The sequence below is a fragment of the Halobellus captivus genome (genome assembly GCF_007655485.1).
Classification (GTDB): Archaea; Halobacteriota; Halobacteria; order Halobacteriales; family Haloferacaceae; genus Haloquadratum; species Haloquadratum captivum.
In genome coordinates, this window is the sequence record NZ_VJXQ01000006.1 from 162,855 (window position 1) to 216,542 (window position 53,688).

58 protein-coding genes, 1 tRNA gene and 1 pseudogene are annotated in these 53,688 nt (G+C 64.4%); 25 read left to right on the forward strand and 35 right to left on the reverse strand.

Annotation, left to right across the window (positions count from 1 at the left end; all coding sequences use genetic code 11):
- From FJT57_RS14425 to FJT57_RS14440, 4 genes are all read left to right on the forward strand, one after another.
- Positions 1 to 469 (forward strand): amidohydrolase family protein (locus FJT57_RS14425; RefSeq protein WP_203229198.1); only part of this gene is annotated, 469 nt, incomplete at its 5' end.
- A gap of 6 nt (positions 470 to 475) precedes the next feature.
- Positions 476 to 2,035 (forward strand): class I adenylate-forming enzyme family protein, encoded by a 1,560-nt coding sequence (locus FJT57_RS14430; RefSeq protein ID WP_144906434.1) that lies wholly within the window; start codon positions 476 to 478, stop codon positions 2,033 to 2,035.
- A gap of 336 nt (positions 2,036 to 2,371) precedes the next feature.
- Positions 2,372 to 2,818, forward strand: a complete 447-nt coding sequence (locus FJT57_RS14435; protein ID WP_144906436.1) for a universal stress protein — start codon at positions 2,372 to 2,374, stop codon at positions 2,816 to 2,818.
- A 9-nt stretch (positions 2,819 to 2,827) separates the two neighbouring features.
- Positions 2,828 to 4,009, forward strand: coding sequence for an RNA 3'-terminal phosphate cyclase (locus tag FJT57_RS14440; RefSeq protein WP_144906438.1), 1,182 nt, complete (start codon positions 2,828 to 2,830; stop codon positions 4,007 to 4,009).
- A gap of 28 nt (positions 4,010 to 4,037) precedes the next feature.
- Here the strand turns inward: FJT57_RS14440 and FJT57_RS14445 are convergent, their stop codons facing one another.
- Positions 4,038 to 5,867 carry a ribosome biogenesis/translation initiation ATPase RLI gene (locus FJT57_RS14445; RefSeq protein WP_144906440.1) on the reverse strand — a complete coding sequence of 610 codons (1,830 nt, stop codon included), beginning with the start codon at positions 5,865 to 5,867 and terminating at the stop codon, positions 4,038 to 4,040.
- 3 nt (positions 5,868 to 5,870) lie between these two features.
- The gene (locus FJT57_RS14450) at positions 5,871 to 6,185 is read right to left on the reverse strand and encodes an EMC6-like membrane protein (RefSeq protein ID WP_144906442.1); all 315 of its coding nucleotides are present in this window, start codon (positions 6,183 to 6,185) and stop codon (positions 5,871 to 5,873) included.
- A 267-nt stretch (positions 6,186 to 6,452) separates the two neighbouring features.
- On the opposite strand from FJT57_RS14450, the gene FJT57_RS14455 reads away from it, so the two are divergent.
- Entirely contained in the window at positions 6,453 to 7,043 is a 591-nt protein-coding gene (locus FJT57_RS14455) for a 50S ribosomal protein L15e (RefSeq protein ID WP_144906445.1), read from the forward strand.
- 296 nt (positions 7,044 to 7,339) lie between these two features.
- Here the strand turns inward: FJT57_RS14455 and FJT57_RS14460 are convergent, their stop codons facing one another.
- The 4 genes from FJT57_RS14460 to FJT57_RS14475 form a co-directional block, all read right to left on the reverse strand.
- Entirely contained in the window at positions 7,340 to 7,714 is a 375-nt protein-coding gene (locus FJT57_RS14460) for a rhodanese-like domain-containing protein (protein ID WP_144906446.1), read from the reverse strand.
- 120 nt (positions 7,715 to 7,834) lie between these two features.
- On the reverse strand, positions 7,835 to 8,329 hold the full coding sequence (locus tag FJT57_RS14465; protein WP_144906552.1) for a DUF7384 family protein: 495 nt from the start codon (positions 8,327 to 8,329) through the stop codon (positions 7,835 to 7,837).
- A gap of 361 nt (positions 8,330 to 8,690) precedes the next feature.
- On the reverse strand, positions 8,691 to 9,311 hold the full coding sequence (locus FJT57_RS14470; RefSeq protein ID WP_144906449.1) for a DsrE/DsrF/DrsH-like family protein: 621 nt from the start codon (positions 9,309 to 9,311) through the stop codon (positions 8,691 to 8,693).
- A gap of 3 nt (positions 9,312 to 9,314) precedes the next feature.
- Positions 9,315 to 9,560, reverse strand: coding sequence for a sulfurtransferase TusA family protein (locus tag FJT57_RS14475; protein WP_144906451.1), 246 nt, complete (start codon positions 9,558 to 9,560; stop codon positions 9,315 to 9,317).
- 289 nt (positions 9,561 to 9,849) lie between these two features.
- On the opposite strand from FJT57_RS14475, the gene FJT57_RS14480 reads away from it, so the two are divergent.
- Genes FJT57_RS14480 through FJT57_RS14490 form a run of 3 tightly spaced genes read left to right on the forward strand, consistent with a single transcriptional unit; the run spans position 9,850 to position 12,029 of the window.
- Positions 9,850 to 11,043 (forward strand): MBL fold metallo-hydrolase, encoded by a 1,194-nt coding sequence (locus FJT57_RS14480; RefSeq protein ID WP_144906453.1) that lies wholly within the window; start codon positions 9,850 to 9,852, stop codon positions 11,041 to 11,043.
- 8 nt (positions 11,044 to 11,051) lie between these two features.
- Complete coding sequence (locus FJT57_RS14485; RefSeq protein WP_144906454.1) at positions 11,052 to 11,609, forward strand: YeeE/YedE family protein; 558 nt, start codon at positions 11,052 to 11,054, stop codon at positions 11,607 to 11,609.
- Positions 11,610 to 12,029, forward strand: a complete 420-nt coding sequence (locus tag FJT57_RS14490) for a DUF6691 family protein (RefSeq protein WP_144906456.1) — start codon at positions 11,610 to 11,612, stop codon at positions 12,027 to 12,029. It abuts the gene before it with no gap.
- A gap of 366 nt (positions 12,030 to 12,395) precedes the next feature.
- Here FJT57_RS14490 and FJT57_RS14495 read toward each other — a convergent pair whose 3' ends face one another.
- The 4 genes from FJT57_RS14495 to FJT57_RS14510 all read right to left on the reverse strand — a co-directional run bounded on the left by FJT57_RS14495 (position 12,396) and on the right by FJT57_RS14510 (position 17,558).
- Complete coding sequence (locus FJT57_RS14495) at positions 12,396 to 13,082, reverse strand: potassium channel family protein (protein WP_144906458.1); 687 nt, start codon at positions 13,080 to 13,082, stop codon at positions 12,396 to 12,398.
- 106 nt (positions 13,083 to 13,188) lie between these two features.
- Positions 13,189 to 15,957, reverse strand: a complete 2,769-nt coding sequence (gene mutS / locus FJT57_RS14500) for a DNA mismatch repair protein MutS (protein WP_144906459.1) — start codon at positions 15,955 to 15,957, stop codon at positions 13,189 to 13,191.
- Positions 15,958 to 16,282: 325 nt separating this feature from the next.
- A complete protein-coding gene (gene ubaA / locus FJT57_RS14505; protein WP_144906462.1) occupies positions 16,283 to 17,095 on the reverse strand; it encodes an SAMP-activating enzyme E1 in 813 nt (270 codons plus the stop codon).
- 169 nt (positions 17,096 to 17,264) lie between these two features.
- Positions 17,265 to 17,558 carry a MarR family transcriptional regulator gene (locus tag FJT57_RS14510; RefSeq protein WP_144906464.1) on the reverse strand — a complete coding sequence of 98 codons (294 nt, stop codon included), beginning with the start codon at positions 17,556 to 17,558 and terminating at the stop codon, positions 17,265 to 17,267.
- Between the two features lie 210 nt (positions 17,559 to 17,768).
- Here FJT57_RS14510 and FJT57_RS14515 point away from each other — a divergent pair, with 210 nt between their 5' ends.
- Positions 17,769 to 18,182 (forward strand): Rieske (2Fe-2S) protein, encoded by a 414-nt coding sequence (locus FJT57_RS14515; RefSeq protein ID WP_144906466.1) that lies wholly within the window; start codon positions 17,769 to 17,771, stop codon positions 18,180 to 18,182.
- Between the two features lie 60 nt (positions 18,183 to 18,242).
- Here FJT57_RS14515 and leuS read toward each other — a convergent pair whose 3' ends face one another.
- Positions 18,243 to 21,170 carry a leucine--tRNA ligase gene (gene leuS, locus FJT57_RS14520; protein WP_144906468.1) on the reverse strand — a complete coding sequence of 976 codons (2,928 nt, stop codon included), beginning with the start codon at positions 21,168 to 21,170 and terminating at the stop codon, positions 18,243 to 18,245.
- A gap of 242 nt (positions 21,171 to 21,412) precedes the next feature.
- Between leuS and FJT57_RS14525 the strand changes: the two genes are divergently transcribed.
- The 4 genes from FJT57_RS14525 to npdG all read left to right on the forward strand — a co-directional run bounded on the left by FJT57_RS14525 (position 21,413) and on the right by npdG (position 23,603).
- Positions 21,413 to 22,282, forward strand: coding sequence for a TIGR01548 family HAD-type hydrolase (locus tag FJT57_RS14525; protein WP_144906470.1), 870 nt, complete (start codon positions 21,413 to 21,415; stop codon positions 22,280 to 22,282).
- Positions 22,283 to 22,288: 6 nt separating this feature from the next.
- Positions 22,289 to 22,666, forward strand: coding sequence for a hypothetical protein (locus FJT57_RS14530; RefSeq protein WP_144906472.1), 378 nt, complete (start codon positions 22,289 to 22,291; stop codon positions 22,664 to 22,666).
- Positions 22,663 to 22,860: a DUF7534 family protein gene (locus tag FJT57_RS14535; RefSeq protein WP_144906474.1), complete on the forward strand. Its 198-nt coding sequence runs from the start codon at positions 22,663 to 22,665 to the stop codon at positions 22,858 to 22,860. Before FJT57_RS14530 ends, FJT57_RS14535 begins: the two co-directional genes overlap by 4 nt.
- A gap of 74 nt (positions 22,861 to 22,934) precedes the next feature.
- Complete coding sequence (gene npdG, locus FJT57_RS14540; RefSeq protein WP_144906476.1) at positions 22,935 to 23,603, forward strand: NADPH-dependent F420 reductase; 669 nt, start codon at positions 22,935 to 22,937, stop codon at positions 23,601 to 23,603.
- A gap of 33 nt (positions 23,604 to 23,636) precedes the next feature.
- On the opposite strand, the gene hisE is transcribed toward npdG, so the two are convergent.
- The 13 genes from hisE to FJT57_RS14605 all read right to left on the reverse strand — a co-directional run bounded on the left by hisE (position 23,637) and on the right by FJT57_RS14605 (position 34,345).
- Complete coding sequence (hisE, locus tag FJT57_RS14545; protein WP_144906478.1) at positions 23,637 to 23,939, reverse strand: phosphoribosyl-ATP diphosphatase; 303 nt, start codon at positions 23,937 to 23,939, stop codon at positions 23,637 to 23,639.
- Positions 23,940 to 24,026: 87 nt separating this feature from the next.
- Positions 24,027 to 25,886 (reverse strand): PINc/VapC family ATPase, encoded by a 1,860-nt coding sequence (locus tag FJT57_RS14550; RefSeq protein WP_144906481.1) that lies wholly within the window; start codon positions 25,884 to 25,886, stop codon positions 24,027 to 24,029.
- Between the two features lie 102 nt (positions 25,887 to 25,988).
- Entirely contained in the window at positions 25,989 to 26,648 is a 660-nt protein-coding gene (locus tag FJT57_RS14555) for a non-canonical purine NTP pyrophosphatase (protein ID WP_144906482.1), read from the reverse strand.
- A 96-nt stretch (positions 26,649 to 26,744) separates the two neighbouring features.
- On the reverse strand, positions 26,745 to 27,026 hold the full coding sequence (locus tag FJT57_RS14560; RefSeq protein ID WP_144906484.1) for a DUF5808 domain-containing protein: 282 nt from the start codon (positions 27,024 to 27,026) through the stop codon (positions 26,745 to 26,747).
- A gap of 252 nt (positions 27,027 to 27,278) precedes the next feature.
- Complete coding sequence (locus FJT57_RS14565; protein ID WP_144906486.1) at positions 27,279 to 28,910, reverse strand: bifunctional N(6)-L-threonylcarbamoyladenine synthase/serine/threonine protein kinase; 1,632 nt, start codon at positions 28,908 to 28,910, stop codon at positions 27,279 to 27,281.
- A 33-nt stretch (positions 28,911 to 28,943) separates the two neighbouring features.
- Positions 28,944 to 29,258, reverse strand: a complete 315-nt coding sequence (locus tag FJT57_RS14570; protein WP_144906487.1) for a 30S ribosomal protein S24e — start codon at positions 29,256 to 29,258, stop codon at positions 28,944 to 28,946.
- Between the two features lie 99 nt (positions 29,259 to 29,357).
- A complete protein-coding gene (locus FJT57_RS14575) occupies positions 29,358 to 29,891 on the reverse strand; it encodes a GTP-dependent dephospho-CoA kinase family protein (RefSeq protein WP_144906489.1) in 534 nt (177 codons plus the stop codon).
- A gap of 5 nt (positions 29,892 to 29,896) precedes the next feature.
- On the reverse strand, positions 29,897 to 30,094 hold the full coding sequence (gene spt4 / locus FJT57_RS14580; protein ID WP_144906491.1) for a transcription elongation factor subunit Spt4: 198 nt from the start codon (positions 30,092 to 30,094) through the stop codon (positions 29,897 to 29,899).
- Positions 30,095 to 30,673 (reverse strand): DNA-directed RNA polymerase, encoded by a 579-nt coding sequence (locus FJT57_RS14585; protein ID WP_144906493.1) that lies wholly within the window; start codon positions 30,671 to 30,673, stop codon positions 30,095 to 30,097. It lies immediately after the preceding gene.
- Between the two features lies 1 nt (position 30,674).
- Positions 30,675 to 31,058 (reverse strand): PIN domain-containing protein, encoded by a 384-nt coding sequence (locus FJT57_RS14590; protein ID WP_144906495.1) that lies wholly within the window; start codon positions 31,056 to 31,058, stop codon positions 30,675 to 30,677.
- Between the two features lie 43 nt (positions 31,059 to 31,101).
- Positions 31,102 to 32,331: a translation initiation factor IF-2 subunit gamma gene (locus FJT57_RS14595; protein WP_203229199.1), complete on the reverse strand. Its 1,230-nt coding sequence runs from the start codon at positions 32,329 to 32,331 to the stop codon at positions 31,102 to 31,104.
- A gap of 152 nt (positions 32,332 to 32,483) precedes the next feature.
- Entirely contained in the window at positions 32,484 to 33,974 is a 1,491-nt protein-coding gene (locus tag FJT57_RS14600; RefSeq protein ID WP_144906499.1) for a DUF402 domain-containing protein, read from the reverse strand.
- Entirely contained in the window at positions 33,974 to 34,345 is a 372-nt protein-coding gene (locus FJT57_RS14605) for a DUF7532 family protein (RefSeq protein WP_144906501.1), read from the reverse strand. The genes FJT57_RS14600 and FJT57_RS14605 overlap by 1 nt, the downstream gene beginning before the upstream one ends.
- Before the next feature lie 116 nt (positions 34,346 to 34,461).
- Here FJT57_RS14605 and FJT57_RS14610 point away from each other — a divergent pair, with 116 nt between their 5' ends.
- On the forward strand, positions 34,462 to 35,466 hold the full coding sequence (locus tag FJT57_RS14610; RefSeq protein WP_144906503.1) for a PrsW family intramembrane metalloprotease: 1,005 nt from the start codon (positions 34,462 to 34,464) through the stop codon (positions 35,464 to 35,466).
- Between the two features lie 49 nt (positions 35,467 to 35,515).
- On the opposite strand, the gene FJT57_RS14615 is transcribed toward FJT57_RS14610, so the two are convergent.
- Complete coding sequence (locus tag FJT57_RS14615) at positions 35,516 to 36,169, reverse strand: riboflavin synthase (protein WP_144906505.1); 654 nt, start codon at positions 36,167 to 36,169, stop codon at positions 35,516 to 35,518.
- A 122-nt stretch (positions 36,170 to 36,291) separates the two neighbouring features.
- On the opposite strand from FJT57_RS14615, the gene FJT57_RS14620 reads away from it, so the two are divergent.
- A complete protein-coding gene (locus FJT57_RS14620; RefSeq protein ID WP_144906507.1) occupies positions 36,292 to 36,987 on the forward strand; it encodes a DUF7114 family protein in 696 nt (231 codons plus the stop codon).
- A 71-nt stretch (positions 36,988 to 37,058) separates the two neighbouring features.
- A tRNA-Thr gene (locus FJT57_RS14625) sits at positions 37,059 to 37,130 on the forward strand.
- Between the two features lie 165 nt (positions 37,131 to 37,295).
- Here FJT57_RS14625 and FJT57_RS14630 read toward each other — a convergent pair.
- The 4 genes from FJT57_RS14630 to FJT57_RS14645 all read right to left on the reverse strand — a co-directional run bounded on the left by FJT57_RS14630 (position 37,296) and on the right by FJT57_RS14645 (position 39,953).
- Positions 37,296 to 37,946 (reverse strand): DUF502 domain-containing protein, encoded by a 651-nt coding sequence (locus tag FJT57_RS14630; RefSeq protein ID WP_144906509.1) that lies wholly within the window; start codon positions 37,944 to 37,946, stop codon positions 37,296 to 37,298.
- 316 nt (positions 37,947 to 38,262) lie between these two features.
- On the reverse strand, positions 38,263 to 38,790 hold the full coding sequence (locus tag FJT57_RS14635; protein WP_144906511.1) for a CNNM domain-containing protein: 528 nt from the start codon (positions 38,788 to 38,790) through the stop codon (positions 38,263 to 38,265).
- 132 nt (positions 38,791 to 38,922) lie between these two features.
- Complete coding sequence (locus tag FJT57_RS14640; RefSeq protein WP_203229200.1) at positions 38,923 to 39,546, reverse strand: metal-dependent hydrolase; 624 nt, start codon at positions 39,544 to 39,546, stop codon at positions 38,923 to 38,925.
- Between the two features lie 149 nt (positions 39,547 to 39,695).
- Positions 39,696 to 39,953 carry a hypothetical protein gene (locus tag FJT57_RS14645; RefSeq protein ID WP_144906514.1) on the reverse strand — a complete coding sequence of 86 codons (258 nt, stop codon included), beginning with the start codon at positions 39,951 to 39,953 and terminating at the stop codon, positions 39,696 to 39,698.
- On the opposite strand from FJT57_RS14645, the gene FJT57_RS14650 reads away from it, so the two are divergent.
- The 6 genes from FJT57_RS14650 to FJT57_RS14675 all read left to right on the forward strand — a co-directional run bounded on the left by FJT57_RS14650 (position 39,940) and on the right by FJT57_RS14675 (position 46,131).
- Complete coding sequence (locus FJT57_RS14650; protein WP_144906516.1) at positions 39,940 to 40,506, forward strand: hypothetical protein; 567 nt, start codon at positions 39,940 to 39,942, stop codon at positions 40,504 to 40,506. The two genes, FJT57_RS14645 and FJT57_RS14650, sit on opposite strands and share 14 nt — an antisense overlap.
- A gap of 218 nt (positions 40,507 to 40,724) precedes the next feature.
- Complete coding sequence (locus tag FJT57_RS14655) at positions 40,725 to 41,198, forward strand: NUDIX hydrolase (RefSeq protein WP_144906519.1); 474 nt, start codon at positions 40,725 to 40,727, stop codon at positions 41,196 to 41,198.
- Positions 41,195 to 43,723, forward strand: coding sequence for a DNA mismatch repair endonuclease MutL (gene mutL / locus FJT57_RS14660; protein ID WP_238994011.1), 2,529 nt, complete (start codon positions 41,195 to 41,197; stop codon positions 43,721 to 43,723). Before FJT57_RS14655 ends, mutL begins: the two co-directional genes overlap by 4 nt.
- Before the next feature lie 151 nt (positions 43,724 to 43,874).
- Positions 43,875 to 44,834, forward strand: coding sequence for a bifunctional 2-dehydro-3-deoxygluconokinase/2-dehydro-3-deoxygalactonokinase (kdgK1, locus tag FJT57_RS14665; protein ID WP_144906521.1), 960 nt, complete (start codon positions 43,875 to 43,877; stop codon positions 44,832 to 44,834).
- Positions 44,835 to 44,847: 13 nt separating this feature from the next.
- Positions 44,848 to 45,549, forward strand: coding sequence for a DUF6663 family protein (locus FJT57_RS14670; RefSeq protein ID WP_144906523.1), 702 nt, complete (start codon positions 44,848 to 44,850; stop codon positions 45,547 to 45,549).
- A 153-nt stretch (positions 45,550 to 45,702) separates the two neighbouring features.
- The gene (locus tag FJT57_RS14675; protein ID WP_144906525.1) at positions 45,703 to 46,131 is read left to right on the forward strand and encodes a CopG family ribbon-helix-helix protein; all 429 of its coding nucleotides are present in this window, start codon (positions 45,703 to 45,705) and stop codon (positions 46,129 to 46,131) included.
- Positions 46,132 to 46,236: 105 nt separating this feature from the next.
- Here FJT57_RS14675 and FJT57_RS14680 read toward each other — a convergent pair whose 3' ends face one another.
- Positions 46,237 to 46,782, reverse strand: a complete 546-nt coding sequence (locus tag FJT57_RS14680) for a zinc ribbon domain-containing protein (RefSeq protein ID WP_144906527.1) — start codon at positions 46,780 to 46,782, stop codon at positions 46,237 to 46,239.
- Positions 46,783 to 46,944: 162 nt separating this feature from the next.
- Between FJT57_RS14680 and FJT57_RS14685 the strand changes: the two genes are divergently transcribed.
- A complete protein-coding gene (locus FJT57_RS14685) occupies positions 46,945 to 47,772 on the forward strand; it encodes a ZIP family metal transporter (RefSeq protein ID WP_144906529.1) in 828 nt (275 codons plus the stop codon).
- On the opposite strand, the gene FJT57_RS14690 is transcribed toward FJT57_RS14685, so the two are convergent.
- Complete coding sequence (locus FJT57_RS14690; RefSeq protein ID WP_162524373.1) at positions 47,769 to 49,169, reverse strand: sulfatase family protein; 1,401 nt, start codon at positions 49,167 to 49,169, stop codon at positions 47,769 to 47,771. The two genes, FJT57_RS14685 and FJT57_RS14690, sit on opposite strands and share 4 nt — an antisense overlap.
- Before the next feature lie 208 nt (positions 49,170 to 49,377).
- Positions 49,378 to 50,415, reverse strand: coding sequence for a tyrosine-type recombinase/integrase (locus FJT57_RS14695; protein WP_197052409.1), 1,038 nt, complete (start codon positions 50,413 to 50,415; stop codon positions 49,378 to 49,380).
- A gap of 506 nt (positions 50,416 to 50,921) precedes the next feature.
- On the opposite strand from FJT57_RS14695, the gene FJT57_RS17025 reads away from it, so the two are divergent.
- The gene (locus tag FJT57_RS17025; protein ID WP_231554257.1) at positions 50,922 to 51,275 is read left to right on the forward strand and encodes a MarR family transcriptional regulator; all 354 of its coding nucleotides are present in this window, start codon (positions 50,922 to 50,924) and stop codon (positions 51,273 to 51,275) included.
- A 107-nt stretch (positions 51,276 to 51,382) separates the two neighbouring features.
- On the opposite strand, the gene FJT57_RS14705 is transcribed toward FJT57_RS17025, so the two are convergent.
- Both FJT57_RS14705 and FJT57_RS14710 read right to left on the reverse strand, forming a co-directional pair.
- Positions 51,383 to 51,805, reverse strand: a complete 423-nt coding sequence (locus tag FJT57_RS14705; RefSeq protein ID WP_144906533.1) for a hypothetical protein — start codon at positions 51,803 to 51,805, stop codon at positions 51,383 to 51,385.
- 78 nt (positions 51,806 to 51,883) lie between these two features.
- A complete protein-coding gene (locus FJT57_RS14710) occupies positions 51,884 to 52,234 on the reverse strand; it encodes a hypothetical protein (RefSeq protein ID WP_144906535.1) in 351 nt (116 codons plus the stop codon).
- A gap of 212 nt (positions 52,235 to 52,446) precedes the next feature.
- On the opposite strand from FJT57_RS14710, the gene FJT57_RS14715 reads away from it, so the two are divergent.
- Positions 52,447 to 52,992 (forward strand): DUF7504 family protein, encoded by a 546-nt coding sequence (locus FJT57_RS14715; protein WP_144906537.1) that lies wholly within the window; start codon positions 52,447 to 52,449, stop codon positions 52,990 to 52,992.
- A gap of 152 nt (positions 52,993 to 53,144) precedes the next feature.
- On the opposite strand, the pseudogene FJT57_RS16465 reads toward FJT57_RS14715, so the two are convergent.
- Positions 53,145 to 53,688 (reverse strand): annotated as a pseudogene (locus FJT57_RS16465) (hypothetical protein); the annotation flags it as partial.

Sequence of the window (53,688 nt, forward strand, 5' to 3'; positions counted from 1 at the left end):
GCAGCTGAAAGCGGAGTATCCCGAAGTTCCGATCATCTTCGATCACGGCGGGATGCAGGCCGGATGGCAGGAGGACTATGTGGATAAGTGTTGTCAGGTGGCGGCCTCCTTCGACGACGTCTACCTCGAAATCGGCCTCTACTGGAAGGAGCTGATGAAGAAACCGCTGAACGATCCCAACATCGCCATCGATCAGCTCCTCTGGGGAACTGACTGGGGCGCGTCGATGGTCGAACACAGCCAACCGAACGAGGACCCGCCGTTCTACTGGGAGCAGATTTCCGAGCGCGGGCTTCCGGCCCACCAACCCGACTACTGGGGATCGAGCCTCCGACAGTTGTTCGACTTCGCGATGGAGCGAGACCTGCCGCAGGAGGAACTGAACTTGATCCTCGGCGGTAACGCCGTCCGCCTGTTCGACATCGAAGTGGAGGACGACCGGATGTTCCAGCAGTACATCGACGTCTGATCACCGATGCCTACGACCGCACACGGAGAACTTCCCTCGCTCAGGGAGCTATCCGAGATCGCCGCGGAGAATAATCCACACGGCGAGGCGTTCGCGGACGGAGTGAACGGCGCGAGCGTCTCCTGGAGCGAGTTTGATGCGGCCAGTACCCGTGCTGCGAACGCCCTTCGAACCCACGTCGGGCCTGGAGACCGCGTGGTGTTTCTGTGTGAGGCGTCCGTCGATCACGTCACGGTCTGGAACGGGGCGCTGAAAGCCGGGTGCGTCGTCTCGAACCTCCACGTGCGTTCGTCGCCGGAGACGATGCGCTACTGTATCGACAAACTGCGACCACGGGTGCTCGTGGTCGACGAAGCGTTCTCTTCGTTCTTCGAGGAACGGGTTCGAGACGGGCTCACGACGACGCTCGATGCCGTCGTCACGATCGGGGAGCCGCAGGCCCGATACGAGAAGTCTCTCGATTCGTTTTCCGAGGGGCAGTCGACGACCAAACCAGACGTTCCAACGAGCGAAGACGACGTCGTCGCCGTCATCTGGACCTCCGGCACCACGGGTCGGCCGAAGGGATGGTGTCTCACGAGTCGCGCCGCCATCGTCCGCGGTGTGAAACTGATGGGCGCGCTGAACATCAGTCGGACGACGCGGCGGGTGCAAGTACTCTCTCCGTCGTTTGCGGCGTGGTTCACGGGCACGGTTCCGTCGATGCTGACGAACTCGGCGACCTGCTTCCTTCGCGAGTGGGATCCGGAGACGTACCTCCGGGCGATCGACGAGCGCGAACAGACGATGGCGACGCTCGTGCCGACGATGTGGCGCGAGGTGTTGGACACGGAGAGTTTCGAATCCTACGACCTCGGGTCGCTCGAACGGATCACGGCGGCGGGCGAGCGTCTCGATCCGACGACGCTCGAACGCCTCCAAGAACAGGTCTGCGAGCGCGTCTACAACGCGTACGCGGCGACGGAAGTGATGGCGACCTCGATATCCGCGAAAGAGATGGACACCGCGCGTATCGGAAGCGTCGGCAAACCAGCGATCGGAACCCGCGTTCGCGTCATCGAGGAGGGCGGCGCTCCCGCGGACGAAAAGCCGCCCGGTGAGGCCGGCGAGATCATCGTCGCGGCTCCCGATACGCCGGTCTGGGCGTGGGAAGACACCGAACGGACCGAGACCACGTTTCGAGACGGCTGGTGGTATTCGGGCGATCTGGGATACACGGACGAGGAGGGCTTTCTCTTCTTGGAGGGTCGTCGCGACTTTATGATCCTCTCGAAGGGGATCAAGGTCTATCCGGTCCCGATCGAAGAGCGACTGAACGCTCATCCCCGCGTCACCGAAGCCGCGGTTATCGGCGTGGAAGACGAGGAGTACGGCGAGCGGGTGACCGCCGTCGTCCATCGATCGAACCCGAACCTGACGGCCGACGACCTCGACGAGTGGTGTCTGGAGAGCGACTCGCTGGCGCGCTTCGAGCGTCCCCGAGCGTACTCCTTCGTCGACGGGCCGCTCCCGAGAACGGCGACGAACAAACTCGATAGAAACGGTGTTTCGTCTCTCGTCGAATAGTTCTGTAATACTGTTCTTTCTATAGTCTTGTCAACATATTTGATTTAATCTGTCGAAGTCCTCTTCATAACTAAAACAAAATTAGCCTCTCTCTCCGTTGTATTTACTATTCATATGGCAATTTCAACCTCTCTGATTTAGGAATAGTGTGAAACTTTTACGCAATCGTCTACGTTCTGTTTATAATCATATTTCAAATACATATATAGAACTTATTATATTTCAATTCGCATATACCTGCATTCCCGTTCATCTGTCGGGAGATCAGTACCAGCCGCCACGGTGACAGATCTGACACAAACTACTAAGCAGTCGCTGAACCAACACTATAGAACGATGCAGTACCTTGTCGCCGTCGACGGCTCGGAATCCAGCACCGACGCGCTCGCGTACGCGCTCGAACTCCTCTCTCACGCCGGGGGATCGCTGACCGTCGCGTACGCAGTCGAACCACGAGTGCTCGTCGAGGGAGGCGGGGAAGCGGCGACGAGCGCCGAGGCCGGAAAACGAATTTACACCGAGGATCTCCAAATCGCCGAAGAACGCGGCAAGGATGTTCTTGACGACGCCCGCACCCGCGCCGAGAAGGCTGGTGTCGCGGTCGAGACGATACTCCTCTACGGTGACCCCGTTGACAGCATCACCGAATACGCCGACAGCGAGGGCGTCGACGGGATCATCGTCGGACACCGCGGACTCTCCAATCGAGTCGAAGGGATGGTCGGAAGCGTCGCGAAGGGGCTCGTCGGGCACGCGACAGTGCCGGTGACCGTGGTGAAGTAGGTCGTCGCAGTGCTCGAACTCGACGGCAGTGACGGCGGCGGACAGGTAGTCAGAACGGCGCTCTCGCTCGCGGCGCTCGATTCCCGTCCGTTTCGGATGGAGAACGTTCGCGGGAATCGGGCGGCTTCCGGCTTGAAGCGCCAACACCTCGCGTGCGTCGACCTCCTCGCCGAGCTCGTCGACGCCGAGGTGTCGGGAGCCGAAGTCGGTTCCGAGACGCTCACGTTCGAACCGGGCGACTCGGCACCGGTTGGAGCAAGCCGATCGGTTCCGGTCGAACCGGACCGCTCGAACAGCGATATTGCCATCGGCGAGGCGTCCAACCCCGCCGATGTCGAGGTCGATCTCGGCATCGACATCGGGATCGACGTCGGTACGGCCGGGAGCGTCACGCTCGTCGCCGACGTGCTCCTGCCGCTCGCGACGCGGATCCCGACACCGCTTCGGGCGACCCTCGGCGGCGGGACCGACGTGAAGTGGTCCCCGCCGACCGACTATCTCCGATCCGTCAAGCTCCCACTGCTACGCGAGCGCGGTCTCGACGCGGCGGTTACGGTGAACCGCCGGGGATTCTATCCGACGGGCGGGGGAACGCTCGCCGTCGATATCTCTCCTTCCGCTCTCGCACCGATCGAACTCGGATCGAGACGCGACGGGATGCGCGACACGACCGAGTGGAACTGGTCGATTTACGCCGTCGCCTCGGAAGCGCTCGAAGATGCCTCGGTCGCCGATCGGCTCGCCGAGTCGGCCGCGGCGTCGCTCTTCGAGGAGAGAGTCGCTGGCGATGCCGAAACCCACGTCGCGTATGTCGATTCCGCCTCTCCCGGTGCGGTCGTGACCCTCGTCGCCGACGGGAGAGGTTCAGCGGCTCGCCAAGGCGATGCCCAGCGCGCGCGGCCGCGAGCGGGCTTCAGCGCGGTCGGCGAACGCGGCGTCCCCTCCGAAGAAGTGGCAGCCGAGGCCGTCGCGGCGGCCGTCGACTGGGCCGAGACCGACGCGCCGGTCGACGCTCATCTCGGCGATCAACTCGTCCTCTGGCTCGCGCTCGTCGGCGGGCGCGTGAGAATTCCGCGCGTCACGGACCATGTCCGGACGAACGTCGAGGTCGTTCGTGCATTCGGCTACGACGTGTCGATCACGCAGGAATCTGACGGGTCGGAAGCGACGTTGTCGGCGCCGTCGGGGTGAAAACAGTCGAAGCGCGATCCGACAGCGCTCAGGGCGCGTAGTAGTACTCGCCCTGGTTCTTCTGCTTGCGGTCGAGTTGGGAGTCCGGTTTGTTGATCCGCGGTCGCTGGGTCCGCTCGTCGCGGCGGAACGTGATATCGAGGTCCGCGAGGAAGTCATTCATCCCCGCGCGCATCTCCTGCGGCGTCGATGCGTGCCCGTATTTGGACGGTTCGCCGTCGAACACCATGAGCCGGTCGGCCAGCAGATCGATCATATAGATGTCGTGGTCGATCACGAGCACCGTCTCGTCGTGGTTCTCGGCGTAGCGGCGGATCGCGGTGGTCGCCTGCACCCGCTGTTCGACGTCGAGGTGCGCCGACGGCTCGTCCATCACGTACAGGTCGGCGTCCTCGGAGAGGCACGCCGCGATGGCGACGCGCTGGCGCTCCCCGCCGGAGAGGTCGTCGAGGTTCCGCTCCATAATTCGATCGAGTTGGAGCGGATTCGCCACCTCCGTCTTCCAGTAGGAGGTGCCGAAGTCGTCCGTAATGGACGAGAGGAACGAGTCGACGCGCATCGGCTGGTCGATCTCGATGTACTGCGGCTTATACGAGATGTCGAGCCGGAAGTCCAGTTCGCCCTCGTCGGGTTCGAGCGCGCCCGTGAACAGCTTCGCGAGCGTGGACTTCCCGATCCCGTTGGGACCGACGACGCCCAGCACTTCCGACTCGTAGATCGTTCCCGAGTCGACCTCCAGAGAGAACTCCCCGTCCCCGTAGGACTTCGCGAGTTCGGGATACTCGACGAGCGGCTTCGACTTCGACGTCTCGCGCGGGGCGTGCTGGTGGAACTCGATCTCCCCGGGGCGAATCCGCATATTCTCGTTGGAGAGATACCCCGTGAGGTACTCGTTGATGCCGTTTCGGACCGATTTGGGATCGGTGATGACGCCGAACGCGCCGGGTTCACCGTAGGCGACGTGCAGCGAATCGGCGAGCAGGTCCAAGATCGCGAGATCGTGCTCGACGACGAGTACTGCGCGGTCTTCGTCCTCAGCGAGTTCGCGGATGAGGCGGGCGGCGGTGACGCGCTGGCCGATGTCCAGATACGGCGAGACCTCGTCGAGGAAGTAGAAGTCGCGGTCCCGAGCGAGCGTGGCCGCGAGCGCGACGCGCTGGAGTTCGCCGCCGGAGAGCGTGTCGAGCGGCTGGTCGACGACCGGGCGGATTCCCAGCCGGTCGATGTAGTCGTCGAGGGCGCCTCGCTCGTCGGTCGACTGCAGGAGTTCGTTCGTGGTCCCGTCGAACTGCTTGGGGATCTGATCGACGTACTGGGGCTTGCGCGCGATGGTGACGTCGCCCTCGCGCACCCGTTCGATGTACGTCTGTAACTCTGTGCCGCGGAAGCGGTCGAGAACGGTCTCCCACGAGGGTTCGTCGCCGTACGCGCCGAGGTTGGGGACCATCTCGCCCGCCAGCGCGCGAACGGCAGTCGTCTTCCCGATCCCGTTCGGCCCGAGGATGCCCGTCACGGTACCCGATTCCGGAACCGGAAGCCCGTAAAGGGCGAAGGCGTTTTCCCCGTAGCGGTGGACGGGGTCGTCTTCGAGCTCCGTCGGGAGGTTGATGATCTCGATGGCGTCGAAAGGACACTTCTCGACGCAGATACCGCAAGTCTCGCCGAGGCAGACTTCCTCCGAGATTCGAATCTGGTCGGGGCCGCCGTCGTAGGGTTCGTCCTCCTCGTAGTACTCCCCGCGCGTGACGATACACTCCTTCCCGGTTCGGTTCGGCGGACAGTAGTTCGCACACTCGTAACTACAGCGGTCGGGTTGACACCGATCTAAGTCGACGACGGCGATGCTGTCGTCCGCCATCGCTTAGAGGGTGACCCCTTCCGTCAGCAGGACGCCGAACGTGATGAACCACAACGTGACCGTCATAAACGCCACGTAGAGGTAGTCCTTTGCGCCGAAGTCGGAGACGTCGATGCCGATGACGCGCAGAATCGGGAACTGCGCGATGACGAGCGCGACGACGTATAGAAGCGTCTGCTGGCTCGCCGCGGCCGCGACGCTGGTCCCGACGAACCTGGCCGACGCCAGCGCGGCAACGACGCCAGCGAGACAGGCGAGCGTGGTGACCGTGACTCCCCGCATGTGATCGGAGAGTCCGCTCTGCGTTTCCGTAGCCATACCTACGACTCCGACACCCGGCGTCAAAAGCCGTTCGTTCCCGCGTTGCTTCGAGACGGGGTCGATTGATGGTCGGTCGATGGTCGGTCAATGGGATATCATTGGTCGATCGATGGGCGATCGTATTCGAAGTCGTTAAGAGTGCCACGAGGAAAGATTCGGCAACTCGCTGGTCGGACGGGACGCCAGCGGGCACCCGAGGAATCGGGACGAAATGTGGGTCGGCGTCGAACGTCGCCCGAATCGAAAGCGCCCGTGGTGAAACCAATGGCACGAAGCTTCTACTCACACATCAAGGAAGCGTGGAAACAGCCCGGCGACGGTAAGCTCGCCGAGCTGCAGTGGCAGCGAAAACAGGACTGGCGTCAACAGGGTGCGATCGTCCGCGTCGACCGACCGACGCGCCTCGACAAGGCCCGCGAACTCGGCTACAAGGCCAAGCAGGGCATCGTCGTCGTGCGCGTCGCGGTCCGCAAGGGCGGTGCTCGAAAGCAGCGCCACAAAGCCGGTCGTCGCTCGAAGCGACAGGGCGTCAACCGGATCGGCCGCCGTAAGAGCATCCAGCGCATCGCCGAGGAGCGCGCGTCGCGGAAGCACCCGAACCTCCGCACGCTCGCGTCCTACTGGGTCGGCGAAGACGGCTCCCAGAAGTGGCACGAAGTGATCCTCGTCGACCCCGAGCACGGGGCCATCAAGAGCGACGACGATCTCAACTGGATCTGCAGCGACAACCACAAGGGCCGCGCCTTCCGCGGCCTGACGAACGCCGGTCGCTCCAACCGCGGCCTCCAGAACCGCGGCAAGGGATCGGAGCACGCCCGCCCGAGCCTCGGCTCGGACCGGCGCCGCGGTAACTGACGCGACGGTACGCTCGCGTCGAGACACCGCGATCCCGCGCTCGTTTTCAGTCCGCGGGAACCGCGTTCACACTTTTTGTTATCACCGCTCGGACTCGCGAGTATGGACGAAGAAGCCTGTCCAAAGTGTCGATCGACCGATTTCGAATCCGAGGACAGCGGGCCGAACGTGTGCCAAAACTGCGGCCTTCGCTGGCAGGGGTAACACCGGCCAACCGATCTCGAATACCGAAGATCGAAGGCCGAGCTCCGAATACCGGAGGGCCTCCGCAGTCCGCTCAGAGGTCGGTTTTCCGGTCAGAATGGTGGATGTGAGTCCTCGTTGTCGCCAGTCGCTGTACCCGTACCCGTCGATTCGGCGTGCCCGTCCGCGACAGGGCCGCTCCACGCCTCAAACCCGCCGCGTAGACTCGATAGCTCCGCATCGAGATGGTTCCCGAGAATCCTGGCGACCCGCTTCGAGCTCTTACCGACGTAGCAGGAAACGATGATCTCGTCGGCCTCCGCCCACGGGGAGTCAAGTGCGGCCGGAGACAGTCGCTGCGGCGGAACGTTCACCGCGCCCTCGATGTGTCCGGCGGCGTACGACGACGGATCGCGGATGTCGACGACTGCGACGTCCTCATCGTCGAGGCGCGCCCGTAACTCGGCGGGCGTCGTTTCTGATACCATACCTCCCTCTCCGTTCGAACGGGGAAACGGGCTTCGATTGTATTCCACGAGATCCACACGCGTGCATTACTGCCTCGAAAGCCGCACCAGCACTTCGTTCGGAGTTGTCCGCCCGCATCCTCAGGCGCGCGGGTCGCGGTCGGGGCCCGGATACGTTCCGGCTTCGACCTCCCGATACAGGCTTTCGGCGTCGAACAGCATCGCGAACGCCCGCGGCTCCCGGGCGCTCACGGAGAGGCGGCTGCCGAGTTCCGCGCCCGCCCTCGCCGAGAGGAGCCGGTCGTCGAACGAGAGGACGTGCATCGCGCCGCCCCGGTAGGCGGTCGCGAGTGCGGGGTGGTCCCCGGAGGGATGATCGACCGACTCACACCACGCCGAGACGCGCTCGCGCCACGCCGACGCGAGGTGGGTGTCGGCCAGTTCCGTGATTACCGCCTCGGCGTCCGAGAGCAGCGCGTCGCTCGCGAGCAGCGTCGTCCACGAGTGTTTCCGGAGGTGGTCCAGTGCCCGCCGGGCGTCCCCGTCGACGAGGAGATCGGCGGCGAGCACGTCGGCGTCGGCGACGACGCGGGTCGGACTGGATTCGAGCGGCGGCGTCGATGACTCGCCATCGATCGATTCGGAGTTGGATTCCGGTTCGGATTCGGAGTTGGATGGTGATTCCGGTTCGGGCTCATTGTCCGTCGCGGCGGCCGTTTCGCCGCCCGCCGACGTGGCTCGGACGTCGGCGAGCGTCTCCAGAATCTCCGCGTCGTCGACGCCCGACTCGGCCGCCTGTTCGAAGAGCGCGCTCCAAGACTGCATACCTACCCGTGCGGCCGCACGGTCAAGAAGTTCGTTGTCGCGCACCCTCTTCGGGCGGTTGTCGTGTGGTCTTCCCGAACGGTTATCCCGCGATTCGCTCGAAAACGTGTCGGCGACTCGCTCTGAACGATCGTGAATTCTCGATCAACGATTTCGGAGAAAATGCCGTCGTTCAAACGAGCAGTTGGATGTCGGAGTCGGCCATGTCTTGAATCGCCGTAGCGGCTCCGACGCCCGTCGTCACGCCGTCGTAGAAATCGTCCTCGTCGTATCCCATCAGATCGATGGTCATCTGACACGCCTGGAACTCCACGCCCATCTCCAAGGAGGTCTCGATGAGTTCCTCGATCGTGGCCGTGTCGTTGCTGTCGATCTTCTTTTCCATCATCGAGGTGGTGACGCGGTCCATCCCCGGCAACGCGCCGACGACGTTCGGAACCGGCATATTGGGGTTGCCGACGGAGCTGAGTTTGAGGTTCTTCGAGCGCTCCTCGTGGAGGATGTCCAACCCCCAAAAAGTGTGGAACACGGTCACGTCGTAACCGAACGCGGCCGCGGTACTGGCGAGGATGAGCGGCGGATACGCCATATCGAGCGTACCCTTCGTCGCCACGATAGACATCTTCTTCCCGCTCTCTGCGGCCGATACCTCTGCGAGGGCGCTTTCGAGCTCTTCGACACGTGCGGCGAGTTCGGCGCGCGAGGGGACTTCGTCGGGATCCGACGCACCATCTCGGGACGCCTCCTCGGCTCGCGAGCCGTCGGCTGCCGTGTCCGATGTATCCGTGCTCATCGGTTACTCCGTCTTACGGACGTAGTGCTTGTACACGTCGTCGCCTTCGATCTGTTCCAGCATCTCCACCCCGTCGGTGCCGGTCGCCCAGCCGTCGAGATCGCTCATACTTCCCGGGTCGGTCGCGAGCACTTCGAGGACCTCTCCCGCCGAGAGATCGTCGATGGCACCCTTGGTCTTGACGACCGGCATCGGGCACGATGCGCCTTTCACGTCGAGCGTCTCCGCGATGTCGAATTTCACACTCATTGGATATCTGCTCCGTGCTTCGTATTGGAGCTAACGCACAATATTATACCGACGATTAAAAGAATATCGATTCTTGTGCCGATTGCGAACAACTGAGGTGTGCGATCTGCCTAAACAAATCGAGCAGACATACTAGAACGGCGTTGAACGGCTGAATTGGCCGATATTTGGCTAATACTTCGTGTTCTGTCGACATATTGAGCGATCACGAGCTCCTGTATATTGTGTATATTTTGAACTACTATACAAACATTTTTGTGCTGCCATCCAGTACGAGGGAATGTACGAGATGAACCCAGAAGATTTCCCGACACCAGAAGCGGACGTCGAAACCGTCTCACCCGACGCACTGAAAGAACGCATCGACGCTGGCGAGGACGTCACGCTCCTCGACGCGCGGATGCAGTCCGACTACGACGAGTGGCACATCGACGGCGACACCGTCACGTCGATCAACGTTCCGTACTACGAGTTCTTAGACGAGGAGATCGATGACGAGGTCCTCGACGCCGTTCCGGACGATCGCGAGGTGACCGTCCTCTGTGCGAAGGGCGGGGCCAGCGAGTTCGTCGCCGGGGCGCTCAAAGCCCGCGGCTACGACGTCAACCACCTCGAGAACGGAATGAACGGCTGGGCGAGCATCTACGAGCGCGTCGAAGTCTCGAACTACGACGGGCCGGGGGCCCTGTATCAGTACCAGCGCCCCTCCTCGGGCTGTCTCGGCTACCTGCTCGTCGAGGGCGACGAGGCCGCGGTCGTCGATCCGCTGCGCGCGTTTACCGACCGCTACCTCGACGATGTCGCGGAACTCGGTGCGGAGCTCACGTACGCGTTCGACACGCACGTCCACGCCGACCACATCTCCGGCGTTCGAGAACTTCACGCCGAGGGTGTCGAAGGCGTCATTCCCGCTCCCGCGGTCGACCGCGGCATAACGTACGCGGAGGAGCTGACAACCGCCGAAGACGGCGACACCTTCGCGGTCGGCGACGCGACGGTCGAAGCGGTCTACACGCCCGGTCACACGACGGGGATGACCTCCTACCTGCTCGGCGAGCGCCTGCTCGCGACCGGGGACGGCCTCTTCATCGAGAGCGTTGCGCGTCCCGATCTCGAAGAGGGCGACGACGGCGCACCGGCGGCCGCGCGGACGCTCTACCACTCGCTGCAAGAGCGCGTCCTCGCGCTTCCCGAGGACACGCTCGTCGGCGGCGCACACTTCAGTGACGCCGCGGAACCCGCCGGAGACGGAACGTATACGGCCACTGTCGGCCAACTCGAATCACAGATGCCCGCACTCACGATGACCAAAGACGAGTTCGTCGAGCTGATCCTCTCGGATATGCCGCCCCGACCGGCCAACTACGAGGAGATCATCGCGACGAACCTCGGGCAGAACGCCGTCGACGACGACGAGGCGTTCTCCCTCGAACTCGGACCCAACAACTGCGCCGCCAGCCAAGAATCGCTCGCGGGTGACTGAACAGACCGATGGTGACTGATCCACTCTCGCTGCAACTGGCCGCCGACCTGTTCCCAAACGGGATCAGTCGATACGCCGTCGGCGGCCTGCTAGTCGGTCTCGGGGTGGCCGTGATCTACCTCGGCACGGGCATCAGCGCCGGTGCGAGCACGTTCCTCGAATCGACGCTGTCGTACGTCTCCGAGAAGTCCCGGTTCCAGCGGTACGTCTCCTCGCGGGACTGGCGGATCGTATTCACGCTCGGAATCGTCCTCGGGGCGGCTATATTCGCCGCGACGTTCCAGTCCGGCGTAGTTTCAAGTTCGCTGTATCAGCCGGGAACGACGGGGCAGCTCTACGAGGTCGGCGGCGTGACCCTGTGGACGACGGACGTCCAACCGTGGCGGCTGCTCGTCGGCGGCGTCTTCGTCGGCATCGGAACCCGAGTCGGAAAGGGCTGTACGTCCGGCCACGGCGTCTGTGGCGTCGGATCGGCGTCGAAGACGTCGATCATCGGCGTCCTCACGTTCCTCGCGGTCGCCATCGTCACCGCACAGCTCGTCGCGGCGCTGGGGGTGAGCCCATAGATGGCCGAACGCCATCCCCTCTTCATGCCGTTGGTGCTCGTCGGCGGCCTGATCTTCGGGTTCGGCCTCGGATTCAGTCATATGGCGCGCCCGGACGTCGTATTGGACTTCCTCCAGTTCGAGGATTTCGGCTTGGTGTTCGTGATGTTCGGCGGCTCCGCACTCGTGGGCGTGACGTACTTCCTCGCGCCGCGGCTCCTCGGTCGCGCCCTCCTGACCGGCGACACGTTCGATCGCCGCCTGAAGTCCTTCGATCGGAACGTGCTGATCGGCGGCGGGATCTTCGGCGTCGGCTGGGGACTGTCCGGGATCTGCCCGGGTGCGGCCTACGCCAGTCTCGGCGTCGGCAACGTCACGATCCTGTGGGCGATTGCCGGGATGTTCGCCGGTGCCTACCTCCAAGGGTATTGGCGGAGCTGACGAGTCAGCCTCCCGTCTGACACGGTTTTAAGTGCGATACACAAGAGCAAACGACTGGGCGCGCACTGATACGGACGGTTACACCGTCCTTCGACGGCCATCAGTTCCCATCCTCCCACCGCGCGCCCCACACGCGGACGTTGCATCCCGGTACACGGCGTCGTCGCCCCCGCGACGACACATCCGACGGCGCTCGGACGCGCCGTCAGATTCCGCTGTCTTACTGTCTCCGTTTAATTGCGTTACTCCCTGTCTCCGTTTAATTGCGTTACTCCCCGACCGTTCGGTTCCGTCGCCTCCCAACGTTCGACATCCTCCAACGTTCGTCCTCGCCTCCCAGCCGTCGCTTTTCCGGTTGTGAGTCTTTCACCCTTGTGAGACAGGTGGTTCTTCCGACGCATCGCCGAGCAGTGCGGTCTTCACCCGATCGAGGGCGTCGTTTTCGACGACGAGCGCGAGTTGATCGCCCGACTCCACGATGGTTCCGGGCAGCGGGATCGTCATCGGTTCTCGCTTCCGCCCGTGCGCGTAGATCCGCCCCATCCCTTCGAGGTCGATATCGTTCACCTTCCGTCCGACAACCGGCGACCCCTCGGGGATGGTGACGGTCGTGAGACGCAGTTGTTCGGTCAGTTCGCCGATCGCGTTGAAGCTTCCGCCCAAGAGCGCGGTCTTCGCGCCCGCCGCGCCGAGTCGCTCGGGGTAGATCACCTCGTCGACGTCCGCCTCGTACCGCTCGTAGATCTCCTCTCGGTAGTCCTCACTGATCCGCATCGCCACGCGGCAGCCGTACTGTTTGCCGATCATACACGCCGCGAAGTTCACGTTCGGATCGCCGGTGAGACCGCCGAGTGCGATCGCGTTCTCGACGCCCGCGCGCTTCAGTACCGACTCGTTGCTGCCGTCCCCTTCGACGACCTCGAACCCCGCCTTCCGGGCGCGTTCGACCTTATCCGGGTTGTTCTCTACCACCACGACCGGATAGCCCTCCTCGTGGAGAACCCGGGCCGTGCGCGCTCCAACCCGCCCGTATCCGACGATGATGAACGTCATATGTCAACACAACACGCCCTGAGTACAAAAACGTGGACCCGTATTCGACCGACCGTCGACCGCGCCCGTTACTCGTCGTCCGCCGATTGGTTGTCGACCACGCTCTTCACTCGTCGTCCGCCAACCGCCCGTCGAGCCGCTTTTGCCACTCCTGTACGGTCGCCATCACCTCGATCGGCGACGTTCCGTTCAGATCTAAGTCTTCCAACTCGGCTGCGATCGAGTCGAGTTCCGGTGCTGTCGCGTCGCCACCGGTTGGTTCGGCGTCGGCCGCGGTATCCGTGGCGTTCTGATCATCGCCCGCTGTCGACCGCGATACGGATTCTGTCGTCGACGCCGATGCGTCCCCGCCTCGCCCGCCGTCGGCCGCGCTCTCGGCGTTCGTCTCCACGAACTGTCCGTCCGAGAGGTCGAACACCGCCTGCACCGGTTCGTCGCTCCCGCCGCCGCTCCCGCGGGCTTCGATCGCTTCGTCCGCACGGAGGCGGGCGAGGACGTCGTCCGCGCGTGAGACGACCGGATCGGGGACGCCCGCCAACTCCGCGACGTGGACGCCGTAGGAGCGGTCGGTCGGCCCCGCTTCGATCGTCCGCAGGAACGTCACCCCGCTCCCCCCGCCGTCGACGGCCACGTGGACGTTCGCGACGCGGTCGAGATGCTCCGCCAAGGACGTGAGTTCGTGGTAGTGCGTCGCGAAGAGCGTCTTCGCGCGCACCTCGTTGTGCAGGTACTCCGTGGCGGCCCACGCGATCGAGATGCCGTCGTACGTCGCGGTGCCGCGGCCCACTTCGTCGAGGATCACGAGCGAGTCGGCGGAGGCCGAATGCAGGATGTTCGAGAGCTCCTGCATCTCGACCATAAAGGTCGAACGGCCCTGCGCGAGCTCGTCGAGTGCGCCGACACGCGTGTAGATGCCGTCGACGACGCCGATCGTCGCCGCGCGGGCCGGGACGAAGCTGCCGACCTGCGCGAGCAGCGTGATGAGCGCGACCTGCCGCATATACGTCGACTTGCCGCTCATGTTCGGACCCGTGACCAGCAGGAACTCACGGTCCTCGTCCATCTGTAGATCGTTCGGCACGAAATCGGTCGTCTGCTCGACGACCGGATGCCGTCCGGCGTCGATATCGAGCGGTCCGGGCGCGGTCAGTTCGGGCCGGACCCAGTTGTTTCCCGCCGCGTGCGTCGCCAGCGATGCCAACGCGTCTATTTCGGCGAGCGCGCGGCCGACGTCCTGCAGGAGCGCCGCGTGCTCGGCGATCCGGTCTCGGAGATCGCAGAAGAGGCCGTACTCTAGGTCGCCGCGGGCCTCCTCTAAGCGGAGAATGTCCCGTTCGCGCGCCTCCAGTTCGTCGGTGACGAACCGCTTCGAGTTCTTCAGCGTCTTGATCTCTCGGTAGTGCTCGGGCACGTCGTCGGCGACGGACTTTCCCACCTGAATGTAGTGGCCGTCCGTCTTGTTCCGATCGACCGTGACGTGACTCAGCCCGTGCTGGCGCTTCTCGCGCTCGGCCAGCGTGTCGATCCACTCCTGCGCCTCGGTATGACGCTCCAGCAGATCGTCCAGTTCGTCGTCGTAGCCGCGGCGGAACAGGCCACCCTGCCGCACCGTCTTCGGCGGATCGTCGGCGAGCGCCGATTCGAGTTCCTCGCGCACGCGGCCCGCCGTCTCCCGGTCCGGACGCCCCACGACGTCAGCGAGCGGCGAGTCCGCGAGCGGGGATCCTTCGATGGCGTCGGCCACCCCCGGAAGGATTTTGAGGGTGTCGCGGACGGCTAGCAAGTCCCGAGCGTCCGCGCGCCCGGAGGTCGCCCGCGCGGCCAGCCGTTCGAGGTCGTAGCCGCCGTCGAGCACGTCTCGAACGCGCTCGCGGATCAGCGCGGCTGACGCGAACGCCTCGACGCAGTCGAGGCGCCGGTCCAGTTCCCGCCGGTCGCGCCGCGGGCGCGTCACCCACTCGCGGAGGAGTCGAGCGCCCGGGCTCGTGACGGTGTGATCGATCGTGTCGACGAGCGTTCCCGATTTCCCGCCCTGCATCGTCTCGGTGAGTTCGAGGTTGCGCTGGGTCGTCGCGTCCAGTTCGAGGTGATCACTCGTCTCGAAGGTCTGCAACCGCGTCATCGACGGCAACACGCCCGCGCCGGTCTCCTCGACGTAGCGGAGCGCGGCGCCCGCGGCCCGGTGTGCCGGTTCGTCGTCGAGGCCGACGCTTTCGAGCGTCTCGCGGCCGAACTGGTTTCTGAGGGCGTGCTTCGCCCGACCGGGGGCGAACGCGTCGGCCTCGAACAGCGACACCGACGCGTCGGTCTCCTCCCGGAGCCGTCGGACGAAGGTGTCGTCGTCGCGGACGTCCGGTCCGGGAAGAATCTCGACCGGACTGAAGCGGTACAGCTCCGAGAGCGCGTCGTCGACATCTCTCGCGACGGTCACGAGGAACTGTCCGGTCGTCGCGTCGACGAACGCCAGGCCGACGCCGTCGGCTCCGCTCGTCCCCGATCCCGTACCGACCACGACGGCGATGTAGCGCGCGTCGGCGTCGTCGGTTTCGAGGAGGGTTCCGGGCGTCACGACGCGCGTCACCTCCCGGTAGTGGTCGCCGCTGTCGTCCGTGAACTGGTCGGCGACCGCGACGCGGTAGCCGCGCTCGACGAGCGCCTTCAGATACGGCGTGAGGTCGTCGACGGGCACGCCAGCCATCGGATACGACGAGCCGTGCGAGGACTTCTGGGAGACCTTCAGATCCAGTTCCGACGCGACCAACTCCGCGTCGTCGGCGAAGAACTCGTAGAAGTCGCCGCACTGCATCGTTAGGATGTCCGCGTCCGTGTCGGACTTCAAAGAGAGAAACTGCTCGACGATTCCCTGCGAGGCCATACGCGCACCAGGGCAGCGGGCGGATAAAACGCTGCGGTCTGTCGACCCCGCGGGTCACCCGACCGACGGTTTATATCCGAAGACGCTGCCAGCACCCCCGTGACGTAACCACTACCTCGCATCGGGCCGCGGTTGCCTGGCACGTCGATGCGGGGGACAATCGGCGACTTCTGGGGTATGTCGCCGACGCGGGTGCCAGCTGTTCGCCATTCTGTCCGGGGAGCAGCCGCGCTCTCGGCCAATCTGACAGGCAACTGCGGCGCTCTCGGCCACCCACCCCGCCACCACGCACTATCAGCCGCGCTAACCGACCACCGCAGCACCGTCAGTCCGCGCCGACAGTACACGCCGCGGTGTACTCTACCCGGTCGATGGAGTCGATCGGATCGTCGCCGCAGATCGGGCAGTCGGGATTCCGCTGATAGGGGACCGTCTCGAAGCTCATCTCCATCGCATCGTAAAAGAGCAGCCGTCCCTTCAACGTCTCACCGGCCCCCAAGAGCAGCTTTACCGCCTCGGTCGCCTGAATACAGCCGACGGTTCCGGGAAGCACGCCCAGCACGCCCGTCGTCGCGCAGTCGGGAACGGTGCCGGGTTCGGGCGCTTCGGGGAACAGACAGCGGTAGCACGGCCCGTCGGGTTCGAGCGTCGTGATCTGTCCCTCGAACTTGTAGATCGCGCCGTGAGCGATCGGGATCTCGTGTAGTCGGCAGAAGTCGTTCAGCAGATAGCGCGTCGGGAAGTTGTCGGAGGCGTCGACGACGACGTCGTAGGAGGGAACGATCTCGTCGACGTTCTCCTTATCGAGACGGGTCTGGTACGTTTCGACGTCGATGTCGGGATTGAGGTTCTCGACGAACGCCGCGGCGCTATCGACCTTGGGTTTCCCGATGTCGCCGTCGCCGTGGATGACCTGCCGCTGGAGGTTGCTCCGCTCGACGACATCGTCGTCGACGACGCCGAGCGTGCCGACTCCCGCGGCCGCGAGGTACTGGATTACCGGCGCGCCGAGCCCGCCCGCGCCGACGACGAGGACGCGGGCGTCAAGGAGCGCCGCCTGTCCCTCGGGGCCGACCTCGTCCATAATGATGTGTCTGGAGTACCGGTCCAACTGCGTCGAATCGAGTGAGAGTGACATACGCGTACTCGGCGCTGGAACAGCATAACTTCTCGTGGAACGTGCCGGTTCGTCTCGGGCCGACTGGCCCCGAGTCAATTGATGCTGTGTCGATTAGCCCCGACACGGTCTCGGCCCCGCGGTTAGCCGACGGCTCCGCTACTCACTCCGTTAGCGACGGCCTCGCTGTTCACTCGGCGCAGCAGGCTTCCGCCTCGTCGGCGTCGCCCTCGGTCGGCGGGGCCTCGGGAGCGTCGTCGGTGAGTTGATAGAGGTTCTGTCTCGCGTCCGCAAAGTAGACGTCTTCGTCGACGACGTCGATCCCTTCGAGCCGTTCGAGCGCGTACCGGACGGTCCGGGCCGAGAGCATCGATTCCTGGACGATGCCCTTCTGGGTCAGCGGCCCGTTATACTCGAGTACCTTGAAAACCAGTTTCGCGCTCGGCGGGAGGTCGTCGAGACTCTCCTGTTCTGCCTCTGCCATCAGTACGAAACCAGCGGTCGAACGGGCATAAACCTTCGCGAGTCGAGGCGACGGCACCGGCCGAATAACGAAACAACAGTGGGTAACAGGTGCGTAACTACCGTCGAGACGATGTCGCGGTCTCGGCGGCGGTGGTGAGTGGCTGCCGCCCGAGTCGGCTTCTCTTTTTCGACGGCACGCTTTTGCGACGCGTCTCCGTACCCTGTCGCGATGCCAGATGGCACGAAGGTAGCGGACGTCGAGGACGTCCCGGCGTCCGGATCGTATCTCTTCACCGCGGCGGACGCGTTCACCAACGAGACCGAGATCATTCTGGTCCGGTGCGAGAGAGAGCCCGGTATCGAAGCCTGGCGCAACTCCTGCACGCACGAGAGCCAGCGGTTCGACCGTGGAGACGGCGCGGCGATCCGGCACGGAGAACTCGTCTGCCCGCGACACGGCTCGATGTTCGACACCTGTTCCGGCGAGTGTGACAACGGACCGGCGGCCGGGACCGAACTTCCCGGGGTGGAGATCACGGTTGAGTCGGGAACCGTGTTCCTGACCGATGAGCACTACACGTTCCTTCGGGAGGGCGGTATCGACGACGACGAACCGGGGTCGACGTCACACCTCTCGCTGTGACGGAGAACCGGCTTCTCGCGGTCGACTGAAATCCCACGACCACGCTGTGACCCCGTTCCGCTACTCGACTTCGAGTTCGATCGCCGGGCGGAAGGGAACGGCCTGCTTCCGCGCCTCGACGTCCTCGCCCTCGCGCTGAACGACGATTTCGGCGTCGAATTCGTCGGCGAGGAACGCCGACGCGCGCTCGTAGGCGTCGCCCTCGTCGATGTCAGCGAGCACCGCGAGTTCGTCGTCGCCGCGACCGCGTGCGAACTCGACAAGTTCGCCGACGAGGTCGTTGACGGCGTTCCCGCGCTCGCGGAGGTCGGGGTTTTGCATCACCTCGCCCATCACCGCACCCTGCTCTGCGCCCACTTCGGCGACCGTCGCGAACACCTCGTGCTTCCACTCGGCGGCGACAGTGATCCGAATGCGGTCGGGGTCGGCCTCCGGAACGTCTTCCTCGGCGTTCTGTAGCGACTGTCGGATGCCCTGGATGTCGTCGACGAGGCGTTCGACCTGCGTCTCGGCAGCCTCGATTTCGCTGTCGAGCAGCGCCGCGTCGACGCGGGGCCACGGCGCGTCCTCCGCAGGCGTGCCGGTCAACTGTTCGTGAAGTTCGTTCGTCAGGAACGGAACGAACGGCGCGAGCAGTCGGAGTCGCGTTTCGAGCACTTCACGGAGCGTCCACCGGGCCGCGGGTCGCGAGAGGTCCGTGCGGCGTCGATACCAACGGAGGTCCTCCTCGAAGTCGTAGAAGGCGGCCTGACTCGCCGTTCGGGTTTCGGAGCCCTCCATCGCGTCGGTGACTTCGGCGACGGTACGCTGCAGTCGAGACAGCAGCCAGCGGTCCGCCGTCGAGAGGTCGGGGCGCTCCTCGGAGCCGGGTTCGTCGATGACGTCCTGCGCTCGATTCCAGAACCGCTCGAGCTGATTCTGGACGGACGCGACCTGCTCTGCGCGCCAGTCGTAGTCCTGCCACGGCTCCGCCGAGTTAAGCAGGAAGAAGCGCACCGTGTCCGCGCCGTACTCCTCGATCGCTTTCCCTGGGAGGACGACATGGCCCTTCGAGGAGGACATCTTCTCGCCCTCCAACAGCCCCATACCCATAATGACGATTCCCTCGGGCCACTGCGCCTCGTCGAAGAGTTCGGCGTGGTGGAACAGGTAGAACGTCAGGTGATTCGAGATGAGGTCGTTCGCGGAGAACCGGTAGGTGACCGGGTACCAATAGAGCCACTCCGCACGGAGTTCCAGCGCGCGCTCGTCGGGGGTGTCGACGGCCTCCGGACCGTAGAAGAGCGCGTCGAAGAACTCGCGGTCGAGGTCCTCCTGTGGGATCTCGTCGAGCCGATGGGCGATCGTGTAGTACGCCATATAGATCGTCGAATCCGACAGCGGCTCGATGACGAAGTCGTCGTCCCACGGCAGGCGGGTACCCAGCCCGTAGTTCCGGATGCACGGCCACTCGTTCAGCCAATCGATCGTGTGGTCGTACTCGCCGCGGGTGTTCTCCGGGATGGCTTCCATCCGGGAGACGACCTCGTGGGCCTTCCGCTTCCAGGCCTCGTCGTTGTAGCGCAGGAACCACGTGTCCTGCTCGGCGACGACGACGTCGCCCCCGCAGCGGCAGACGACCTCCTCTGAGAACTCCCGCATCGTCCCGAACGCGCCCTCCTCGCGGTAGGCGTCGCGGAACCTGCCTCGGACGTCCTCGACGACTTCCCCGGCGAACTCGCCGTACTCGTCGTTTAACCGGCCGCCGTGGAACTCGCTGTTGTACAGCTCTTTCGTGGCTTCTTCGAGCGCGGGGTCGTCGCTGGATTCGATTTCCGCCTCCTCGACGGCCGTCTTCGCCGGGATCTCGCCGTACCCGTCGATCGTGAGAATCGGGATCGGTTCGATTTCCTCGACCTCGACGGGGTCGATCCCGTACTCGCGCATCCGGTCGTCGTCGGCTTTCGCCTCCGCCAGCGCGACGTAGTCGTCCGGCGAGTGCGCCGGGACCGACATCACGACGCCGGTCGCGTTGTCGGCGTCGACGAAGTCCGCGGGAAGGACGAGGACCTCGTCGCCGGTGATCGGGTTCGCCACGCGCTCGCCGACGAGGTGCTCGCCAGCGACGGTACGCTTGGGGACGACCTCGTGGCCCTGCAGTTGGAGCTTTTCGACGGCCGCCGCGGAGACGAACCACTCCTCGCCGTCCACCTCGGCGATCACGTAGTCCGCGTCGGGGTCGATGTAGGCGTTCGTCACGCCGCGAACCGTCTCGGGGCGCAGCGTCGCCATCGGGACGACCGTGTCGCCGTGGCCGAAGCGGACCAGCGTGTACTCTTGGAACTCGGCCTCCTCGCCCTCCAGGAGATCGTGGGTCGTGACCGGCTGTTTCTCGTTCGTGCAGTACTTCACCGGATGAAGGCCCTTCTCCAGAAGGCCGCGGTCGCGGAGCGTCTCGTACTGCCAGGTGATGAACTTCGAGTACCGGTCGTCGTTGGTGGTGAACTCCCGCCGCCAGTCGATCGAGAGCCCGAGGTCCTTCATCCCCTTCTTGTAGTGCTGCTCGATGAAGTGTCGAGCGTAGCCCATCGGCGTTTCGAGGTCCTCGAGGGTGTCCTCGGTGACGTTGTAGGTGTCGCGAAGCACCGAGAGCTGTTCTTCTTCGCCCTTCTTCAGGCGCTCGACCGCGCCGATGATCGGCGTGCCGGTGACGTGCCAGGCGATCGGAAAGAGCACGTTGTCGCCCTGCTGTCGTCGGTACCGGGCGTACACGTCGGGGACGGTGTACGTCCGGGCGTGCCCGATGTGCATCCCGCCGCTGGGGTACGGGTAGGGAACCGTGATGAACGTCGGTTCGTCGCTCTCGGCGTCCCCGGAGTCGCTCGCGGCGTCACCGTCGGCAGCGCCGCCCGCGGCGACCACCTCGGCGTCGGGGTCGGCCTCGTAGCGACCCTCCTCGGCCCACCGCTCGCGCCAGCGCGCTTCGAGTTCCTGCGGGTCGTAGTCCATATCTATGCTCTCAAGACGGGACGGTAAAATATCTCCTAACTTGGGTTGTCGCCGACTGCCTCCGCGTTGGGGTTTGTGCCGGATGATGAGATTGCGTTGGATGCTGATTTCGCGCCGGAATATGAATCTGTGCTGGGTGCCGAAGTTGCGCCGGAGATGAGACTGCGTTTCGTACCGACTCCCTGCACCCGCCCACAACGCGAAAGGACAACGCTAAGGCCGACGCACGGTCGCATTGTGGTATGCACGCAGACGCGGTCGTCCTCGACATCGACGGCGTCCTCCTCGACGTCGCCGACTCCTACCGGCGCGCAATCGTGGAGTCCGTCGAGCGACTGTACGGCCGGACGATCGACCGCGAGGAGGTCCAACTGTTCAAAGACGCGGGCGGATTCAACAACGACTGGGACGTGACGTACGCCGCGGCGCTGTACGTGCTCGTCGACGACCGCGAACCGATCGATCTGGCGGCGTTCGCAGACCGGATCGAATCCCGCGGCGGCGGCCTCGACGCCGCGGAATCGGTCGCGGCCGACCACCTCGACGAAACCGACCTCGCGGCCGTTCGCGAGGCGTGGGACCGGACCGGACTCAGAGACGCGTTCCAAGCCCTGTACCTCGGTGCGGAGCTCTATCGCGAACTCGAAGGCGGCGAACCGCCGTTCGAGACGGCGGGCTACATCCACGACGAGCCGATCATCGTCGAGCCCGAGACGCTGGAGGCGATCGCGGCCGAGGCCGACGTGGGCGTCCTCACCGGCCGCCCGGCCGCCGAGGCCGACATCGCGCTCGAACGCGTCGGACTCGACCTCCCCGAGGAGCACCGCTTCACGATGGACGACTGGGACGAGGGCAAACCGCACCCGAACGCGCTGACGACGCTCGCAACGCGGTTCGGTGCCGAGGGCGTCGCCTTCGCTGGCGACACCCTCGACGACGTGAAGACCGCGGTCAACGCCGCTGAGGTCGACCCCGATCGAACGTACCACGGTATCGGCGTCCTCACCGGCGGGCTGACCGGCAAATCCGGACGTGAGGCGTTCGGATCCGTCGGCGCGGCCGCCGTCGTCGACTCCGTGAACGATCTTCCCGAACTGCTCTTCGGGGAGTGACGGAACGTGAACGCGCTCCGAATCGAGCGACTGGCGTGGGCCGCGATCTTCGCCGCCGTCGTCGCGGTCGGCGTCGCACTCCTGCTCGCTCCAGATCCGACCGGAGTGATCTCGATCGTTGCGGGCCTGGTGACGTTCGCTACTGTGGCACCGATCGCCGCGCGGTTCTCGCTCCGTTCGATCTCGCCGCACGCCGAGCCGGGAGATCAGACCGTTCGATACGCGGTGTTCTTCGCGGTCGCCCTCGCCGGGCGTCTCGCGTTCGGGCGGTTCGGCTACGACGGGTTCGCCGCGAGCGCGCTCACCTTCGCGGCGGCGTGGCTCGTCGCGATCAACGCCGACTGGCTGAATCCGTGGCGCTGGAATCGAGGTGACGCGTCGTGACCGACGTTCGATCCGATCTGCTCCGTTTTATCGGGGTCGTGCTCGCCGTCGACGCGCTCGGCCTCGTCGTGTGGCAGTTGCTCCCGCCGGGGACGTCCGCGCGGACGATCGTGCTGTTCGGAACCCTCCTCGTCGCGCCGCTGCTGGGCTTTCTCGTCGTGTACGCCCCGGCGCTGTCCCGCGCTCCGCGATAAACGAGTCCCGCTGACTGGACCCCGGAGAGCCGACGCTCGCAACTCTTTACCCGATCGCTTTCGCACGCCTACGTATGCGAATCGCACTGCTCGGCGGTACCGGGGAGCTCGGCCGAGGTCTCGCGCTCCGCTGGGCGTTCCACACCCATCACGACGTCGTGATCGGCTCGCGCGACCCCGACGCCGCGCACGACGTCGCCGACGAGTATCAGGGGATCCTCGCCGACCGCGGCCGGGACGTCAAGATCACCGGCTTCGAGAACGCGATGGCGGCCGACCGCGCCGACGTCGTCGTCCTCGCTGTTCCGCCCTACACCGTCACGGACACGGTCGAATCGGTCGCGGGCGGACTCCGCGAAGGAGACGTCCTCGTCACCCCCGCCGTTGGGATGCGGCGCGACGACGACGGGGCGCACGCGCACCTGCCGTCAGCGGGTAGCGTGACGGCGCTCGTCGCCGACGCAGCGCCCGAGGGTATCCCAGTCGTCGGCGCGCTGCACTCGCTCCCGGCGGGTCGACTCGCCGACCTCGACGCGGATCTCGGCCTCGACACGCCCATCGTCGCCGACGACAACCGGGCGAAAGCCGTCGTCGCCGGACTCGTCGGCGACGTCGACGGCCTGCGCGCGCTCGACGCTGGCGGACTCGCGAACGCCGCGGAAGTGGAGTCGCTGACGCCCCTGTTACTCAACGTCGCGCGGGAGAATCCAGAGATGCGCGATGTCGGCGTGTCGTTTCGGTAACGGCGCGGCGGTTCCTGTCCGAAATAGAGCTATTTAGAATCGGTCCCGAAGCTCCGTTCGGAGGTCGTCGAGCGTGACGTCCTCCATCGCGAGGAGCACGAGGAGGTGATAGACGAGGTCCGCGCTCTCGGCGAGCAGTTCGTCCTCGTCTTCGTCCTTCGCCGCGAGTATCGTCTCGGTCGATTCCTCTCCGATCTTTTCGAGCACGGCGTTTTTGCCCTTCTCGTGGGTGAACAGAGAAGTGGTGTAGGATCCCTCCGGAAGCGTCTCCTTTCTGTCCTCGATCGTTGCGAACAGCTCGTCGAGGACGTCTTCTGCGGGCGTGTCCGAGTCCATATCCCCGCAAGTCGGCGTCGGGAAAAGAATCGTCCGGTTCAGCGCCGTTTCGCGTGATTCGCGGTTCGCGTGTTCTGCTCCTGCGGTTCAGGCCGTATGGACCGTGATCTGCTGTCGTCGGTCGATCGCCTGCTCGAGCTCGTCCGCGATGGCGCTGCCTCGCGACACTTGGATGTCGCCGCCGCGGCCGACCGTCGCGGTGAACAGGTACTCGCTGTCGGCGCGGATCTCGACGGTCTCGCCGACGTGCTCGTCCATCCGGATGACGACGTGCCGCGAGGTCACTTCGGGCGTGACGACGACGCCCTCCGACGCGCCGGTGTCAGAGCCGCTCGAACCTCCCGACCCGCTCGACCCGTCGTGACCCGGTTTTTCGTCGTGGGTGCGGACGTCGATGTCGATGCCGAGTCGGTCCTCGACGTCCGAGATGCGGCCGCCGCCCTTGCCGATCACGTAAGAGATGTCGTCCTCCTCGACGTAGACGACGGCCGTGTTCTGCCCCTGCAGTTCGACGTCGACGTGGCCGCGCGCGATCGAGCGGATCTCGCGTTCGATCTCCTGACGCGCGAGGCGACCGACGCCGGTCTCGTCGCTCCCGTTTCCGTCGCCGATCGGGACGGTGACGACCTGGCGGTTGAACGTGTAGATCTCGTACTCCGGCTTTCCGGTCTCGAAGTCCGCGACCTGAATGACCGGTCGCGCGAGGTCCTCGGCGGTGAGACCCTCGGGGACCTTCACCTGCGTCGTCACGTCGTAGACGGTGTCGACGCGGCCGTCCTCGATATATACGACAGTGTCGACGACCTGCGGGATCATTCCGAGTTCGACGCGGCCGACGAGTCGCTGGAGGGCGTCGATCGCGCGGGTCGCGTGGACGACGCCGACCATCCCGACGCCAGCGAGGCGCATATCTGCGAAGACGCCGAAGTCCTTCGTCTTCCGCACCTCGTCGTAAATCGTGTAGTCGGGGCGCACGAGGAGCAGCGAGTCGGCCGTTTTCTCCATATCGCCGCCGAGGGCGGTGTACTGGGTGATGTCGGGGCCGACCTGGAGGTCTCGGGGCTTCTCCATCGTCTTGACCGCGTAGTCGCTGTCGGTGAGGAACTCCGCGACCGCCTGCGCGAACGTGGACTTCCCCGCGCCGGGCGATCCGGAGATGAGGACGCCGCGCTGGCGCTCTTTCAGGCGGTCTCTGAGTTCGTCGGCGAACTGGTAGTCGTCGAGGTCGGTCTTGACGATCGGCCGGACGGCGGTGATCTCGATGCCGTCGGCGAAGGGCGGTCGGGCGACGGCGATCCGGTAATCGCGGAACTGCACGATGCTCATACCGGGCTCCGAGAGTTCGAGAAAGCCCTCCGAACTGCTTCGGGCCGTCTCCTCGATGTCGTCGGCCCACTCCTTCATCGTCGCCTCGTCGCTGACCTCGTCGCGGATCGTCTGGTAGTGCATCTCGCCGATGGCCCCGCGTTTCGCCTTCGGCTTCGTTCCCGTCTTCAGGTGCACCGACATCGTCTGGTCGTCGAAGAACTCCTCGATGATGAGTTCGCCGGAGCCCCGGACGCGCGGCTCGACGTACTCCGCGTCGAGGCCTTTCGCCTTCGCGACCTCCGATTGGACGACGTCGCTCGTGAGCAGCGTCGCGCCCTCCTCCTCGGCGACGTCGCGGATCAGCGCGTCGATGTCGCCTTCGTGGGCTCCGGTGGACTCGCTGGGTTTCGTGCGGCGTCCGACGTACCGGACCTCGATCGCCCCGTCGTCCGCCAGCCTGGTGAGCCGCTGCAGCTCTTCGAGCCCCTCCCAACCCGTGTCGAAACCCTCGTTGGCCTGCGATTCGAGTTCGGCGACGACGGCCTCGGGGACCAAAACCGCCTCGACGTCGTCGCCCGACTCGACCCGCTCGGACACGCGGCCGTCGATGACCGCGCTCGTGTCCGGCACTAATTTCATACGCCGGGATTCGTTCGGCGGACGGATAAGGCTATAGACTGCGCGTTTCGCTGTTCGCTCCGCGTTCCCCTCCGACGGGAACCGGATTCCCGATGGCTCCGCTCACTCCCCTCGCTCTGGGAACCACTCGGCGAACTTCGCGAAGGCCCGGCCCCGATGCGAGACGGCGTTCTTCTCCGCCGCGCTCATCTCTCCGAACGTCGTCCCGTCGTGCTCGAAGACGGGATCGTAGCCGAAGCCGCCGTCACCGCGGGCTTCGACGATCCGACCGCGGACGGTTCCGTGGAACAGCTTCACCGGCAGCGCTTCGCGGCCTTCGGCTTCATCACCCACGCTCTCGTCACGCTCCCGCGCTTCCCCCGCCGCGGCCGCCGCGCTTCGGTCGTCGCGGTCGACGGGATCCGGAGAGGCCTCGAACGGCGCGCCGTCGCAGTACGCGAGCACGCACCGGAACGAGGCTCGCGGGGGCTCGTCGAGCTCGCGAGCGACGAGCCGCTGGACGGTTTCGACCCCCAGCGTATCTTCGACGTAGGCGGAGTACGGGCCGGGGAAACCGTCGAAGCCCTCGACGAACAGGCCCGCGTCGTCGACGAGGACGGGCTCTCCGGCGTGGCGGTAGGCTTCGCGCGCTCCGCGTGCGGCGATCGGTCCCAACTCCGACGCCTGTATCTCGGTGTAGTCGTAATCTAGCTGCTCGACACCGTCGAGGTACTCGCGCGCTTCGCGCACTTTCCCCGCGTTCGTCGTGACGTAGCGAAGCATCTACCCAACCCTGCGACGAGTCGAGAGAAAGTAGCGTCGGTTCCGGGGCGACAAGTGGGTGGAGGCGGCCCGACTACGGGCCGTTTCAGAGGACGCTCAGTCGACGATAACTTCGACCGGTCCGTCGTCGCCCTCGTCGGCTTCCGGTTCGTTGCTGCCGCGGGATTTCTGCTCCTGCCAGAGGAGGCCGCCGACCACGAGCAGCGCGACCCACGAGCGCCAGTTCGCGAGGTTGAGCGTGTAGCCGATCCCGAAGGGCTTCTTCACGAGCATACTCTGTCCGGGCTTCCAGTACGAAGAGAGCATTCGACCGATCGACGGCCGTTCGAAGTTGTACGGAATCCCGAGAATCTCGCCCTGCTTCGGTTTGTCTACCATACGTTACCGTACGCCGGGCTGTCATAAATCGTTTTGGCATCGACCGACGGCGACGCTGCCCCGTGAATACGAACGAGTGACACGGAGGTTTATATCGAATCGAGCGGCCAGCAGGGGTGTGACCTGAGTGGCGCCCCGCGTCGTCTGCGGTTGCTCGGTACAGCGACGTGGGTTCAAAAGCCGACGATGGCGTCGGAAACGTCGCCGCAAGCGAGTACCGACTGTTCGCCCCCATTCGCCTCCTACGGTGAGCTACTGCGTCGCCGACTGATACCGGCCGCGACCTTCGACCTCGCGGAGTCGCGTCCGGACCTCCTCGTCACCGACCGCGGCGTACCCCTCTTCGACGGCCGCAAGCAACGGCGCTGGCTCTGCGGCGGTCCCGGCGACGCTCTGCTTGAACACGTGGATGTCCATCGCGTGATCTTCGACGTGCCCGGTGTGATACCCCAGGCCGAAGTCGATGAGGTACGTCCGCTCGTCGTCGACGCGGACGTTCCGCGTGGTGGGATCGCCGTGGACGAACCCCGCCTCGTGAATGGCGGCGAGGTGCCGACCGACCGCTCGACACCGATCCGCCGTCAGCGCCGCGGCGAGGTCGTCGTCGCCGACGCGCTGGAAGACGAGCGTTCCCTCCGCGGGGTCGACGTCGTAGACGACCGGCGTGGGGACGCCGACGCGTCGGGCGGCGCTCGTGAGCCGCGCCTCCGCACGCGTGCGGTCGGCGCGAAGCCGGTCGTCGAGCGCCGCGTGCCGGTACGTTTTCGGCACGCGACGTTTGATCACGCGGTCCGCTCCGATCGACACTGTCGCCTCCGCACCACGGATCTCCCCGGAGGCCGTCGGATCCCTGACGACCGATTCGTCCGCGCCGCGCCAGCTCACCGCCACCTGATCCGGGCGGAAGTTCGGATCGATCGACGAGTCGGCGACGTCGATCGTGTCCCCGGCGGCGTACATCTTCGCACCGAGCACGGCGATCATCCCGGCGTTGTCGCGGAGGAACCGCGGTTCGGGCGCGTAAAACGCCGCCCCGCGCTGCTCACACATCGATTCGAGCATCGCTCTGAGTCGCGCGTTCTGGCCCACGCCGCCGCCGAGGACGAGCTCGTCCGTCCCCGTCAGCGACAGCGCCCGCTCTGCGACCTCGGTCAGCATCGCGAAGATCGTCTCCTGAAGCCCGGCGCAGACGTCTTCGACGGGGACGCCGTCGTCGACGGCGTCCTTCGCGGCCGACATAATCCCCGAGAAGGAGAAGTCCATCCCCTTGACGACGTACGGGAGATCGTGGTACGCTCCCTCCCTTGCCCGTCGCTCGACCTTCGGTCCGCCGGGGTGCGACCAGCCGAGATGACGCGTGAACTTGTCGATCGCGTTCCCGACGCCGGTGTCCATCGTCTCGCCGAGGATCCGATAGCGGCCGTTGTGGTACCCCAGCAGGTGCGCGTTCGCGCCCGAGGCGTTCAGACAGACCGGGGAATCGAAGCCCGATCGGTGGCGGCCGATTTCGAGGTGTGCGACCATATGGTTGACGCCGACGAGCGGCACCGAGAGCGTCTGCGATAGCGACCGCGCCGCGGTGCCGACGATACGGAGACACGGTCCGAGCCCGGGTCCCCTGGAGAAGGCGATGGCGTCGATATCGAGATCGTTGCCGTCTTCGAGCGCGCCGTCGACGTCGTCAGCGGTCGCCGCCGCGTGATCGAGAATCGTCGAGACCACCTCCGGAACGGCCACGCCCATATGCTCGGCCGCCTCGCGCGGGTGGATGCCGCCGCTCTCCGGTTCATATGGGTCGGACTCGATGACGACCTCGTCGGTCTCGGTGTCGTAGAGCGCGGCGCTGGCCGCCCAGGCGGTCCCTTCGATTCCGACGATTCGCATCGAAAAGTGGTGTTGGTCGCGCTGTGCGCCGAACTATGCCTCTTCGGCTTCCGGCTCTGCGCCCTCGTCGGCCTCGATCTTGTTCCGGTCGAGCATATAATCCTGCTCGATGTCGCGGGCGAGGTCCGGGGAATCGTAGACTTTCGCGTAGCCGACGGTCTTTCGCATCCCGAACTTCGTGTCGAGTTTGTGGACGACGACCTCGTCGGAATCCTTGTTCAGTTTCGCGGCGAGGCTGTCGCGAACGGAGAGCCGCGAGGGGGTCGCGTCGTCGTGAACGATCTCGAATCGGACGTCGGACCGATGCAACATCGGGTTCCCGTCCTCGGAGATGATGTCGATTTCCATGGTTCAGTTGTCCTACCATCCACCCGAAAGGAGTAAAAGGATTTCGAAGGGCCGAACGCGGCGGGGAACGCTCGCCCCGACTCCGTTGTCCTCGTGTGACTACCCGTCGACGCCCATCGCGGCCAACGCGCCCGCGACGTCGCCGTCCATCCGCTCGATCAGCGATCGCATTTCGGCCTTCGCGTCTTCGGTCACGGCGACGCGGACCATTCCCTCGTCAGGTTGCCCGTACACGACCGTCGCGCCCAGCGGTGCGATGAGGACCGCCGGGAGCGCGGCCAGATCCTCCTCGCCGTCGACGACGATTGTGACCGTCTCGTCGGCCGCGACGGCCGCTGCGAGCGTGGCGAGAAGCGACTCCGAGAGCGCACCGGGTGGGTTCTCGACGTCGCGCCGGTGCTCGGGGTCTGCGAGCGCCTCGCGGATCTCGGCGTCGACGGCCTCGCGCTTCGTCTTCCCGTCGACGATCGCGACCGACGGGGAGTGTCCCGCGCGTCGGAGGTGGTAGGTGACGACGTCGCCGACGGCGATGATCGGCTCTCCGGCCTCCGCGAGCAACGCCTCTGTATCGGTGTAGACGGGGCCGAGCGGATCTTTGAACGAGCCGCGGAGATCCTTTGGCAGCGTGAGCATCCCGATTACCGGACTTTCAGCGCGTAGCCGCCCGGTTCGTTGACGTTCATCTCCTCGGCGATCTCGGATTGCTCGGGGTGCGTGATGACGACGTAGCCCGCCCAGTCCTCGGTGAGACTGCTCGAGCCGCAGTTTTCACACGCCTGTGCGTCGCCGTGGTTGATGTAGTGACACTCCCGACAGGCGAGACGGGACGTGGCCATCTACTCTCCCTCCGCGCTGGTTGCGGCGGTGCTGGCCTGACGGTCGGCTTCGAGCCATCCGTGCTTGCCGAGCCCCGGCTGCTTGGCGGTGAGACCGATCTTCGAGTCGCGCGGGTTGCGTTCGTCGATACTCTTGGTAACGACGCGCACGCGGACGGAGTCGCCGACCGCGAGTGTCCGGTTCGATTCCGTCGACGCGAGCTGTTGGTTCTCGCCGTCGTAGGCGAGGAATTCATCGGAGATCTGGGAGACGTGCAGCAGTCCGTCGACCGGTCCGATACCGACGAACGCGCCGAATTCGACGACTTCGACGACTTCCCCGTCGACGACCTCCTGCATCGAGGGGTCGAAGGTGATCGCGTCGAACTCCGCCTCGTAGTAGACACCGGCGCGACCGGGGAGCACCGTCCCCTCGCCGATATCGTGGACGTCGACGACGCTGACGACGCTGCCGACGTCCTCGTCCATCCGTCCTTCCAGTTTGTCCTGCAGGAGCCGCTTGACCCGCTGTGGCGTCACATCCGCGAGGTGCGCTGGTGGCACCTCGACTGTGTCTTTGAGTCGTACCCGTTTGTACATGCTATGGTTCTGTTATTTCTAATGTGTTTCGACCCCTTAAACCGATTACGCGAACGCCGCGTTCGAGTAACCGATCACGGAGCGGCCTGTCGTTGGTGAGGACGTATCCGCCCTCCCGTTCCGCGAGTTCGACCACCGCGTCGTCGGCGTAGGAGACGCCGGTTTCGACGACGCGACACCGCGAGACGAGATCGCTGCCCACGCTCGCCGCCGTCGCCTCGGCACCGTTTCCCGCCGCACTGAGCTTTTCTAACTCGGCGACGACGGCGCGGGGGACGACCAGATCGGCGTTCGCACCGACGAGTCGATCGAGCTCGTCGAAGACGCGCACGTCGAGTTCGATCGGCATCATCAGCGCGTTCGTATCGAGTATCACAGTCGTCATCTCCTCTCGTGTGCTGTCTTCCGGCTCTGTGGTCGTCGCGCGGTCACTGCAGCGTGCCGATCCCGATGAGTCGCCAGCGCGCGCCGACCCGGCGGTTGATGGCGATTTTCGCGCCGGATTCGGCGCAGACGGGGCGCTTCAGCGACACTTCGGCCTCTCCCGAGCGCGCGCTCGTGACCGCGCCGACGGTCGTCGCGGTGCCGACAGTGAGCATCAGCGGCTCGCCGGTCGAAATCTCCTCGACCGAGCCCTCGTCCTCGCCGACGATCCGATCGAGCAGTTCGACGTCCATCGTGAACTCCTCGCGCGTCGGCGGCAACGTCCCGGGTTCGCCCGCGACCTGTCCGGCGAGGGCATCGCCCTTCGTGAGGCTCGGATCGAGCCCCGTGCCGATGCCGCAGAGCCCGCCCGGTCGGACTTCGTCGACCGAGCGACCGCCAGCCTGCAGCGATCGGATCTCGGTCGTGATCGGTTCCCACTCCGTGGAGCCGCCCTCCTCGACTTCGCGGCCCGGCCGGAGTTCGAGATCCTCGCCCGTGGCGAGTTTGCCCTGTACGACCGATCCGCCGACGACGCCGCCTTTCAGGTCCTCCCACGTCGTCCCCGGGCGGTTGATGTCGAACGACCGCGCGGCGAACAGCCGCGGGGACTCCGACTCGTCGCGCTCGGGCGTGGGGATCTCCCGCTCGATCGCGTCGATCAGGAGATCGATGTTGACTTCCTGCTGGGCGCTGACGGGGACGATCGGCGCGTCCTCGGCGACGGTGCCCTCGACGAACTCCTGGATCTGTTCGTGGGACTCGACCGCGCGCTCGCGGTCGACCAGGTCGATCTTGTTCTGCGCGATGACGATGTTCTCGATCCCGATGATGTCGAGCGCCATCAGGTGCTCTTCAGTCTGGGCCTGCGGGACGTCCTCGGTCGCGCTCACGACGAGGACGGCCCCGTCCATAATGGCCGCGCCCGAGAGCATCGTCGCCATCAGCGTCTCGTGTCCCGGCGCGTCGACGAAGGAGACCGTCCGAAGCACCTCGGTCTCCTCGCCGTCCGGGCCGGTCTCCTCGACCGTGTAGCACTCCGGCGGGTCGACGCCGGGAACCTTTCGGAACGTGGCGTCAGCGTAGCCGAGTCTGATGGAGATACCGCGCTTCATCTCCTCGGAGTGCTGATCGGTCCACGACCCCGACAGCGCCTGCACGAGCGTCGTTTTCCCGTGGTCGACGTGCCCGACGAGTCCGATGTTCACCTCCGGTTGTTGTGTTTGTTGTGTCACCATTGACCTCCTAGAGAGTAATCTTGGGTGCAATTCGCCGCGAACGACTGATAAACTTGCTGTTCTCCACCCGACGGGCGACGTGGGACTGGATTACACAACCGGCCTGCGGGCGTTCTGCACGGACATCGAACGGACGTCCCGGATCGACATCACTCCGACAGCGCGCGAACGAGGCTCGCCGCCACCGATCTCGCCTTTTCCGCGGCCGATTCGGGAACGGCTCCGGCTTCGACCGCCGCGTCGAGTTCGTCGTCGTCGACGCGTTCGACGGTCCCGTCGGGGTGTTTCACGACGTCGACGTGGAGATCGATGTACCTGATCTCGTCGGGGAAGCACTCGACGGGCGTGCAGACGTTGACGTACGTCCCGCGTAGTTCGCCGTCTGCGCTCCGGTAGACGGTCGGATACCACCAGCGACCCTCGCGGAACTTCGTCAGTGCGGTGTCGCCCGCTTCCCGCGACGTCCCGAGTCCGTCGTAGGTGCCGCCACCCGAGAGCGTCCGGGTGACCGACACGGTGCCGTCGACGTCCCACTCCGTCACCTCGGCGCTGCCGAGCGAGAACGCCCGGCCGTCCGGTTTGCCGTGCGTGATCTCGACGGTGTCGCCTTCGACCGGGCCGAACTGCCGCGCCACGACGGCGAACGGGAAGTCTGTATCAGCGTCGGCGTCGGCGCTCGCGAACCCACTCTCCCCGCACAGGGCTTCCGCGAGGTCGACGCCCGCGCTCGCGGCGTCGCTGGCGGCCTTCGTGCGGTGGTGCCCGGGCATTGTCGCCGTCACGTTCCGCCTGTGCTCATCGAGCGCGAAGCGGGACTCGCGGCCGAACCACAGCCATCGGCCCGCCGCGGGTGTGGCGACCGCTCGGGGAGTCTCGGCTTCGCTCGTGCCCTCGCCAGTCTCGTCGCCGAGCGCCGCAGCGAGGTCGTCCGCGCGTGCCGCCGCCCGTTCGAGCGCGGCCGCCAACGCCCCCATATCGGCTCGCGTGGCCGCGTGGGACCACTCGATCCCCCACCCGTCGGGGACCGTAATGGAAAGCAGGTCGGTCATTCCCGCGAGTTCCCTCCCCGCGGTGTCGTCGCGGGTGTCGACCGAGACGCCGTCGGACCCGCGAACGAGCGTTGCGAATCCGACGCGCGCACGGATTTCGGTTCCGAGTCGAGCGCGACGGTCGACCCACGACGGCGCGCTCTCTCTGACCTGCACGCGGACGGAGTCGCCGGTTTCGAGGTCGTCGTCGGCGTCGCCGTAGGGGAGAAACCCCTCCGCGCTGCCGAGGTCGCAGACCGCGCCGGAGCCGAGCGTTTCCGTCACTCGGGCGTCGAACACCGCCCCCGGCGGCGTCGGGTCCGCCCAGGCGAACGCGTCGCGGGCGAGGCCCCGAAGTTCGGCGGCGACGCGCCCGACTGCGTCGGCGTCGCCGTCGATACCGACGCCTTGGCGGTCCCGAGTGGTCGCGACGGTGACCTCGTGCGCATCGTCGTCGAACTCGGCGTCGAAGCGTTCGCGGATCGGCTCGGAGGCCTGCACGACGTCGACGCCCGCGTCGAGCAGGAGCCGCGTCACGGCGGTCGTGTAGATGCCGCGGACGCGAACGCGCGGTGAGGTCTCCCCGCTTTCGGAGTCGCTATCGCCGCTCATTACAGCGCGTCCTCGTCGCGGGCGAACCGAACGCGGCCGTGAACCGTCGGGCCGAGCGTGAGTTCGACGACATCGTCGGAGAGGATTCGTCCCCCTTCGACCGGGACGCCCCAGGTCTCAAAGCGAAGATAGCCGCGGAGGTCGCTGCCGTGGGTGAACAGATCGAGGTATTCGACGGCGTGTTCGTTGATCCCGCCGCCGCTGTGTGCCATCTCCATATCCGAGTAGACGACGTCGCACGCGAGGAACGCCTCCAATCGGTCGGCGTCCCGATCGACGGCGTCGGCGACGAGATCGGAGGCGTCGCGGATTTCCTCGCGGGAGAGCCCGACGTCTCGAAGCGCCTGCTGCGTCCGTTGGTCGAAGTGCATCTTGCTAGCCGCTACGGGCGGGCCACCTTTGAATCTCATCGATATCGATCCCGCCGTCGTCGAGTGCGTTGTTCGCGCCCGAAGACCTTAGTCCGACGCGCGAGAACCAGATTTCGATGCAGGAGAGACGGGACCCGATCGAAGAGGCCGCGGACGATTCGATGGACCTCTACGACGTGGCGACGTGGAACGTTCGAACACCGCTCGATAAGGCGTCGTCGCTCATCTGGCGAATCCTGGCAGGATCGGCTCGTCTCGCCGTGGTGTTTCTCGCCTTCCTCCTCCTCCTCGGGATCGGCGGATTCGCGGCGCTGACGGACCCCCAGGTCGGCCTGCTTACTGCCCTCTCCGCGATCCCGGCGATCGGATTGGCGGCGTACGTCTACTCGACGGACGTCACGTCGAACGAGCCGCTGACGCTGTTGGTCGCGACGTTCCTGCTGGGGGTGCTCACCGCGAACTTCGCGGCCGTTCTCAACACGGTCCTCCAGCCGTACTTTCAGGCACTCGGATTTCTGGGGACCGCGTTGTTTTTCTTCCTCGTCGTCGGCCCGATCGAGGAGACGGTGAAGCTGCTCGCTGTCAGGCTGTACGCCTACACCGACGACCGGTTCAACGCCGTCCTCGACGGCGCGGTCTACGGCGCGATGGCTGGTCTCGGCTTCGCCGTCATCGAGAACGCGATCTACATCACCCGGCAGCTCCCGGCTCAAGAGTTGGACCTCGGCCTCGAACTCATCGGGATCGGCGGCGGGATCACGGCGATCAGAGCGCTCGCCGGTCCGGGACACGTGATCTACTCGGCCATCGCGGGCTACTACCTCGGGCTCGCGAAGTTCAATCCCGGCAATCGCGGCCCCATCGTCGTCAAAGGCATCATCCTCGCGGCGCTCATCCACGCGACGTACAACACGACGGTCGGAATCGGCTCAGCCGTGATCGCCGCGATCACCGGCCTCTCGGGTATCGCGCCGTTTCTCGTCTACGTCGTGATCTACGACGGGATTTTCGGCCTGTTCCTCCTTCGGAAGATCCAGAAGTACCGCAACGCGTACCACGACGCGCACGCACCCGCCAACACCGAGGCCGACTTCGACTCCGAACTGACCGAGTTCGAGTGAGCGGTCGATCCCGACTCGGCCGACCGGGCCCGACGTGCCACGCCGACAATCAGTTCGATCCGAGCGCGTCCCGGTACCCCGAGACCATCCGCTCGACGTACTTCGCGATCACGTCGACCTCCAGGTGGACCGGCTCGCCGACGGCCTTCTCCGAGAGCGTGGTTAGCTCGTAGGTCGTCGGGATGATCGCGACCGCGAACCGCTCGGAGCCGCGGTCGGCGACGGTGAGACTGATGCCGTCGAGCGTGACAGAGCCCTTCTGTACCACGTACTGCGACACCGACGGCGGGAGCGCGAACTCGAAGAACCAGTCGTCGCCCACCCGCTCGATTCCCGTCACCTTCGTCGTCGTGTCGACGTGACCCTGCACGAGATGACCGTCGAACCGTCCGTCGGCGGCGAGCGCCCGTTCGAGGTTCACTCGATCGCCCGCCGCGACGTCGCCGAGATACGTCTTCTCGACGGTCTCGGCCGCGAGAAACACCTCGAATTCGGCCTTCGGTTCGGTCTGAAACTCCTCGACGGTCAGACAGACGCCGTTGACCGAAATCGACTGCCCGTGATGGAGGTCGTCGTAGGCGACGCCCCCGGCTGATTCGGATGCGGGAGACGCGTCGTCGACTTCGATGCGGAGGCGTCGCCCGCCCTCGTCGTCGGTCGCCTCGACGACGGTGCCCGTCGTCTCGACGATTCCGGTGAACATACTCTCGGGTTCGTCTCAGTTCTGAAAAGCGTCTCGAAAGTTTCGTTATCGCGATCGCGCACCCGAATCGATCCGAGAGGGTTTCCAAAGGTCTTTGCCGCTCCCGTCGCTAGGAGGTGTCGATGGACGACGCCGTGCGGGTCCGTGACGCCGCGCGCGAAGCGGTCGCGGACATCGCGCCCGACCGCCTCCGGGAGGTGCTGTTCGAACACCTCTCGGCCGCGCCGATGACACCTGCCGTGTTGGCGCTGGTGAGCGCTCGCGCACCCGATACTGGAGTGGAGACGGACGCCGACGGGCTCGCAGAGCGGGCCGCGGGCGTGCAGTTGATCTACGAGGGTCTCCGACTGACGCGTTCGCTCGCCCGCGAGGAACCGTGGACGGCGGCGCTCGAAGACGGCAGCGGCGATATCCAAGCCGACCTCGACATCCTCGCCGCGGACGTGCTCGTCTCCCGCGGCTTCTACCTCCTCGCTCGGACGGACGCCGCCGACCGCGCGGTCGACGTGGTCCGCGCGTTCGGCCGGGATCAGACCCTCCGGCGCGGCGACGGCGCGGACGTCGACGCCCTCGATCGCAACCTCGAATCGGACGTCTTCGCGCTCGCCGTCGTCACCGGAATGACGGCCGTCGGCGCGACGCCCTCGCCCGCGGTGCTCGAATACGCGGCGGACCTCGGCCGCGACTGCGACGCCGACGGCGAGTTACAACCCGCCGACGCGGCCTTCTCGGAGGCGACCGCCGAGCGCATCGCGTCGCTCTCGGCGGTCGGGAGCGGTTCCGACGATCGAGTGCCGTCGTCCGCGACCGATTCGTGACGTCGTTGGATCGACGGACCCGACAGGCGAATCGAAACCCCTAAAGACGAATCCGCGCTACGGACAGGTGCGCCTGGGTAGCTTAGCGGTAAAGCGCGTCCTTGGTAAGGACGAGACCCCGGGTTCAAATCCCGGCCTAGGCTTGGGCCAGTTCCTTCACACCCAATACGCTATTCTAGTGGGATCTGTGCAGGGTCGTTTCTGCTGTCGACGGGGACGGACGAGTACTCGGTACTCTCTGACCTACACGTTCGGTCTAGCGGTCCCCTCACCTCGGCTATCGATGGACGCGAACGCCTGTAAGCGAATTACTCCGCCGATCTTTCGAGTTTCGGGAGCGTCGAGGTCGTCTTGTCCGTCCCAATCCCGCTCGTGACGATGAGCCGCATCCCCCGTCGGACACTCATATCGATTTCGTGGATCTGATCGTCCGGGAGCAGCACTAACCGACCGGCGGTCGGGTTCGGACTGTGCGGAAGAAACACGTTGTGCAGTTGTTGGCCCGCGACGTCCTCGGCGACGGTGGGGCTCTCGCCAGTAACGAGGCCGATCGAGTAGATGTTTTCCCGCGGGTATTCGACGAGGACGACGCTTTCGTACGCCGTATCCCGATCGACGAGCGAGTTGGCGACCTGCCGAACGCCCACGTAGATCGTACTCACGAGCGGGATCACGTTCACGACCCGACCGAGGTTCCCGAACATTTCACGTCCGATGCGTTGCTGCGCGAGATAGCCCAGGACCGTGATCGCTCCCAGAATCAGCACGACGGCAAGAACTTGAGCGACGATCTCGATGTTCGCCGTGTACTGTGTGAGGCGCGTTCCTTGGACGACTGGATTGACGAATTGGAGCGACCAGTTGACGAGGAGACGGAGAATGTACAGCGTGACTACGAGGGGAGTGAGTAGAATCAATCCCGCGAGGAAGCTACTCTTGATTCGGGCTGAAAACGTCATATCTGGACTACAGACACCCGAGTGACAAAGCCGTTCACAAGGATCGGCTTCGATCGACGAACCTCCGTCTCTGGTGCCTTTCTGTCGATTTAGATGAATTACTCTTCCACGAAAGTGGGCCGAGGCCGATCAATCTATACTCCGACAGAAGTCCCGATGGCTCCGGCGAGTAACTCGGCACAACACACGCCGAGCAGGTACCGATCCCGCCCCCTCCGTCGCTTTTCGTCTACAAAAGCACCCACGTGTTCGAGAACCGTAACTTGAATTGTCACGAGAGCGCGACGGACTGTATCCATAGCGGCGCGCCAATCACTCACTCGTCGACGTGCGTCTTCTCGATTTCCGGTTCGCCGCCGATCAACTCGTTCAGCGCCCGCGTGATAAAATCGAACACGGCCACGATCGGGAACAGCGCTCGTTCGACGATCGAGATCGGCGTTGCGACCCGAAGCGCCCACGCCGGTGCGTTCCCCAGTCCGTAGGATTTCGGCACGATCTCACCGAAGATCAGGACGATCGCGCTCGCGACGACGGTGGCGACCGAGACGGCGATGACCGGGGGCAGATATTCCGTCGCGAGCAGCGTCGTCAGGCTCGCAATCGCCACGTTGACGACGTTGTTGCCGACGAGGATCGTCACGAGGAGTCGATGCGGGTCGGACCGGAGTTCGCGTAGGACCGCCAATCGACCGTCGCTCGCCGACGTCGACGTCGACGCCGACTCGGTGAACCACTCCTCGGGGAGCGTGAAAATCGCCGTCTCGCTGCTGGAAAAGAACGCGCTCACGCAGACGAGAACGACGATCACGCCCACCGCCGCGCCGAAAGATACGAGTACCATACGATGGGGAACAGGGGCGGCGGGGAAAAGCACCCGCTTGACGGATGGTGCTCGATACCCTTGCACTGACTGAATAATCGCTGGACAAGCGTTCGTATGTCTCCGAGCGATTCACCGCCACCGATCCGCGACCTAGCGGAAGTCGTCTATGAACCGCGCCGGGAGCCGATCGGCCAGCCGAGTCGGCAGAGCGTCGACGACCGCTTGTGTGACGATCACCATCGGCTTTCGCAACACTGCGTACACCGCTGAGACCGCGACGGCGGCGATGACGCCGGTTTCCGCGAGGCCGTCGAGGGCGTAGATGGCCGGAAGCCCGAACGCGACGGCGACGGCGAGGTCCTCGGGCGCGCCGTCGTAGCGGACCCACCGACGCGGGGGGATCCAGCGGCTGTGGTAGTGGCTGTAGACCGCGCGCTCGGAGGTCCCGAGCCACGGTTTCAACTCCAGCCCGCCGCCCAGGGCGTCCATCGCGGAGTGTAGCGCCGCCGCCGCGAGAAACAGCGCCGCCGCGAGGGCGAGGGGTGTCGGCACGGCGACGGCGATGGCGGCGGCAGCGACGGCGGCGATCGAGAAGTACACCGGGAAGTGCAGCGTCTTCCGGTGTCCAGCGTAGAGGTCGAAATCAGGGAATAACCCCCCGAGTGCGGCCGCTGCGACCGGGAGCAGAGAGCTCCCCGCGGCGCTCTCCGGAAAGATCGCTCCGACGAGAAGTGCGAGCACGACGCCAGCCAGCGCGTGCGTAGTTGCCATCATCATCGGGTCGTACGTGAAACAACAGTATCATCGTTTCGCGAGCCGTGTTACCACGGCTATCGTCGCGGCTGCAAGTGTGGATTCGCCCGATCGAACGACTGCGTCCGGTCGGCAGGCCAATCAGTTACAACCGCTACGACAGTAGTTATCTATCGACGCTGTTCTGGTGGTTCCTCTTTTCTTCTCTTTTCTTCTCCTCTCTTCTCCTCTCTCCTCCTCTCTTTTCCTCTCTCCTCCCTCTCCTCCTCTCTTCCCCTCTCGTGTTCTTCGCCGCTTTCTCGGCGTCGGTTCCGATACCGCTCGCTGTCGACTGCCCTTTTTGCCACCGCGGCCGTATCCGTCGGTATGCGCTGGTCCTTCCGGTCCGTCACGCCGACGCTCTTCGCCAGCGCGATGCGGATGAGCATCGCGATCATCCTCGGATTCGGCCTCGCGACGGCGAACGTGAGCGTCGTCATCAACGCCGTCGTCGCCCTGGCGGTCACGTACCTCCCGGCCGTCCTGCGCCGCGATTGGGGGCTTCGCCTCTCGCCGGGGTTGACCGTGATCGTGACGCTCGCGGTCTTCTTACACGCGGTGGGGATGCTCGGTCTCTACGAGGACGTCTGGTGGTACGATCATCTGACGCACACGCTGTCTGCGGCGATCGTCGCCGCCGTGGGCTACGCGGGAACCCGAGCGCTCGATCTCTACTCGGACGCCGTGTCGTTTCCGCCACGCTTTCTCTCGCTGTTTCTCCTGCTGTTCACCCTCGCGCTCGGCGTCCTCTGGGAGGTGCTCGAATTCCTCGCACGGATCGGCGCAATGTCGCTCGGCGTCGAGGCCGTGCTCGTCCAATACGGGCTCGAAGACACGATCTTAGACCTCGTTTTCGACACCGTGGGTGCGATCCTGGTCGCGCTCTTCGGCACGCAGCGCCTCTCCGAACTCGCCACGGAGTTACACGACCGCTTGTCGTAGGACGCAGCAGGACTCTGCGGTCCCCCCACAGCGGGGGGAGCGGTTCCACTCTCGCGACTGTCGGGACCGGTAACGATTAGGCGACGAACACACAGAGTACGCACGATGAGTCGGAGCGAGCGCTCATGCGGTTCGTCGGCCGTCGATGCTGGCCAGTTCTCCCGAGGAGCGGAGAGTGATCGATCCCCCTCCTCGGCGGCCATACGCGAGGTGGAACGGTGACCGACGAACACCTCGAAGCGACGATCAGTCTCCGCGGCGTGCTCTTTTCGCCCCGCGGCGACGTCCTCGTCGTCCGACGGGCCACAGACGACGAGTGGGAACTCCCGGGCGGACGACTCGGACCGCAGGAGGACGCTCCGGCGGGAGTCCGCCGCGAGATCAGCGAGGAAACGGGCCTCGACGTCGACGTGGGGCGACCGGTCCACGCCGCCTCGTGGCGCAACGATACCGACCGAGGACGGTTCGCCGTCTACTACTGGTGTACCGTCTCGGAGGCTGAACCCGAGAATCGGGACGAACTGTTGGACGACGGATACGAACGGGGCAACGACGAGCGGAGCCGCGAGCCCATCGCGCTCAGTCACGAACACGTCGACTACGAGTGGCTCCCGCCCGAATCGGCGATCGAGCGGTTGAGCGACGTGCAGACGCGGGCGGTGTCGGCGGCGACTGAGGTGTACGAGCCGTGACCGGGGACGAATTCGCCGGAGGCGACCAGCGCACGGAGGGGCGTCCGACGATCCGCGAACTCGACGATCGGACGATCAGACAGATCGCGGCCGGAGAGGTCGTCGAACGGCCCGCTTCGGTCGTCAAAGAACTCGTCGAGAACAGCCTCGACGCCGACGCGGAGCGGATCTCCGTCGCGATCGACGCCGGGGGGACCGAGGGCGTCCGCGTTCGCGACGACGGCGTCGGGATGGGCCGCGGGTCGGTCCAGCGCGCCGTCGAAGAGCACACGACGAGTAAGATCGAGGATATCGCCGACCTCGAAGCGGGCGTCGGGACGCTCGGATTCCGCGGGGAGGCGCTGCACACCATCGGCGCGGTCTCGCGACTCACGATCCGGACGAAGCCGCGTGCGCCCCGTGGCGGTGGGGCGGAGAGCGACGACGGTGACGGAGCGAGCGATGGTGACAGCAGCGCCGACGGCGACGCCGCCGGAACGGAACTCCGCGTCGAGGGCGGCGAGGTGACCGACGTCGGCCCCGCCGGGTGCCCCGAGGGAACCGTCGTCGAGGTCGACGACCTGTTTTTCAACACGCCAGCGCGCAAGAAGTTCCTGCGCACGACCGCGACAGAGTTCGACCACGTGAACGCGGTCGTCACGCACTACGCGCTCGCGAACCCCGACGTCGCGATCTCGCTGGAACACGACGGCCGCGAGGTGTTCGCGACCGAAGGTCGCGGGAGTCTCCGATCGGCGGTGCTGGCGGTGTACGGCCGCGAGGTGGCCGAATCGATGATCGACGTCGCGTACGGCCCTTCGGCCGATCGAGCCGGTTCGACCGATCGACCCGCCGGAGACCACTCGACAGACCGACCCGACCCTACCGACGATCAACCCGATACCGCCGCCGACGAGTCGATCCCGGTCGATCACGTCCGCGGATTGGTCAGTCACCCCGAGACAAACCGGAGCACGCGCGAGTACCTCGCGACGTTCGTCAACGGCCGCTACGTCACCGATTCCGTGCTCCGACAGGCCGTCCTCGACGCTTACGGCGGGCAGTTGGCGGGCGATCGCTACCCCTTCGCCGTCCTGTTCGTCGAACTCCCGGCCGACGCCGTCGACGTGAACGTCCACCCGCGGAAGATGGAGGTGCGGTTCGACGACGAGTCGGGCGTTCGCTCGGCAGTCACCGACGCGGTCCGAAGCGCGTTACTCGAAGCGGGGCTGATCCGGAAGACGGCACCGCGGGGCCGGTCGGCGGCGGACGAGACGGAGATCCAGCCGGAATCGCCCAGCTCGGAAGTCCGCGGCGGCCCCGGTCACACCCCGCAGCCGGGATCCGACGCGGGCGGCGGAGACGAGTCGCGCTCGCCGCGCGAATCCCTCGATGCGTCGGTCGCTGAATCTGTATCCGAAACGCCCGTTGGGAGCCGATCTGCGGACGACGAAGACGTTTCGGCGGGAGGAGATGTCCCGAAGGGCGGACCTCGGACGGAGCGTACGGAACCGACGACTGAATCCGGCGGAGGGTCGACCTCCCAATCGGATGATAGTGCTGGCGTCGACGATCCTCGGGGTCCCCGAGTCGATGAAAACCGCGGGAGACCACGAACTGACGAGAGCGCACGCGCTCGGACGGTCGACCCGACAGACGACGACACGTGGTCGGTCTCGGAATCTGGGCGTGGCGGCCGCTCCGTGGGACCGAAATCCGGCGACGTCGACGCCGACACAGACGCCTCCGACGCGGGGTCGAGACTGCCTCCGGGGTTCGATTCGTTGGGGTCCGATACTCCCGGCGATGCCGACGGCGGCTCGACCGACGCCGACGAATCTCCCTCTGAAGCCTCGCGACCGACGGGAATCGTCGGCCCGACCGTCCAGCGCGATCTGCGGGGGGAGGCGGCGACGCTGGAGCCGCGGTTCGACTCGCTGCCGTCGATGCGGATTCTCGGGCAGCTGCACGACACCTACGTCGTCGCCGAGACCGAGTCGGGACTGGTGCTCGTCGACCAGCACGCCGCCGACGAGCGAGTGCACTACGAGCGCCTGCAACGCGAGTTAGCCGGAGACGTCGTGACGCAAGCGCTCGCGGAGCCGGTCGAACTGGAACTCACCGCGCGCGAGGCCGCGCTGTTCGACGAGTTCGTCGATGCGCTGTCGAGTCTGGGCTTTCGCGTCGGGCGGGTGGACGATCGGACCGTCGCCGTTGAGTCCGTCCCCGCGGTCTTCGCCGCGACGCTCGATCCGGAACTCGTTCGCGACGTCCTCTCGGCGTTCGTCAGCGAGGCGGATGGCGAGCACGGCGGCGAAGAAACGGTCGCAGCCGTCGCCGACGACCTCCTCGCGGACCTGGCCTGTTACCCCGCCGTGACCGGCAACACCTCGCTCACCGAGGGGTCGGTCGTCGACCTGCTCGAAGCGCTCGACGCGTGCGAGAACCCCTACGCCTGCCCGCACGGCCGCCCGGTCGTCATCGAGATCGACGGCGACGAGATCGGCGATCGATTCGAACGGGACTACCCGGGGCACGGCGGTTAGGGCCTCTCGGTATCGTTTTCGAGCAGCGGCGTCGTGATCGGGACGACAGATGCAGACATCGCGATCGGAGTGGCAGAGACAGACGTCGTGATCGAGTGAACAAACACGACCGACAATCGCTATTATGTACCACCTGCGGTAAGAGGGGAGTATGACGGACCTCGTGACGTTCGGCGAGACGATGCTCAGACTCTCGCCGCCGCGCGGAGAGCGCCTCGAAGGAACGCGCGACCTCGACGTACGGGCCGGGGGTGCCGAGAGCAACGTCGCGGTCGCGGCCGCGCGACTCGGCTGCGACGCGACCTGGCTCTCGAAACTTCCCGACTCGGCGCTCGGCCGCCGAATCGTCTCGGAACTGCGCGGACACGGCGTGCGGACGGACATCGCGTGGGACGAATCGCCCGCGGCCCGCCTCGGGACGTACTACCTCGAATATGGCGGTGAGCCGCGCGGCACCGACGTCATCTACGATCGGGCCGACGCGTCGGTGACGACCGCGACGCCGTCGGAGCTCCCCGGCGGCTCGTTCGAGGACGCCCGGCTGTTCTACACGAGCGGGATCACCCCGGCGCTGTCGCCGACGCTGACGGAGACGACCGACGCGCTGCTCCGGGCGGCCACGCGAGCGGGCGCGACGACCGCCTTCGACTTGAACTACCGCTCGAAGCTGTGGACGCCCGAGGAGGCCAAGGTCGGCTACGAATCCCTGTTGCCTCACGTCGACGTCCTCGTCGCCGCCGAGCGCGACGCGGCCACGTGTCTGGAGCGCGACGGCGACGCGGTGGAAGTCGCCAACGGCCTCCGCCGCGACTTCGATTTCGAGACGGTCGTCCTCACCCGCGGCGAGAACGGCTCGCTGGCCGTTCACGACGGCGAGGTGTTCGAACAGGACGTCTACGACGTCGAGACGCGCGATCCGATCGGCACGGGCGACGCCTTCGTCGGCGGATTCCTCGCGAAGCGCCTGCACGGTGGCGACGTCGCCGAGTCGCTCGCGTACGGTGCCGCGACGGCGTCGTTGAAACGCACCCTCGACGGGGATCTGGCGGTCGTCACCCCCGAGGAGGTCCAGTCGGTCATCGACGAGAGCGCGGGCGGGATCTCGCGGTGAGCCGGGAGCGACGATGACGCCCACGACGAGCGGTCGCTACCGGGTGCTCGGGCGGCCGCGCGAGCCGACCGAACTGCTGCTCGTTTCGGTTGGTGGATCCGAGAACACGGGCGCGGAAGACGGAGGTCCACCGTCGGACCTGACCGCCGAGCCGACGTTTGATTCGGTTTCCGAGCCGACGTTCGATCCGGCGTACGTCGAGACGACGGGGTACGAGGACGACCTCGCCGACGACGTGGCGTCGCTCGCGGCGGGCAATCTGATCGACGCGACGCTCGCCTGGACCGACGGGGGGCCGCGGTTTTCGTCCCTCGACCTCGTCGCCGAGAGCGCCTTCGAGTTCTACGACGGCGTCACCGGTATCTTCGAGGCGGCCACGGAGACGTGGATGGTCGCCGAGGCGGACAACGCGGCGATGAACGGCCGCCTGACGCGCAACACCGACGGCGAACCGAACGGCGCACTGTACGTGTTCGCCGAACAGTCAGGTGCACGCGACCTCTTCGAGGAGTTTCGGACCGGGGTGACACCGTTGGATCCGCTCGTTCGACGGGCCGACGAGGGCGAGTCGGTCCCGGTGGAACTCGAACAGCCGCGGGCGGTCTTCGTGCTTCGTCCGATCGACGAACCGTTTCTCGTCGTGTACGTGGTGTTCCGGCGCGACGGCGTGTTGGCGGAGACGATCCGCTCGACGTACGAACGCGGGGCGATCTGAAGTCGTCTCGTTCTGTCCCGGGATACTCGGTATCGACGTCGATCCCAACTGACCGCATCCATCGGATCGGCCACATCCCCTCGCATCCCGTCGTGTGTCGTTGGTTTCGGCACGTTACGAAGAATTAATATCTTCACGCAGTCAAGTTAATATATGACCGTTGTCAGCGTCTCGATGCCCGAAGGGTTAGTCGATCGGATCGACGCGTTCGCCGAAGAGCACGGGTACACCGGCCGCAGCGAAGTCGTCCGAGAGGCCTCTCGTAACCTCCTCGGCGAGTTCGAGGACAAACGGCTCGAAGACCGAGAGCTGATGGCCGTCGTGACCGTCGTCTTCGACTACGAGACGACGAACGTCGAAGAGCGGATGATGAAACTCCGCCACGAGTACGAGTCGATCGTGGCCTCGAACTTCCATAGCCACGTCGGCGAGCACCGCTGTATGGAACTGTTCGTCCTCGAGGGCGGCCTCGAAGACATCTCGACGTTCGTCGGCAGAATCCGCGCGACGAAAGACACGCTCAGCGTCGATTACTCCGTGATGCCGGTCGACGAGTTCAGCGGATTCGCCTTCGAGGAGTGAATCAGCGGCTGCACGCCCGCCCGCACGGTTGCGCACTCGCCCCTCCGGAGACTGGTTGCGCGCTCGTCTCGGCCTCCGCACTCGTCTCGGCGGTCGGTTCCCTCGTCAATTCTCCGTGTTCAACCGCGTCGTACACCACGGACAGAAGTCCAACTCCGGATCCAACTCCTTTCCACAGTTCGGACAGTCCTCGGCGCTCCCCGCGCTGATCCCCGCTTTTCCTATCGACGTCGACCCGGTCGCGCGTCTCTCGTCGGTGACGTCCCGTCTGTCGGTGTCGACATCGCTTCCGTCGTCGATCACGCTCCCAGACCGTGTCGCGCCCATCCCGTCCGACCCTGTCGAACCCGGGCGCTGTGACACGGTTGATTGCCGCGCACGCTGCTGCGTTCGCCGGGCGAGGACGTACGCGTCGGCGATGCTCGCGATACTCACCGCGAACACGGGGGCGAGCGCCCTCGGGTCTCCGGGTTCCCCCGCCAGTAGCGCTTCGGCGGCCTCCGGCGGCACGAGGAAATACGACACCGCGACGGCAGCAACGAACCAGCCGAGCCCTCGCTGCCAGCGACGGAGATAGACGTGGCCGAGTCCGGTGGCGAACGTACCGAGCAGCGCCGCCAGCCACGGCCGCTTCCCTCGCGTCTGGTCCATACGCGTTCGTTCGGACGCGCCCGATTAGGTCTTGTGGGTTTTGGTCCCACGGGTGCGTCCGTCCCGCGTCGCCGCGGCCAGATATAAGCCGCTGCCCGGTGACCCGGTTGCTATGATCCGCGGTTCGACGCGTCGTCTCCGTATGATGCGGGTGAGAGACCGATGATTTCGGACGTCTTCGTCCGGTGGTTCGGGACGAACCCCGTCGTCCACGGGCTCGTGGGAGGGCTCGTCATCGCGGGAATGAACCTCCTCGGAGCGTCGCTGATCTTCGTCTGGCGGAACCCGACCGAACGGGCGCTCGACGGCGCGCTCGGATTCGCCGCGGGCGTGATGCTCGCGGCGAGTTTCACGAGCCTCATCATCCCCGGAATCGAGCAGTACTCGAACGGTAATCCGATTCCCGTCCTCGTGGGCGTCCTGCTCGGGGCGTTGTTCCTCGACCGTTCCGACGTTCTCGTGCCGCACGCTCACTACCTCCTGACCGGTCGGCGTCGGTCCGACGCCGCCGACCCCGGCGATTCGCTCCCGCTCGATGACGCACGACTCGTCCCGGTCGTGCTGTTCATCTTCGCCATCACGCTACACAATATGCCCGAGGGGTTGGCCGTCGGCGTCGGCTTCGGTAGCGGCGACGTCGCCGGCGCGATCCCGCTGATGCTCGCGATCGGCATTCAGAACATCCCCGAGGGGCTCGCCGTCTCGGTTGCGGCCGTCAACGCCGGACTCAACCGCCGCGCCTACGCCGTCTTCACCGGCATCCGCTCGGGCGTCGTCGAGATCCCCCTCGCCGTGTTCGGCGCGTACGCCGTTCAATCGGCCGCGGTGTTGCTCCCCTACGCGATGGGCTTCGCCGCGGGCGCGATGCTGTTCGTCATCAGCGACGAAATCGTCCCCGAGACGCACACCGGCGGTCACGAGCGGATCGCCACGATGGGCACGATCCTCGGCATCGTGGTGATGCTGTATCTGGATATCTCGCTCGGCTAAATCCCCTCGAACTGCGCGGCGAACGAGTTGTATCCGGAGGGGCCTTCCTCGGCGATCCGTATGAGCGGGTCCACGCTCCCCGTTCGGTGCCGCGCCGCCCACAGAAGCATCTCGTCTTCGAGCCGCTCGACCGTCTCGGGATGCTCGTCGGCCACGTCGGTCTGCTCCCACGGGTCGGCGTCCATCTCGTACAACTGAGACTCCGGCAGGACGCCCTCCCACATCCCGGGGTGATACGTTCTGATGAGCTTCCACTCCTCGGTTCGGACCGCCCGCTGCGCCGTGTACAGGCCGTGGTCGAACACGACGAATTCCCGACCTTCGGCGTCGGATGATTCGAGAACTGGACGCAGCGACGCCCCCTGCCAGCGGTCCGGCGTCGGCTCGCCCAGATAGTCGGCGATGGTCGGGGCGAAGTCGACGTTGGTGATAAGGTGATCTCGGAACCCCGGCTCGAACGTCGTCTCCGCGGGCGGTTTGATAACCATCGGAACGCGCTGCGTCCCGTCGTGCGTACTCCAGTGCTCCCGGTAGAGGCCGTGTTCGCCGAACTCCTCGCCGTGATCGCCCGTGAGCACGATCAGCGTCTCGTCGTACTGCCCCGTCGCTTTGAGGTGATCGAGCAGCCGCCCGACGTGACGGTCGGCGTACCGAATCTCGGCGTCGTACGCCGACAGCAACTCGTTGAGGTCGTCCCGCGACTCGATCCCCTCCTGGGAGGCACCCCGCAGCGTGTCCCACTCGCGGTGACATTCGATCTGTTCCGCTGTGGGATGCGGCGGCAACTCGACGTCGCGGAACCGATCGATCTCCTCATCGGTTCGGTTGTACGGCGCGTGGGGGTCCCAGTACTGCGCGTACAGGAAGAACTCCTCGTCGTCGACGGACTCCAGCGCCGCGATCGCCTCGTCGGTGACAGCCGCCGCCCGCGGCGTCTGGAAGGCGACGTGCCCCCACTCCGTGGTCATCTCCTCGTCCGGCTCCTGCGGCTGTCTGAACTCGTGCCAGACGTGGTAGAACCACGGCGCGGGATGGCGCGGGAACGACGAGACGCCGATCGTCCGGATCCCGTTCTGGAAGAACAGTTCCGGCAGCGTCCACCACGGCCGGTCCGGTTCGTTCTCGGTCCACGAGCCCGCCCAGTCGGTTCGGTTCTCGGGGCGATCGATCTGTTGGGACCGCTGGCCGTGGGTCTCGACGCCGTTCGCGATACCGTAGCGCCCCGACGTCAACGCGGCCCGGGACGGCATACACGGCGAATTGGCGACGTACCCTCGGCTGAAGGCGACCCCGTCCGCGATCAGGTCGTCGATGTTCGGGGTCGTCTCCCCGTGATACCCGTACCCGCTCACGTGATCCGCTCGAAGGGAGTCGATGTCGATACAGAGTACCTTCATACCGACCGAACGAGACGCTGAGCCGACATAAAACCCGGTTGTGATTTCGACGAGAATATCGTGCTTTCGGCTCGGCAACGGGACGTGTCGAGATGGGCCCTGTGGGGAGCGCCGTATTGCGGTTTCGCTACCCCTGCGTTCCCAATAGTTTCTCGAACGGGTCGAATCTCGTTCGGGTGGTTCGCCTGCCGGATTGAGCGCTGTTCGATCATAGGTCTCTGAAGTAATCGCGCCGCTGTTCTGCCTTCTCGCGGGCACTACGCCGGTCGTAATGCTCATCAAGAATATCTGTACTCGCGTTCAACCGATCCGAGACCACCCGGCGCGGGATATCGTTACGCCGGTATGCAGTCACTCGACCACTCCGAACGTCGTGAGGAGATCGAGACGAGGGACACTTACTCGCCTTGCTGAGATACGTGGCCTCACAAGTCTCCTCGTCCTTCCCGTGCGGACACTCCTCACCCAGCCAACAGGGACGTGTGACCCGATACACCTCATCTCGGAGCGTAGTCAACGCAGGACGGCCGTACTCAGATGTAAAGAGCGGAAACCGGCCGTGGTCATCGCGTGCGTTCTCACGAGGACCGTCGATGTAGTCCTCTAGAACGCGGGCCACGTTCGGGCTGATCGCATTCCAACGCTCCCCCTTCTCCTTGTTTTTCAGCGGTGTATCTGTCTCAGGTCTGTGCCGGAACTGAATTCCGGGCCGGTCAGAATCGAACTCAACATCAGAGAGATCCAGCGAGCGAATCGCCCCGATTCGTGCGCCAGTATGCCACATCAGCAGGAGAACCGCGTGAGTGCGGCTCGCGTACTGGTAGCGGTTCAGATACTCCAGAATGTTTGCAGCACGCTCAGGATCGAGTGTGGTATCACTCACGTTCTGGCCGCTGCTCACCGTCGGTAGCGGAACATCTACGCGAAGCCCCTCGCGCACTGCGTCGATCTCTTCGGCGAATCGAAGGAATGCACGAAGCGTCGACAGCTGGCCCCGGAGAGTAACCTGTTGGATCTCATCACGACCGTCACCGTGGCCCTCTCGTCTCCAAACGCGGAATCGGTAGAGACTCCGGCCATCGAGATCATTCAGATTCTCGATCTCCTCTTCTTCGCACCACTGTAGGAACGATTCGAGTCGGTACTTCTGGCCGCTCAGCGTTTGTCTGCTCAGTTCGTCGCGGCGGGCTTCGAGATACATCTCTACGCCCTCGCGCGGTGAGAGCGGTTGCAGATTATCGCTCATCAGCCTTCGAGCGGGTTCCACACCGCGTGATCCGGATGTGCCTCAGCTAAGTGAGCGAAGTACCCGCGCACCATCCGCGACTGAAACGAATACCCGTCAGGAGTCGGCTCGACAGTCGCGCCGCACTCCTTACAGGAACGCCAATCGGAGAGGATTCGAGCGCAGCGTTCACAGACGGCTGTGTGTCGCTTCGCGTCGATCCCGTCAGCGTACTCTCCGCAGTAGGAACAAGTCCCATCGGAGTTTTCACTAAGCAATACGTCTGATCTTCTGGGGCTGGAAAGCCCCGCGGTGGTTCCGTGCATAGGCGATCACGAGAACTACCGTAGGCCGTGGTACCAGCACGGCCTTTCTCGCGAACCTACGGAATCATCAACAACCGACTGAGTAGCTCTCAGCTATCGTATTCAAATTGTACTTACTTAATGGTTGCTACTAATTAGTAACTCACTTTTGGTGGGAACCAACAGGAAACATCTTTTATGTACACGGTGGTTCGAAGATATATGACCAACAGCGAAGACGGAGAGCTACCAGATTTTGAAGATATGGAAAAAGTAGTCCTTGGTGAATACCCTCCCGAATTTTCCGAAGCGGAGAAAGCTTGGCTCAAAGAAGATCCAGAGGATTACGATTGGATAACAGAGATGGATAAAGAAATTCTGAGAACTTTAGTATTTAATTTAACACTTACACCAGCAGTCATCGCAGATAATACTGGTCGGTCTAGGCCGGGAATCTCAAGACGCTTAAGCACGCTAAATGCCGGGGGATTAGTCGAAAAAGAAGGGAGAGGAAAATATTCGATAACGGCATTGGGTGTTGGGTATCTAATCCGAGGCCGGGAATCGAAAGGTTAGAGAAATGACTTTATCACAATCGCATTTATTTCGGTATATCAACTCTTGAATCAGCCGTGAGAACCCGCCTGCGTATCTGGCATTATCGGTGGCACAGCACCAGTCGGTCACTGTTCACGTCCTGCTTTCCAAAATATCCAAGCCAACCACAGGGTGATTGCAATTAGGGCGGCGAGGACGAAGTAGAAGGCCATCATTTGTTGGGCTTCCCCCTCGGTACTCAGAAGTACGGAACCTATGGTTACGCCGCCGAATAGGAGAAAGCAGATTATCGCCGAGATGCGGAGCAGTCCGGCCTGCTTTCGACGGTCATTAGCGAGGGTCTCCGCCGAACCCATACAGATAAATGCGACCGCCAGAAGAAGGAATCTTGGTTCCATCTCGATCGGCTCACTCCAACCAGTATTGAATAAGAATCCGCCGATCAAGACTAAAATTAAGAAAATCCCGAATCCGATAGGTATCACGGACCACTTATCTCCGTTTGGCTCTCTAAACAGTTCGACTCTTACCCGTTGTAGAATGTTCATATCCTACGATTGTGTCAGGCAGATGTATAACTGACGCTGGTATTGTACTGGTCCATAAGTTCCCTATATTGAACGATGTTATCCTGAACGTGTGAGGTTGTTTTTGTCACGAAATTCGGTAAACAATCCGATAATCCCACCGAGGACAAACAGACCAGCGAGAAGGTACCAGTCACCGTCAAGATACTGTAGCGTACCCATTGCGATAAAACCGGCATACAGGAGTGGCTGATAGAGTGGATGGCTTCGAACACCATTCACCGTCGCTACAAATAACATTGGAACGACGATTATCCAAAGTAGAACGGAATACAGAGTTGGTGGCCCGTAATATACGAACTCAAAATAGGTGGCTGCGCCGACCAGCACCAACATAACCAGTACGGCTCCCGGACGGATTCGATTTTGGAGAGTGCGGAGGGTAGTCATTCAGATTCGTTATTTTTCAGTGGCATATATTTATCTGCTTTCTCTCGTGGACTAATTGCAGTCACTGTACTGAGCGATTCTCTACCTTTGATTCTACGTCTTTGCCAGTGGATCAACCTTTAGAACAAATCTGCAAACTGAGCAAAGTTGTTGCCTATAAAATGAATATTAAATTATATATGCACTCTCAATAAACCGTATATTATTGACTAATGGAAGACGATTCCAGTAACGAGATCCGCCTCGTAGAACGTGGTCAATTCCGGAAAGACAAGTCCACGGTATTCACTTCACTCCCGCAACTACCCGCCAATACTCGCGTCTTACATTTAGATTATCTTTACCCACCACATGAACGATTAGAACAGTGGCAGGATCAAGACGATATATCTATTGAGGAGATTACGATTCTGTACGCAGGATATCACCAGCAACAACAAGGAGTGGTTGAAAAGTATGGGAAATCCATAGGGTGCGAAACTTCATTTAGCCATATCTCTAATCCCAAAGATATTGAACGGGCAGGCCTCGAAATCACCAAATTCTTAGATCGTCAAAATTCTGAGGAATATCCCACGCTAATCACTGTTGATTCGTTATCAGTTATGCTCCAGTATGTTTCTCTCAATAGTGTCGTTCAGTTCACTCGTCACTGCATCTCTCTATTTGAACAGAATGAGACAATCGGTCGGTTCTATATTTCTCCGCAAACCCATACGGAAGAAACGAACAATACAATCCAGTCTCTATTTTATTAGTGAACAAACTTCTCGGCCGGTACGACAGACGCTGTGTCCATTCTCTGTACTGAGCAATTCCTAGTCCTCCTATCATCGGTGATGAAATCCGTTGTGTGCACAGTTGAGAGTGTCTAACCAGTGAATACCCTGTGCAGAGACCGTATGCAAACCTAAGACCTTCCCCAGATCTCCGCGATCGGAGGCGGTCTATCAGTCTCCAGTGAAACCGGGGGTTCGTCAGGATCGTGAATATTCTCCTCTAATACCTCAAGAGAAGCAGCCTGCGAGGTCGTAACTGGCATATCCCAGTACGGGAACGCACCACAGTAATCAACTGAAACCCAGTAGTCAGTAGCCAATTCGCGAAGCGTCGCCTGTGCCCGGCCAGATTCAGTGAGTTCGTTGAGATCGGGCTCGTGTACCCACGTCTCAGCGTATTCACGAGAGAGTTCGAGTACCGTATTCTGAGACGCCCATTCAGCCGCTTCGCGAGCATCACCCTCCAATTCCTGCGATTCCGGATCTATTGCCTTCTCGATACCGCGTGATGTCGACCAGAATTGTTTATCTGTCGCCCAGTAGAGCGCGAGCTTCCAGACGGCTTCTTTTGAGTCATCTTCACCAGAGGTAAGCGATTCTCGATCCTCGAAGGACTCAGCGACGTTTGAGAGCGCGCCGTAGGTGGTAGTGTTTAGTTTGGAGCATTGAGCCAGG

Coding starts and splice junctions, on each gene's coding strand:
- FJT57_RS14620 (WP_144906507.1), top strand. CDS start 36,292: ATGGACGACGCCGTGCGGGTCCGTGACGCCGCGCGCGAAGCGGTCGCG.
- FJT57_RS14675 (WP_144906525.1), top strand. CDS start 45,703: ATGACCGTTGTCAGCGTCTCGATGCCCGAAGGGTTAGTCGATCGGATC.
- FJT57_RS14670 (WP_144906523.1), top strand. CDS start 44,848: ATGACGCCCACGACGAGCGGTCGCTACCGGGTGCTCGGGCGGCCGCGC.
- FJT57_RS14705 (WP_144906533.1), bottom strand. CDS start 51,805: ATGAACATTCTACAACGGGTAAGAGTCGAACTGTTTAGAGAGCCAAAC.
- FJT57_RS14435 (WP_144906436.1), top strand. CDS start 2,372: ATGCAGTACCTTGTCGCCGTCGACGGCTCGGAATCCAGCACCGACGCG.
- FJT57_RS14715 (WP_144906537.1), top strand. CDS start 52,447: ATGGAAGACGATTCCAGTAACGAGATCCGCCTCGTAGAACGTGGTCAA.
- FJT57_RS14590 (WP_144906495.1), bottom strand. CDS start 31,058: ATGACGACTGTGATACTCGATACGAACGCGCTGATGATGCCGATCGAA.
- FJT57_RS14555 (WP_144906482.1), bottom strand. CDS start 26,648: ATGCTTCGCTACGTCACGACGAACGCGGGGAAAGTGCGCGAAGCGCGC.
- FJT57_RS14475 (WP_144906451.1), bottom strand. CDS start 9,560: ATGAGTGTGAAATTCGACATCGCGGAGACGCTCGACGTGAAAGGCGCA.
- FJT57_RS14525 (WP_144906470.1), top strand. CDS start 21,413: ATGCACGCAGACGCGGTCGTCCTCGACATCGACGGCGTCCTCCTCGAC.
- FJT57_RS14685 (WP_144906529.1), top strand. CDS start 46,945: ATGATTTCGGACGTCTTCGTCCGGTGGTTCGGGACGAACCCCGTCGTC.
- FJT57_RS14690 (WP_162524373.1), bottom strand. CDS start 49,169: ATGAAGGTACTCTGTATCGACATCGACTCCCTTCGAGCGGATCACGTG.
- FJT57_RS14680 (WP_144906527.1), bottom strand. CDS start 46,782: ATGGACCAGACGCGAGGGAAGCGGCCGTGGCTGGCGGCGCTGCTCGGT.
- spt4 (WP_144906491.1), bottom strand. CDS start 30,094: ATGGCCACGTCCCGTCTCGCCTGTCGGGAGTGTCACTACATCAACCAC.
- FJT57_RS14565 (WP_144906486.1), bottom strand. CDS start 28,910: ATGCGAATCGTCGGAATCGAAGGGACCGCCTGGGCGGCCAGCGCCGCG.
- FJT57_RS14600 (WP_144906499.1), bottom strand. CDS start 33,974: ATGAGCGGCGATAGCGACTCCGAAAGCGGGGAGACCTCACCGCGCGTT.
- FJT57_RS14480 (WP_144906453.1), top strand. CDS start 9,850: ATGAACCCAGAAGATTTCCCGACACCAGAAGCGGACGTCGAAACCGTC.
- kdgK1 (WP_144906521.1), top strand. CDS start 43,875: ATGACGGACCTCGTGACGTTCGGCGAGACGATGCTCAGACTCTCGCCG.
- npdG (WP_144906476.1), top strand. CDS start 22,935: ATGCGAATCGCACTGCTCGGCGGTACCGGGGAGCTCGGCCGAGGTCTC.
- FJT57_RS14510 (WP_144906464.1), bottom strand. CDS start 17,558: ATGGCAGAGGCAGAACAGGAGAGTCTCGACGACCTCCCGCCGAGCGCG.
- FJT57_RS14650 (WP_144906516.1), top strand. CDS start 39,940: ATGCGGATGAGCATCGCGATCATCCTCGGATTCGGCCTCGCGACGGCG.
- FJT57_RS14430 (WP_144906434.1), top strand. CDS start 476: ATGCCTACGACCGCACACGGAGAACTTCCCTCGCTCAGGGAGCTATCC.
- FJT57_RS17025 (WP_231554257.1), top strand. CDS start 50,922: ATGACCAACAGCGAAGACGGAGAGCTACCAGATTTTGAAGATATGGAA.
- FJT57_RS14605 (WP_144906501.1), bottom strand. CDS start 34,345: ATGCACTTCGACCAACGGACGCAGCAGGCGCTTCGAGACGTCGGGCTC.
- FJT57_RS14630 (WP_144906509.1), bottom strand. CDS start 37,946: ATGACGTTTTCAGCCCGAATCAAGAGTAGCTTCCTCGCGGGATTGATT.
- FJT57_RS14695 (WP_197052409.1), bottom strand. CDS start 50,415: ATGAGCGATAATCTGCAACCGCTCTCACCGCGCGAGGGCGTAGAGATG.
- FJT57_RS14570 (WP_144906487.1), bottom strand. CDS start 29,258: ATGGAAATCGACATCATCTCCGAGGACGGGAACCCGATGTTGCATCGG.
- FJT57_RS14445 (WP_144906440.1), bottom strand. CDS start 5,867: ATGGCGGACGACAGCATCGCCGTCGTCGACTTAGATCGGTGTCAACCC.
- FJT57_RS14560 (WP_144906484.1), bottom strand. CDS start 27,026: ATGGTAGACAAACCGAAGCAGGGCGAGATTCTCGGGATTCCGTACAAC.
- FJT57_RS14550 (WP_144906481.1), bottom strand. CDS start 25,886: ATGAAATTAGTGCCGGACACGAGCGCGGTCATCGACGGCCGCGTGTCC.
- FJT57_RS14485 (WP_144906454.1), top strand. CDS start 11,052: ATGGTGACTGATCCACTCTCGCTGCAACTGGCCGCCGACCTGTTCCCA.
- FJT57_RS14610 (WP_144906503.1), top strand. CDS start 34,462: ATGCAGGAGAGACGGGACCCGATCGAAGAGGCCGCGGACGATTCGATG.
- FJT57_RS14490 (WP_144906456.1), top strand. CDS start 11,610: ATGGCCGAACGCCATCCCCTCTTCATGCCGTTGGTGCTCGTCGGCGGC.
- FJT57_RS14645 (WP_144906514.1), bottom strand. CDS start 39,953: ATGCTCATCCGCATCGCGCTGGCGAAGAGCGTCGGCGTGACGGACCGG.
- FJT57_RS14495 (WP_144906458.1), bottom strand. CDS start 13,082: ATGACGTTCATCATCGTCGGATACGGGCGGGTTGGAGCGCGCACGGCC.
- FJT57_RS14575 (WP_144906489.1), bottom strand. CDS start 29,891: ATGCTCACGCTGCCAAAGGATCTCCGCGGCTCGTTCAAAGATCCGCTC.
- FJT57_RS14585 (WP_144906493.1), bottom strand. CDS start 30,673: ATGTACAAACGGGTACGACTCAAAGACACAGTCGAGGTGCCACCAGCG.
- FJT57_RS14450 (WP_144906442.1), bottom strand. CDS start 6,185: ATGGCTACGGAAACGCAGAGCGGACTCTCCGATCACATGCGGGGAGTC.
- FJT57_RS14455 (WP_144906445.1), top strand. CDS start 6,453: ATGGCACGAAGCTTCTACTCACACATCAAGGAAGCGTGGAAACAGCCC.
- FJT57_RS14640 (WP_203229200.1), bottom strand. CDS start 39,546: ATGATGGCAACTACGCACGCGCTGGCTGGCGTCGTGCTCGCACTTCTC.
- leuS (WP_144906468.1), bottom strand. CDS start 21,170: ATGGACTACGACCCGCAGGAACTCGAAGCGCGCTGGCGCGAGCGGTGG.
- FJT57_RS14635 (WP_144906511.1), bottom strand. CDS start 38,790: ATGGTACTCGTATCTTTCGGCGCGGCGGTGGGCGTGATCGTCGTTCTC.
- hisE (WP_144906478.1), bottom strand. CDS start 23,939: ATGGACTCGGACACGCCCGCAGAAGACGTCCTCGACGAGCTGTTCGCA.
- ubaA (WP_144906462.1), bottom strand. CDS start 17,095: ATGTCACTCTCACTCGATTCGACGCAGTTGGACCGGTACTCCAGACAC.
- FJT57_RS14470 (WP_144906449.1), bottom strand. CDS start 9,311: ATGAGCACGGATACATCGGACACGGCAGCCGACGGCTCGCGAGCCGAG.
- FJT57_RS14615 (WP_144906505.1), bottom strand. CDS start 36,169: ATGTTCACCGGAATCGTCGAGACGACGGGCACCGTCGTCGAGGCGACC.
- FJT57_RS14515 (WP_144906466.1), top strand. CDS start 17,769: ATGCCAGATGGCACGAAGGTAGCGGACGTCGAGGACGTCCCGGCGTCC.
- mutS (WP_144906459.1), bottom strand. CDS start 15,957: ATGGCCTCGCAGGGAATCGTCGAGCAGTTTCTCTCTTTGAAGTCCGAC.
- FJT57_RS14710 (WP_144906535.1), bottom strand. CDS start 52,234: ATGACTACCCTCCGCACTCTCCAAAATCGAATCCGTCCGGGAGCCGTA.
- FJT57_RS14460 (WP_144906446.1), bottom strand. CDS start 7,714: ATGGTATCAGAAACGACGCCCGCCGAGTTACGGGCGCGCCTCGACGAT.